52 protein-coding genes and 1 other RNA gene are annotated in these 57671 nt (G+C 42.4%); 22 read left to right on the forward strand and 31 right to left on the reverse strand.

From position 1 onward, the window contains the following. Positions 1-541: 541 nt before the first annotated feature. The 4 genes from rnpB to groL form a co-directional block, all read right to left on the reverse strand. An RNA gene (gene rnpB / locus FNW02_RS06925) (RNase P RNA component class A) lies at positions 542-952 on the reverse strand. A 50-nt stretch (positions 953-1002) separates the two neighbouring features. Then, positions 1003-1713, reverse strand: coding sequence for a hypothetical protein (locus FNW02_RS06930; protein ID WP_191756820.1), 711 nt, complete (start codon positions 1711-1713; stop codon positions 1003-1005). A gap of 62 nt (positions 1714-1775) precedes the next feature. Next, positions 1776-2918: a magnesium/cobalt transporter CorA gene (gene corA / locus FNW02_RS06935; protein ID WP_191756821.1), complete on the reverse strand. Its 1143-nt coding sequence runs from the start codon at positions 2916-2918 to the stop codon at positions 1776-1778. 232 nt (positions 2919-3150) lie between these two features. Continuing rightward, on the reverse strand, positions 3151-4821 hold the full coding sequence (groL, locus tag FNW02_RS06940) for a chaperonin GroEL (RefSeq protein ID WP_191756822.1): 1671 nt from the start codon (positions 4819-4821) through the stop codon (positions 3151-3153). A 157-nt stretch (positions 4822-4978) separates the two neighbouring features. Between groL and FNW02_RS06945 the strand changes: the two genes are divergently transcribed. Beyond that, positions 4979-6061, forward strand: coding sequence for an MraY family glycosyltransferase (locus FNW02_RS06945; RefSeq protein ID WP_191756823.1), 1083 nt, complete (start codon positions 4979-4981; stop codon positions 6059-6061). 14 nt (positions 6062-6075) lie between these two features. Here the strand turns inward: FNW02_RS06945 and fabG are convergent, their stop codons facing one another. Beyond that, positions 6076-6864 (reverse strand): 3-oxoacyl-[acyl-carrier-protein] reductase, encoded by a 789-nt coding sequence (fabG, locus tag FNW02_RS06950; RefSeq protein WP_191756824.1) that lies wholly within the window; start codon positions 6862-6864, stop codon positions 6076-6078. A 402-nt stretch (positions 6865-7266) separates the two neighbouring features. Here fabG and trxA point away from each other — a divergent pair, with 402 nt between their 5' ends. Then, positions 7267-7584, forward strand: coding sequence for a thioredoxin (gene trxA / locus FNW02_RS06955; protein WP_191756825.1), 318 nt, complete (start codon positions 7267-7269; stop codon positions 7582-7584). A gap of 512 nt (positions 7585-8096) precedes the next feature. Here trxA and prmA read toward each other — a convergent pair. Next, positions 8097-9014, reverse strand: a complete 918-nt coding sequence (gene prmA, locus FNW02_RS06960) for a 50S ribosomal protein L11 methyltransferase (protein ID WP_191756826.1) — start codon at positions 9012-9014, stop codon at positions 8097-8099. A 214-nt stretch (positions 9015-9228) separates the two neighbouring features. Beyond that, entirely contained in the window at positions 9229-10809 is a 1581-nt protein-coding gene (gene serA, locus FNW02_RS06965) for a phosphoglycerate dehydrogenase (protein ID WP_191756827.1), read from the reverse strand. A gap of 402 nt (positions 10810-11211) precedes the next feature. On the opposite strand from serA, the gene FNW02_RS06970 reads away from it, so the two are divergent. Then, a complete protein-coding gene (locus tag FNW02_RS06970) occupies positions 11212-11430 on the forward strand; it encodes a hypothetical protein (RefSeq protein WP_191756929.1) in 219 nt (72 codons plus the stop codon). Between the two features lie 3 nt (positions 11431-11433). Here the strand turns inward: FNW02_RS06970 and FNW02_RS06975 are convergent, their stop codons facing one another. From FNW02_RS06975 to FNW02_RS06990, 4 genes are all read right to left on the reverse strand, one after another. Then, positions 11434-12288 carry an HIT family protein gene (locus FNW02_RS06975; RefSeq protein WP_191756828.1) on the reverse strand — a complete coding sequence of 285 codons (855 nt, stop codon included), beginning with the start codon at positions 12286-12288 and terminating at the stop codon, positions 11434-11436. A 91-nt stretch (positions 12289-12379) separates the two neighbouring features. Then, complete coding sequence (locus FNW02_RS06980) at positions 12380-13168, reverse strand: Uma2 family endonuclease (RefSeq protein WP_191756829.1); 789 nt, start codon at positions 13166-13168, stop codon at positions 12380-12382. A 52-nt stretch (positions 13169-13220) separates the two neighbouring features. Continuing rightward, the gene (panB, locus tag FNW02_RS06985) at positions 13221-13991 is read right to left on the reverse strand and encodes a 3-methyl-2-oxobutanoate hydroxymethyltransferase (RefSeq protein WP_191756830.1); all 771 of its coding nucleotides are present in this window, start codon (positions 13989-13991) and stop codon (positions 13221-13223) included. 223 nt (positions 13992-14214) lie between these two features. Continuing rightward, entirely contained in the window at positions 14215-15378 is a 1164-nt protein-coding gene (locus FNW02_RS06990; RefSeq protein ID WP_191756831.1) for a ligand-binding sensor domain-containing protein, read from the reverse strand. Positions 15379-16132: 754 nt separating this feature from the next. On the opposite strand from FNW02_RS06990, the gene FNW02_RS06995 reads away from it, so the two are divergent. From FNW02_RS06995 to FNW02_RS07025, 8 genes are all read left to right on the forward strand, one after another. Continuing rightward, complete coding sequence (locus FNW02_RS06995; RefSeq protein WP_191756832.1) at positions 16133-17563, forward strand: form I ribulose bisphosphate carboxylase large subunit; 1431 nt, start codon at positions 16133-16135, stop codon at positions 17561-17563. Positions 17564-17666: 103 nt separating this feature from the next. Continuing rightward, positions 17667-18074, forward strand: coding sequence for a RuBisCO chaperone RbcX (rcbX, locus tag FNW02_RS07000; protein WP_191756833.1), 408 nt, complete (start codon positions 17667-17669; stop codon positions 18072-18074). Positions 18075-18118: 44 nt separating this feature from the next. Then, positions 18119-18454, forward strand: a complete 336-nt coding sequence (locus FNW02_RS07005; protein WP_191756834.1) for a ribulose bisphosphate carboxylase small subunit — start codon at positions 18119-18121, stop codon at positions 18452-18454. A 171-nt stretch (positions 18455-18625) separates the two neighbouring features. Continuing rightward, the gene (locus FNW02_RS07010; protein WP_191756835.1) at positions 18626-19252 is read left to right on the forward strand and encodes a GDSL-type esterase/lipase family protein; all 627 of its coding nucleotides are present in this window, start codon (positions 18626-18628) and stop codon (positions 19250-19252) included. Between the two features lie 61 nt (positions 19253-19313). Next, positions 19314-19538 (forward strand): type II toxin-antitoxin system Phd/YefM family antitoxin, encoded by a 225-nt coding sequence (locus tag FNW02_RS07015; protein WP_191756836.1) that lies wholly within the window; start codon positions 19314-19316, stop codon positions 19536-19538. Between the two features lie 38 nt (positions 19539-19576). Then, positions 19577-19732, forward strand: coding sequence for a PIN domain-containing protein (locus FNW02_RS39875; RefSeq protein WP_348535369.1), 156 nt, complete (start codon positions 19577-19579; stop codon positions 19730-19732). Between the two features lie 2 nt (positions 19733-19734). Continuing rightward, entirely contained in the window at positions 19735-19878 is a 144-nt protein-coding gene (locus FNW02_RS39880; RefSeq protein WP_348535370.1) for a PIN domain-containing protein, read from the forward strand. 119 nt (positions 19879-19997) lie between these two features. Continuing rightward, positions 19998-20705 (forward strand): Uma2 family endonuclease, encoded by a 708-nt coding sequence (locus tag FNW02_RS07025; protein WP_191756837.1) that lies wholly within the window; start codon positions 19998-20000, stop codon positions 20703-20705. On the opposite strand, the gene FNW02_RS07030 is transcribed toward FNW02_RS07025, so the two are convergent. Further along, complete coding sequence (locus FNW02_RS07030; RefSeq protein ID WP_191756838.1) at positions 20700-20870, reverse strand: hypothetical protein; 171 nt, start codon at positions 20868-20870, stop codon at positions 20700-20702. The two genes, FNW02_RS07025 and FNW02_RS07030, sit on opposite strands and share 6 nt — an antisense overlap. 88 nt (positions 20871-20958) lie before the next feature. On the opposite strand from FNW02_RS07030, the gene FNW02_RS07035 reads away from it, so the two are divergent. Then, positions 20959-22230 carry a ribulose bisphosphate carboxylase small subunit gene (locus tag FNW02_RS07035; RefSeq protein ID WP_191756839.1) on the forward strand — a complete coding sequence of 424 codons (1272 nt, stop codon included), beginning with the start codon at positions 20959-20961 and terminating at the stop codon, positions 22228-22230. A gap of 28 nt (positions 22231-22258) precedes the next feature. On the opposite strand, the gene FNW02_RS07040 is transcribed toward FNW02_RS07035, so the two are convergent. Beyond that, entirely contained in the window at positions 22259-22837 is a 579-nt protein-coding gene (locus tag FNW02_RS07040) for an NADPH-dependent FMN reductase (protein WP_191756840.1), read from the reverse strand. A gap of 273 nt (positions 22838-23110) precedes the next feature. Here FNW02_RS07040 and FNW02_RS07045 point away from each other — a divergent pair, with 273 nt between their 5' ends. Then, positions 23111-24472 (forward strand): AAA-like domain-containing protein, encoded by a 1362-nt coding sequence (locus FNW02_RS07045; protein ID WP_191756841.1) that lies wholly within the window; start codon positions 23111-23113, stop codon positions 24470-24472. Between the two features lie 106 nt (positions 24473-24578). On the opposite strand, the gene FNW02_RS07050 is transcribed toward FNW02_RS07045, so the two are convergent. The 7 genes from FNW02_RS07050 to FNW02_RS07080 all read right to left on the reverse strand — a co-directional run bounded on the left by FNW02_RS07050 (position 24579) and on the right by FNW02_RS07080 (position 36035). Beyond that, a complete protein-coding gene (locus FNW02_RS07050; protein WP_191756842.1) occupies positions 24579-25595 on the reverse strand; it encodes an MvdD family ATP-grasp ribosomal peptide maturase in 1017 nt (338 codons plus the stop codon). A 58-nt stretch (positions 25596-25653) separates the two neighbouring features. Next, entirely contained in the window at positions 25654-26655 is a 1002-nt protein-coding gene (locus FNW02_RS07055; protein WP_191756843.1) for an MvdC family ATP-grasp ribosomal peptide maturase, read from the reverse strand. Positions 26656-26922: 267 nt separating this feature from the next. Continuing rightward, a complete protein-coding gene (locus FNW02_RS07060; RefSeq protein WP_191756844.1) occupies positions 26923-27174 on the reverse strand; it encodes a microviridin/marinostatin family tricyclic proteinase inhibitor in 252 nt (83 codons plus the stop codon). Between the two features lie 329 nt (positions 27175-27503). Further along, on the reverse strand, positions 27504-29009 hold the full coding sequence (gene murD, locus FNW02_RS07065) for a UDP-N-acetylmuramoyl-L-alanine--D-glutamate ligase (RefSeq protein ID WP_191756845.1): 1506 nt from the start codon (positions 29007-29009) through the stop codon (positions 27504-27506). A gap of 81 nt (positions 29010-29090) precedes the next feature. Next, positions 29091-31277 carry a glycine--tRNA ligase subunit beta gene (gene glyS / locus FNW02_RS07070; RefSeq protein WP_191756846.1) on the reverse strand — a complete coding sequence of 729 codons (2187 nt, stop codon included), beginning with the start codon at positions 31275-31277 and terminating at the stop codon, positions 29091-29093. A gap of 242 nt (positions 31278-31519) precedes the next feature. After that, complete coding sequence (locus tag FNW02_RS07075) at positions 31520-35713, reverse strand: nSTAND1 domain-containing NTPase (protein WP_191756847.1); 4194 nt, start codon at positions 35711-35713, stop codon at positions 31520-31522. After that, positions 35697-36035, reverse strand: a complete 339-nt coding sequence (locus tag FNW02_RS07080) for a CU044_2847 family protein (RefSeq protein ID WP_191756848.1) — start codon at positions 36033-36035, stop codon at positions 35697-35699. Before FNW02_RS07080 ends, FNW02_RS07075 begins: the two co-directional genes overlap by 17 nt. 57 nt (positions 36036-36092) lie before the next feature. On the opposite strand from FNW02_RS07080, the gene FNW02_RS07085 reads away from it, so the two are divergent. The 3 genes from FNW02_RS07085 to FNW02_RS07095 all read left to right on the forward strand — a co-directional run bounded on the left by FNW02_RS07085 (position 36093) and on the right by FNW02_RS07095 (position 39866). After that, positions 36093-36422: a hypothetical protein gene (locus FNW02_RS07085; protein WP_191756849.1), complete on the forward strand. Its 330-nt coding sequence runs from the start codon at positions 36093-36095 to the stop codon at positions 36420-36422. A gap of 309 nt (positions 36423-36731) precedes the next feature. Further along, on the forward strand, positions 36732-38021 hold the full coding sequence (locus FNW02_RS07090) for a glycosyltransferase family 4 protein (protein ID WP_191756850.1): 1290 nt from the start codon (positions 36732-36734) through the stop codon (positions 38019-38021). 261 nt (positions 38022-38282) lie between these two features. Continuing rightward, entirely contained in the window at positions 38283-39866 is a 1584-nt protein-coding gene (locus tag FNW02_RS07095) for an efflux RND transporter periplasmic adaptor subunit (protein ID WP_191756851.1), read from the forward strand. Between the two features lie 157 nt (positions 39867-40023). On the opposite strand, the gene FNW02_RS07100 is transcribed toward FNW02_RS07095, so the two are convergent. Both FNW02_RS07100 and FNW02_RS07105 read right to left on the reverse strand, forming a co-directional pair. Beyond that, positions 40024-40833 (reverse strand): superoxide dismutase, encoded by an 810-nt coding sequence (locus tag FNW02_RS07100; RefSeq protein WP_191756852.1) that lies wholly within the window; start codon positions 40831-40833, stop codon positions 40024-40026. Positions 40834-40878: 45 nt separating this feature from the next. After that, positions 40879-41232 (reverse strand): phage holin family protein, encoded by a 354-nt coding sequence (locus FNW02_RS07105; RefSeq protein ID WP_191756853.1) that lies wholly within the window; start codon positions 41230-41232, stop codon positions 40879-40881. 279 nt (positions 41233-41511) lie between these two features. Here FNW02_RS07105 and FNW02_RS07110 point away from each other — a divergent pair, with 279 nt between their 5' ends. After that, the gene (locus FNW02_RS07110; protein WP_191756854.1) at positions 41512-43173 is read left to right on the forward strand and encodes a mechanosensitive ion channel family protein; all 1662 of its coding nucleotides are present in this window, start codon (positions 41512-41514) and stop codon (positions 43171-43173) included. A gap of 98 nt (positions 43174-43271) precedes the next feature. Here FNW02_RS07110 and FNW02_RS07115 read toward each other — a convergent pair whose 3' ends face one another. Then, positions 43272-43709 carry a hypothetical protein gene (locus tag FNW02_RS07115; protein WP_191756855.1) on the reverse strand — a complete coding sequence of 146 codons (438 nt, stop codon included), beginning with the start codon at positions 43707-43709 and terminating at the stop codon, positions 43272-43274. A gap of 375 nt (positions 43710-44084) precedes the next feature. Here FNW02_RS07115 and FNW02_RS07120 point away from each other — a divergent pair, with 375 nt between their 5' ends. After that, on the forward strand, positions 44085-45164 hold the full coding sequence (locus FNW02_RS07120) for a potassium channel family protein (RefSeq protein WP_191756856.1): 1080 nt from the start codon (positions 44085-44087) through the stop codon (positions 45162-45164). A 196-nt stretch (positions 45165-45360) separates the two neighbouring features. On the opposite strand, the gene FNW02_RS07125 is transcribed toward FNW02_RS07120, so the two are convergent. The 5 genes from FNW02_RS07125 to FNW02_RS07140 all read right to left on the reverse strand — a co-directional run bounded on the left by FNW02_RS07125 (position 45361) and on the right by FNW02_RS07140 (position 50539). Next, positions 45361-47523, reverse strand: coding sequence for an amylo-alpha-1,6-glucosidase (locus tag FNW02_RS07125; RefSeq protein WP_191756857.1), 2163 nt, complete (start codon positions 47521-47523; stop codon positions 45361-45363). A 59-nt stretch (positions 47524-47582) separates the two neighbouring features. Further along, on the reverse strand, positions 47583-48692 hold the full coding sequence (locus FNW02_RS07130; RefSeq protein ID WP_225225483.1) for a phospholipase D-like domain-containing protein: 1110 nt from the start codon (positions 48690-48692) through the stop codon (positions 47583-47585). 330 nt (positions 48693-49022) lie between these two features. Next, positions 49023-49193: a beta-Ig-H3/fasciclin gene (locus FNW02_RS07135; protein WP_191756858.1), complete on the reverse strand. Its 171-nt coding sequence runs from the start codon at positions 49191-49193 to the stop codon at positions 49023-49025. 392 nt (positions 49194-49585) lie between these two features. Next, the gene (locus tag FNW02_RS38455; RefSeq protein ID WP_225225484.1) at positions 49586-49723 is read right to left on the reverse strand and encodes a hypothetical protein; all 138 of its coding nucleotides are present in this window, start codon (positions 49721-49723) and stop codon (positions 49586-49588) included. A gap of 27 nt (positions 49724-49750) precedes the next feature. Next, positions 49751-50539, reverse strand: coding sequence for a bacteriorhodopsin (locus FNW02_RS07140; RefSeq protein ID WP_191756859.1), 789 nt, complete (start codon positions 50537-50539; stop codon positions 49751-49753). A 407-nt stretch (positions 50540-50946) separates the two neighbouring features. Here FNW02_RS07140 and FNW02_RS07145 point away from each other — a divergent pair, with 407 nt between their 5' ends. The 4 genes from FNW02_RS07145 to FNW02_RS07160 all read left to right on the forward strand — a co-directional run bounded on the left by FNW02_RS07145 (position 50947) and on the right by FNW02_RS07160 (position 54458). Beyond that, a complete protein-coding gene (locus FNW02_RS07145) occupies positions 50947-51243 on the forward strand; it encodes a hypothetical protein (protein WP_191756860.1) in 297 nt (98 codons plus the stop codon). After that, the gene (locus tag FNW02_RS07150) at positions 51240-52283 is read left to right on the forward strand and encodes an AI-2E family transporter (RefSeq protein WP_191756861.1); all 1044 of its coding nucleotides are present in this window, start codon (positions 51240-51242) and stop codon (positions 52281-52283) included. The genes FNW02_RS07145 and FNW02_RS07150 overlap by 4 nt, the downstream gene beginning before the upstream one ends. 47 nt (positions 52284-52330) lie before the next feature. Beyond that, positions 52331-53338, forward strand: a complete 1008-nt coding sequence (locus FNW02_RS07155; protein ID WP_191756862.1) for a DUF389 domain-containing protein — start codon at positions 52331-52333, stop codon at positions 53336-53338. Between the two features lie 244 nt (positions 53339-53582). After that, on the forward strand, positions 53583-54458 hold the full coding sequence (locus FNW02_RS07160; protein WP_191756863.1) for a GNAT family N-acetyltransferase: 876 nt from the start codon (positions 53583-53585) through the stop codon (positions 54456-54458). 337 nt (positions 54459-54795) lie between these two features. On the opposite strand, the gene FNW02_RS07165 is transcribed toward FNW02_RS07160, so the two are convergent. From FNW02_RS07165 to FNW02_RS07180, 3 genes are all read right to left on the reverse strand, one after another. Next, the gene (locus FNW02_RS07165; protein ID WP_191756864.1) at positions 54796-55428 is read right to left on the reverse strand and encodes a response regulator transcription factor; all 633 of its coding nucleotides are present in this window, start codon (positions 55426-55428) and stop codon (positions 54796-54798) included. Then, positions 55425-56288 (reverse strand): S1C family serine protease, encoded by an 864-nt coding sequence (locus tag FNW02_RS07170; RefSeq protein WP_225225485.1) that lies wholly within the window; start codon positions 56286-56288, stop codon positions 55425-55427. The genes FNW02_RS07165 and FNW02_RS07170 overlap by 4 nt, the downstream gene beginning before the upstream one ends. Before the next feature lie 479 nt (positions 56289-56767). After that, positions 56768-57670, reverse strand: coding sequence for a S1C family serine protease (locus FNW02_RS07180; protein WP_191756867.1), 903 nt, complete (start codon positions 57668-57670; stop codon positions 56768-56770). Position 57671 lies beyond the last annotated feature (1 nt).

The following is a 57671-nucleotide window of genomic DNA, read 5'->3' on the forward strand; positions in this document are numbered from 1 at the left end:
TTATCCATTTTTCCGAAACCCAAAACCCGACGCTGAAAGCATCGCGGGAGTGTAGTTTTAGTTTTTCGACTTAATCATGAATCAAGAATATGGGAAAAGTATTTGCCAAAAAACCAGAATTTTTGCCGGATAAGAAAAGCCGAGTTATTCATTTTGGATAAAGTCGAGCTTAGTAGTTCTCTTTAAACTCAATTATCTTGACTGATAACTGTTTACTGTTTACTGTTTACTGTTTACTGATAACGCGCCTGCTACTATATTAGTTTTCAGTTGTCAGTACTCGCACTCTTAGCTCGACTTTATCCATTTTTCCGAAACCCAAAACCCGACGCTGAAAGCATCGCGGGAGTGTAGTTTTAGTTTTTCGACTTAATCATGAATCAAGAATATGGGAAAAGTATTTGCCAAAAAACCAGAATTTTTGCCAGATAAGAAAAGCCGTTGATTTGAGAAGTAGATAAGCAGGGTAATTTCCCATCGGACAAAATTCATACAAATAAATAATGGATTACAAAAGCAAAAGCTTCCATAATCCATTGTGGGAAAGAGCAGGACATAAGCCGGGTTCTGTTCTCTTTCAAGGGCAGTTATCTATCTGGGACGCCTGTTACCAGACGCCTCAAGCGGCTCTTTTGGAGCGGAACTGGTAAAAGACCAACCGTAGTTCCTTTCGCCTTGCTTCCAACCGGGGTTTACCGAGCCAGCGCCTCTCGACGCTGCTGGTGCGCTCTTACCGCACCTTTGCACCCTTACCCTATTCAGTTATCAGTTATCAAGTATTAACTGTTTACTGTTTACTGATAACTGTTCACTGAAAAGGCGGTATCTTTCTGTGGCACTATCCTCACGATCGCTCGCACTGGACGTTATCCAGCAAGTTTGGTCTTTCGGAAGCCCGGACTTTCCTCAAACCAGCCACTATGACTGATCTGCAACTGCCTGCGCCTACTCCTTGCCAAGATCCAGTGTAATCTTTGGATGGCATCGTGCGTCTGGTTGGGATTATTTCTTTTTATTCCAAGGTAGAGCGTATGTCCAAGGTAGTTTCCTGATAGTGAAAGGACAATTGATAATGCACATTGGGGGGACATTAACACCTGGTACTAGACCTACACGCACCTCAGATATCCTTAGCACCAGTTGTAGAGAAAATTCCAACTCCTTTCTTCTATTTATGAAGTCGTTGTACAACTTTTTTTGCGGTGGCCCACCAGATTTCAGTCCAGTAATATTAATTAAAGGTTTTTTTGCTGTGTAAGTTCCAGTTACTTGATCGCGCTCAAAAACATTTTCTGATGTCACCGTTTCCGTAAGTGTTTTTTTAGGAACAATCAAGCTGGGACTTTGTGGTACAGCTAAGTCGCGAGTTAAGTCTGGTGATTTGCGAATTACGCGCCGTGATTCTTTACTATGTTCGACTACTAAAGAACTATTATCCCAATCAACGTATACGGCAATATTTTCGGATTTATTTTCAATACTAATCAGCAAATCTTTGAGATCGTCAATTGGGTATGAGGACTTAAGTTTACAGCTAATCCCTATTTGGTCTTGAAGATTTTGTTCTTTGAGTTGTTCATCAACGTCTCCTTTTTTAAACTCAAACTTCACTTGATCGTCGATTGATTCAATCATCCGATTGAAGACATAAGAGACACCAATAATATAAAGTGTCAAAACTACTAAATTCTGGTCACTGCTATTATTTTGCATTCAAATATATAAACTCCATCTGATGATTTTGTATATTCGACTCAGAGCGCGATCGCCAATCTTTAATCACGCTTAATTGTCGAAGAATTTTCCAGCCAGCCCCGTTGCCAGAATAAGAATAGCAAACCAAATCCAATTACTGCCATAACTGCCAAGCAAATCGGGTAGCCCCAATACCAATTCAATTCAGGCATATTATATGGCGACTTTTCAGTATTAAAGTTCATTCCATATATACCGGCAACAAAAGTCAGTGGAATAAAAATTGCTGAAACCACTGTTAGTAGTTTCATGACTTCATTCATTCTGTTACTCACTGCCGAAAGGTAGACATCCATCAATCCAGATGCCAGTTCTCGGTAAGTTTCTACCATATCCATCACTTGCACTGCATGGTCATAACAGTCTCGTAGATAGATTCTTACCTCTTCACTAATAAGTTCACTGCCATCTCGAATTAAGGAATTAATTGCATCTCGTTGAGGCCAAATTGAGCGGCGCAGTTGTAGTAACTCTCGCCGAATTTGATAAATATTTTGTAGTGTTTGTCGGGTGGGGTTAGCTATTACTTCCTCCTCTAACTCTTCGATGCGATCGCCATAAAGTTCTAGTACGGGGAAAAAGCCATCAATGATTGCATCTAATAGAGCATAAGCTAAATAATCGGCTCCTTGCTTACGGATGATGCCTTTACCTTTTTCAATTCGCGATCGCACCCCTTCAAAGCAATCATGCTCTGGTTCTTCTTGCACAGTGAGTAAGTAATGTTTCCCCAATATCAAACTTACTTGCTCACTATAAAAACCACATGTTCTTTCTTTTGGTACTACCATGCGAGCAATAAACAGCAATTGGTCTTCATAATCCTCTACTTTGGGACGCTCTGGTACATTCACCACATCTTCTAAAACCAGAGGATGTAAATCAAAAACTTGACCCAATCTTTGTAATATATCTTGACTGCCTAAACCTTGTACGTCCACCCAAGAAACGGATGCAGTATCCAAATATGGGACGCACTCCTCCGGGGCTGTTATTTGGTGGCGGATGACATTAGTTTGGTTATAGTCAATCAAAAAAATGACCGGTGGTGGAGCATCTGCATCAACAATGATAGTTCCTGGTAAAGTCCCTGGATGATGATAGAACTCATCTCCATGTTGCTTAGTTACCAATCTGGCAAGGCGGCGTAGTTTTCGTGCCATAGAGTTTTACTTAACAGGCATTGGTTAGGGGTGAGACGGGATTAATTGCGTCTGTACAGGAGTTAAGAGCTTTTTATATTTTGAATGCAACTTGGTATGACAATGTACTAAATTGCCTCTGAAACAGCAACGGTATAAAAAAACAGTTTGCCTTGGCAAGACAAACTGCATAAAGTACTTATATTAATTCTGGCGGGTACAAAAACGGCTGCCAAATTTAATCGCTAATGGACTACATCATGCCCATGCCGCCCATGCCGCCCATACCACCCATACCGCCCATACCGCCCATGCCGCCCATATCAGGCGCACCACCAGCAGGTTTCTTCTCAGGTTTTTCAACGACAACGGCTTCGGTGGTTAGAACCATACCAGCAATCGAAGCGGCGTTTTGCAAGGCTGAGCGCACAACTTTAGCAGGATCGATGATGCCTATGGCAATCAAGTCTTCAAAGTCTCCGGTAGCAGCGTTGTAACCAATGTTAAATTCGGTGTCCCGAACTCTGGAGACAATGACAGAACCTTCGCCACCGGCGTTTTCTGCTATTTGACGTAAGGGAGCTTCTAGTGCTCGCCCAACAATCTCAGCGCCGATTTTTTCTTCGTCATGGAGACTGTTTTTAAACACTTCTACGTTTTTGGCCAAGTGAATAAGGGTTGTCCCACCACCAGGAACGATACCTTCTTCCACAGCAGCTTTAGTAGCGTTTAGCGCGTCTTCAATCCGCAGTTTGCGGTCTTTGAGTTCGGTTTCTGTGGCCGCACCCACTTTAATCACGGCTACGCCACCAGCTAGCTTGGCGATGCGTTCTTGGAGTTTTTCTTTATCGTAGTCAGAATCAGTTTCTTCCAACTGCTTGCGAATTTGAGCAATCCGCTTTTGCACTTCCGGCTTAGTGGTACTGCCAGCTACAATTGTGGTGCTTTCTTTGTCAATGCTGATTTTGCGGGCAGTTCCTAGCGCTTCCAAAGAAGCAGTATCCAAGCTTAAGCCGATTTCTTCAGAAATCAACTGTCCGTCGGTGATAATAGCAATATCTTGTAACAAAGCTTTGCGGCGATCGCCAAATCCAGGTGCTTTGATCGCAGCTACGGCAAGTACACCCCGCGCTTTGTTTACTACTAAAGTTGCCAAAGCATCACCTTCGACATCTTCAGCTACAATCAGCAAGGGTTGACCTAAACGGGCAACTTTTTCCAGCACTGGCACTAAATCCTGGATACTGCTGATTTTCTTGTCAGTAATCAGGATGCGGGCATTTTCAAACTCTACTATCTGCCGTTCGTTGTTGGTGATGAAGTAGGGAGAGATGTAACCCCTGTCAATCTGCATCCCCTCAACAACTTCTAGTTCGGTTGTCAGGGATTTAGATTCTTCAACGGTAATTACACCGTCTTTAGTGACTTTCTCCATTGCCTCGGCGATCATACTGCCGACTTCTTCATCATTACCAGCTGAGACTGTGGCAACTTGGGCGATCGCACTTCCTTCCACTGGTTTAGCCACATTGGCAATTTCTTGTACCAGTGCCTCAATAGTTTTGTCGATTCCGCGCTTCAAGCTAACTGGATTAGTACCAGCCGCGACATTCTTCAAACCTTCACGAATCAAAGCCTGTGCCAAAACTGTAGCAGTTGTAGTACCATCTCCAGCAACATCTTTGGTTTTTGATGCCACTTCTTGGATAAGTCTTGCACCAGTATTTTCCAAAGGATCTTCTAATTCAATTTCTTTGGCAACAGTGATACCATCGTTGACAATTTGGGGTGCGCCAAATTTTTTCTCTAAAAGGACGTTGCGACCTTTGGGGCCTAAGGTGATTTTTACGGCATCGGCAAGGGCGTTAACACCCCTTTCCAGCGCTCGCCGCGATTCCTCGTCAAATGCAATAATTTTCGCCATGTTTTATTTCTCAAGCGCTTCCATTAGACAATTTAGCACTCACAGGTCAAGAGTGCTAATCTTCCCACCAACTCAAGTTACAAATAGAAACAAAAAAATTGATTAATATACAGTTGATGCTCATATTAAATACTGGCAGTAATGCCTAAATTGGGAGATGAATCTAGACAACTCCCTTAAGTCCCTTGGTATTGCCGATCCTAGCGGCACCGGCTGGTTGGCAGTAGTATTTACATTTCTCTTGGCTTGGCTTGTAACGTGGCGTTTGATTCCGACAGTACGTAAATTTGCCTTGCGGGTGGGTTGGGCTGACCAACCTAACGCACGGCGACTCAACCGAGAACCTTTACCTAATGCAGGGGGGTTAGCTATCTACGCGGGAGTGATTGCCGCACTGGTACTAGCTAGCCTTTTACGGCCAATCGAACTCCAAAACGTATTAGCTCAGGTTTTAACTATTTTGTTGGGGGGTTCGATATTAGTACTTGTTGGCTTTATCGACGACCAGTTCGGTTTACCTCCCTCTGTTCGCTTGTGGGCGCAAATTATCACGGCACTTTTGCTGGTTGCTAATGGCATCAGCATTAAAGTCGCTTTTGGCACTCCAATTGACTCGCTGCTGTCAATGTCGCTGACGGTACTTTGGGTAGTAGGTATTACCAATGCCATCAACTTAATGGACGGAATGGATGGCTTGGCGGGAGGAATCAGCTTTATCACCGCCATGAGTTTGTTAGGGGTTTCAGCTCAGTTTGACAATCGTGCGGCAGCAACCTTAGTTCTGGCAGCCTTGGGGGGTGGGGCACTGGGCTTTTTACGCCACAACTTCCACCCCTCGCGCATCATTATGGGTGATGCTGGAGCATACTTTTTTGGCTATGTACTGGCAGCGACCAGCATTTTAGGCAGACTTCAACAAAACACAGTCTATGCACTTATACCGACAGTTTTATTTCTGCTGTTGCCAGTGCTGGACACTACTCAAGTATTTGTGCGGCGGTTACTGGCGGGAAATAATCCTCTGAGTACTCCTGGCAAAGACCACCTGCACCACCGTTTACTTGCTTGGGGACTCTCCCAGCGTCACGCTGCGTTCACTCTGTGGTCAATTACTCTGGTTTGCAACTTGCTGGCTATGAGAATACAAGGCATGAGCGCAGTCGTGATGCTTACTACCGCCAGCAGCATTATCATTTTGTTAGGTTTTACTGTCTGGCAAAGAATGCGGCAGCAATCCTGAGTGCTGAGTGCTGTTTAGGCCATTACCATGCCGCCATCGACATTAAAAACTTGTCCAGTGATGTAGGTGGCGGCGGGATCAGCGGCGAGGAAGCGCACCATACCAGCAACTTCTTCTGGTTGACCGTAACGACCCAGAGGGATATATTTCAGAATTTCATCGGCTTTGAGATCGTTTGTCATGTCGGTGACGATGAAACCAGGGGCGACGGCGTTAACTGTAATGCCACGGGAAGCAAGTTCTTTGGCAACGGTTTTAGTAAAGCCGATGACACCTGCTTTAGCAGCGCTATAATTTGCCTGACCTGGGTTGCCCATTTGCCCAGCAACGGAGGCAATATTGATAATTCGCCCGGAACGTTGCTTGAGCATGATTTTACTAACAGCACGGGTACACAAGAAAACACCAGTAAGATTAAGATCTATTACGGCTTGCCACTCTTCTGGCTTCATCCGCAAAAGCAATGTGTCACGAGTAATACCCGCATTATTAACCAAGATATCGATGCGTTTAAACTTTTCTGTGACTGTGTTAATCAGTGAGTCTACTTGGTCGATTTTAGAAACGTCAGCTTGTAAAGCGATGGCTCCGCCAACGCCTTCGGCGAACGCCTCAGTTCCCGCTGCCGTAATTTCCGCAACTAAATTGTCAGCGGCAGCACTAGAACTGGCATAATTGACAACTACGTTGGCTCCTTGTGTGGCTAATTCAAGTGCGATCGCTCTGCCAATTCCTCGTGAAGCACCTGTGACAATTGCTACTTTTCCTTGCAGGGGTTGTAAATTTTTGTTTACGTCTTCCATGAAATATTCCTCAACATTTTTGAATCACCGCGCTAATTATCTTATGGTGATTAGTACCTAGAACTTATAGGGTTTTGCAGAAAGTTTTAATTGCAATGCGTTAGCGACTCTTAGATGGCTGTAGGGTTTACCAACACAATACTTTTCGTCGATTAAAGCAGAAAGGTTCAAGACAAACTGAGAGGAACATTAAGCTCATCCCACCTCTAAAAGGGTATGAAGACTGTTGACTGTTAACCGTCAACCGTCAACTGTTAACGGCGTCGGTGCGTCTTTCATCCCATCTCTAGAAGAAATGGGTTTTCCCGACACCTTTTTATAAAAACAAAATGATGTTACACCGATTCTAGATAGCACGCATTACTATTGAAATCAAACAATAAAATAATCGGTGTGTATTACATGGCTACTAAAAAGCAATTCAACAGCTTTGAAGAGATGTTGTCTAGTTCTGATGTACCTGTGTTGGTAGATTTTTATGCTGACTGGTGTGGCCCTTGTCAGATGATGGTGCCAATTTTAGAGCAAGTCAATGCCCAACTTCAAAATCGCTTGCGTATAGTCAAAATTGACACTGAAAAATACGCTGAGTTGGCAACTAAGTATCAAATTTATGCTTTACCAACCTTGGTACTATTTAAGCAGGGTCAACCTGTAGAACGGATTGAAGGTGTAATGCAAGCAGCGCAGTTGGTAGAATATCTACAAACAATTATTTAAACTATAAACGGGTAAAAGGTAAAGGGCAAAGGGCAAAGGAATGAATCAGGTCGCCACGCCACTTGTTCCATAATTTCATTTGCTTTTTATCTTTACCCCTTTCCCTTCTTTTATAAAACCTTAAGCAAATATTAAGTATATGTGCTTATATGTCTTGAGTAAGTAGTTTAGGAATTGAGGCGATTGATATTGTAGATATATAAAAATATATTGACGAGTGAAGCAAGTTATGAGTAGGAATCCTCAAAGGCCTGCCAATGCGAGTATTTGGGCGAATATTGACTTTGATAAGGTTAAACATAGAATAAGTACAGTAACTTTCAAGATTGAGCGGGTCATACAAAAGTATGAACTTCCCACTAAAATTGGAAAACTAAGCAAAAGAAATAATTAGGTGATCTACAGCGCGATTGTCCCTATTCTTAATTACGGCAAGAATTAAATTTTACGACTGCTGACTTTGAAATATTAAATTAGATTTCAAATGTGCTTAATTTTGGTGGTAAATTCTCTTAAGAACGTCGTACATTTAAGCAACACCATTCTTTCCTTTTCCATAGGGTAGCAACTACCCAACCATGTTTCTCCAAGGCATCAGCTACAGCTTTGGATTGATCAAGTAAAATTCCACTGAATATACCCCAAGTAGTGGGTTTGGCGATCGCACTCATTTGGGGAACCAACTCAATAATCACATCAGCTAAAATATTGCAGACGATACCATCTACTGGATTCTCAACCAGTTTTGTCAAAATGTCTACACTTCCTTGTTTTGGTATCAACTTTTCTAGACTGATGTCGTTAAGTGCGCGATTGCTGATAGTTGATTTTACTGCTAAGGGGTCAGTATCCACTGCATAGACTTTCTCAGCTCCTAGCAGTATCGCCCCAATGGAAAGGATACCGGAACCACAACCAATATCTGCGATCGCTTGTTGATGTTTGTCACTACTACCAACGAAAGATTGAGGAACTTCACCTAAACGCATTTCTAGAGATTCCAGACATAGCTGAGTGGTAGCGTGATTGCCTGTACCAAATGCTACACCCGGATCAAGACGAATGATTAACCGTTCCGACGCTTCTGGTGAAGGTAGCCATGCGGGGTTAATTAGGAAGCGATCGCCTATTTCTTGAGGATGCCAATATTGTTTCCAACTACTCGCCCAATCTTCTTCATCAATCAACTCCCAGTGCAGTGTCGGGGATGACAGCCCTATACAGAGGGCATCTTGACGCAGCCACAGCGATAGCGCGGCTAAATCTAGTAACTGTGCTTGAAAATTTGGTAGGTAAGCCTTTACCAGAGAGGAATTTCCTTTGCTCTCGCTAGCTGTCCCACGACAGCCAAAATTTTCCAGTCGCCAAAAGATGGAATCTTCTAGGTCTGGCTCACATAAAACCTTTAGTTCCCACCAAGTGTTTGCCATATTTTAGTGCTGAGTGGTGTTAGCAGTAGCGAGGCGTTTAGCCAGTGCTGAGTACCAAGTGGTGAATAATGAGTGCTGTTAGCGTACCGGGGCGTTTAGCCCGTACTGAGTTTGAGAGAGTTGTGAGTACGAGTTATCAATTATTAGTTATACTTTTCACTCTTAACTCCTAACTTTTTCTTCACTCAGCACTCACTACTCAGCACTCAGCACTTTATAGAGTTACTGTATACGCGTCTCTGATACCTGGCACTTTGATAATCTCAGCCAAAATTCCGTCGGGTAAGGGATCATCAATGCTAAGAGCCATTACCGCGTCACCACGGACGATTTTGCGGCCTACCTGCATGCTGGCAATATTGACATTAAAACTGCCGAGTAAAGAACCAAGTTTGCCGATAATACCTGGCATATCACGGTGCAGGGTAAACAGCATATATTTGCTGGGTGGAACGTTAATCGGGAAACCATCAACATCGGTCAGGTGGATTTCCCGCTCACCCAGTAAAGCGCCTGTGACAGAATGAGTACCTAAAGTACCTGTGGCTTGCAGATGCAACGATCCGGCATAGTCTCGAACTGAGGCGTCGCGTGTTTCAATCACTCTAATTCCTCGTTCTTTGGCTTCTATACTGGCATTGACGTAATTTACTCGTTCCCGCAGAGCTTGGTAAAGTAGTCCTTTAAGGGCAGCTACTACCAAAGGCTGACTCTTGTTGGTTGCTAGTTCGCCTTGCATTCGGACATTGAGTAATTCTACCCGTCCACCAGCTAGCTGTCCCACTAGGTTCCCTAGGGTTTCTGCTAACTGCATGTAAGGTTTGAGTTCTTCTAACACATCAGGGCCGAGTCCAGGAATATTCACCGCTGAACGCGCTGGTAGTCCTAAAAGCACATCCCGAATTTGTTCGGCAACGTCAATTGCTACATTTACCTGGGCTTCTGTCGTGGAAGCTCCCAAATGGGGGGTGAGGATAATTTCCTTTCCTAGCGATCGCAAGTCAGATTCTCCTAGTGGTTCTGACTCGAACACATCCAAGGCTGCGCCCGCTATTCTACCTTCTTTAATAGCTGCTGCTAAAGCCTTTTCCTCAATGATGCCACCACGAGCGCAGTTAATAATCCGGGCTGTGGGTTTCATCTTAGCCAAAGTTATGGCATTGATTAAGTGAGTGGTTTCTGGTGTTTTAGGGATGTGTAAGGTGATATAGTCTGCTTGCTGGAAAAGCAAATCCAGCTCCACTAACTGACAGCCAATTTGTTCAGCTCGTTCTGTGGAAATAAAAGGATCATAAGCTAGTAGTTTCATCCCCATTGTCTTAGCCACAGCGGCAACATGGGAACCAATTTTACCTAAACCGACAATGCCTAGAGTTTTTTTGTAAACTTCCGCGCCAATAAAGCTATTGCGATCCCACGCGCCGCGTTTCACTGAAGCATTCGCATCAGGGATGTGACGAGACAAAGCCAACATCATAGCAAGGGCGTGTTCGGCAGCGGCAATGGTATTTCCTTCTGGAGAATTGACTACCACAATTCCTCGACGCGTGGCTGCGGGAACATCCACGTTATCTACACCTACACCAGCCCGACCGATGACTTTTAGCTGGGTAGCAGCATCGATGATTTCTTTGGTGACACGTGTACCAGAACGAATCATCAGCGCGTCATATTCACCAATGATTTCTACCAGTTCTTCTGGTTTTAAGCCTGTTTTGACATCAACAGTAGCAACTTGGGAAAGAATGTCAATTCCCGCTTGATCAACAGTATCGGAGACAAGAACCTTAGACATGATTACTTCATTTAAAGCTACAGGTTTTGCTGCACAAGACTTTTTAGTTTAGTCTTTATCCGTCGCAATTCAGCAAAAATTATTTGTTTTAATATCAAGCCAACCTTTAATATCAACTTAACTTTAACTCTGCTTTATGCTGATAGTATCAGAGTATCAGTTACAAAGGTAATATGGCACTGCCTCCAAGTATCTAAAAATAAGTAGCTGTTTGTACTACCCCATGGCTAAATATAAATCATAAGTAGCGACAAATAGTATATATGTTTATTAATAGCTAAGAGTTACCAAAATTTCCCAGATTGGTACTTCATTAGATTTGTGTGTCATGTATTACTAAAAGGATACCCAGGCTACAAGAGTGCAAATAACTGCGGTGAGCCAAATACAGGCTAGTATCCTTTGAGTTTTGATAAAACTAGCCATGTTAGCGTACAACTTGCCGAGGAACTACCCGATGATGAGACGCCTGTAAACAATGAACTGCAAGAATTGATACCAGGATTGCTGAAAGCAATACTCTTGATACTTAAAGTCAACATTGTAAAAAAAAAGATTGGTCAACAGTCAACACTCAACACTCAACAGCTTTTCCACTGGGTGCAAACTGTCAGTGAATAAAAATTATTTATTTTTAGGAATGACATTCCTGATTCCACTTTTAGTACTAACAGTATCACCTTTGTAACGAGGGATAATGTGAATACTAGTGTGCATAATATGTTGACCAGCTTCTCGATTTATGTTCATTCCTACATTGAAACCATCAGGTTCAAATTCGGTTTTGAGAACTTTTTGTACTTTGTTCACCATAAGCCAGCAAGCAGATTGTTCTTTAAAGGGTAGCTCAAAATAACTCCTAACATGACGTTTAGGAATCACCAAAACATGCCCTTTACTTAGAGGATAACCATCAAAAATCGAGTAAGCAGTTGCAGATTCAGCTAATAATTTTAAATTTTTATAAGGATTGCAAAATATACACTTATTAGATGAATTATGCTGATGATTATAATGGATATACTCATAAAATTCTCGATTTTCATCTAAATAAATTGATTTAAAGGGAAGTTTTACAATACATTGATAGGTCGGTTTTTTATGTATATAATGTTCTCTAAAACCTTCTTTTTTAAGATCCCTTCTCACAACATAATAAGCTTTACCGCCTGGTTTTAATAGGTGTGATACTTCCATAAGAACATTAGCTTGTTCTTCAAACAACAATACATTTAAAACATAAAAGCAAATAATTGTATCAAATTTATCATGAGGATATTGTGTAAAATAATAAGGGTCATAACCTGTAATATCACAACCCTTTTGGCGCAACAATTTAACATCGTTACCAAAGCCACAACCAAAATCTAGTATTTTGCCTTGCAGCAAGTTTTGATTAAATAAAAACTGGGCAGGGAATGATAGGTAAGTTCTTTCTATTGCCGTGAGATGGCTAAATTGATTTTTTTGCTGTTTCATGAAACTTGAATATACGAGTGTGCTAAGTAACCAAGTACTAATGTACTCAGCACATACCCTCTCTTGCAAAGTTTATTACCCTTCATTCTTTTTATGCGATCGCATCAGGGTCAATATTTAGCTCGCGTAACTTAGCTGCTAAGATATCAGCACGCTGGCGTTCTTGTTCAGCACGCTGGCGTTCTTGTTCAGCACGCTGGTGCTCTTGTTCAGCACGTCGGCGTTCTTGTTCAGCTTGTTCGCTGCTCCACAGCAGTAAATTTCCTTCTCTATCCCACCAGCGCAGCCAATTTGTAGTTTGGCAAAGTCTTTCACCGTACCAAATTCCGAGAAATAACTCTAACTCAGGAATCCAAAAACGCCCATTAACATCTGCTTGCTGTAAAATATATTGTCCATTTTGCAAGCACCGCACTTCTAAACTGGGTTCGTAGGGGTCGTAGGTTACGTAGGTTGGAACTTTGAGAATCTGCTCGTAAAAATAGAGCTTACCGTAGGGTGGAGTTGAGCGGACTGATAATTCTCCACCCTCTGTATCTGACAAAAATTCCATCACCACAGCCACAGCAGCGCCTTCTAAATTTGGTGTATAACTACGACGTATCACATCAGCGGCTACAGGCTGCACTTGAGGGACGTAAAGCCAGTCTGGTGCTTTGACAACAATTTTTTTATTGACTGTGGCTACGAGTCCAAAATTAGAGCCAATCAACATCTGAGGTTGGATGCGTCCTGAGCTTCCCAAAGCATCGGTAAGCGCCGCAGCGAGAGATGGTTGCTGAATATTTTCCACTGGATCGTCAGGTAAAATGAAGTCGGCTGGAAGTGGCTCCCAAGTAACAGTTAGTTTTTTTTGGAGAGGGTGAACTTGTAGAACCATAGAACTACTCCTAATATCAATTCACATTTAGAGAATGGCTTTTGATTATTTATTATGGAAACTTTCGCTCTCGCACTTCCGCAGCATAATCTTGCACAGCTTTGGTAATTGTCTCCCGCAGATTTGTATAAACTTTAGCGAATGGTGGATGCTTCTCTGCAAGACCGAGGACATCAGAAGTAACTAAAACTTGTCCATCGCAGTGAGAGCCTGCACCAATGCCAATTGTCGGAATGCTAACTTTTTGTGTAATCTGCATTGCTAAATCTGCGGGTATATGCTCTAACACTACAGAAAATACACCAGCTTGTTCTAGAGCGATCGCTTCATTTAAAATTCTCTCACCCGTTTCTTGGGTCTTCCCTTGTTGTCGCAAACCGAGTTGATGTACTGATTGGGGTGTCAAACCAACATGACCCATGACAGGAATTCCAGCTTGTACTAACCGCGCAATAGTTTCTGCGATCGCTGGATACCCACCTTCTAATTTTACCGCTTGAGCACCCGTCTCTTTCAATACCCGCCCAGCCGAGTGCATCGCTTGTTGCAGACTTTCTTGGTACGTCAAAAATGGTAAATCTACAACTACTAATGCGCGTTTTACTCCACGGCGCACAGCTTTGGCATGATACAGCATTTCTTCTAAGGTGATTGGCAGTGTTGTTTCATACCCTAGAACTGCTGCCATTGAGTCTCCCACCAGGATTAAGTCTACACCAGCGGCGTCGAGGAGTTGAGCGATCGCGTAATCCCAAGCGGTCAACGCCACAATCGAACGTCCCTGTTGTTTCCATTGAATTAATTGCTGGGTAGTGACTGCCATTTTTTTTAGTGCTGAGTAATGAGTGCTGAGTAATGAGTGCTGAGTAATGAGTGCTGAGTAATGAGTAATTGAGTGGAAGAGTCGGAGAGATAAGGCAGAAGGGGTAGTCTTTTCTTCCCAATCCCCAGTCCCATTTCCCAGTCCCCAATCCCCAGTCCCCATTGCCCCTTATCCCCAGAGGGGGCCCCGAGTTCCCCAATCCCCAATCCCCAGCCCCCAATCCCTACTTCACGGCGCGACTGAAAGCAATATGAGGTTTTGCACTGCCCATTTTAGGCATTAACCAAGCCAGACCTTCACTAGTGCCAATCCACAATTTGTTACCGACATCAGGCACAAGAGCAAGAACCCGACTAGAAGGAAGTCCAGTAACTTCTTCGTCTAATACAGCGCCCGTATTTGGATTTAATCGTAACAAACCATTGTTAGTCCCGACCCAGATACTACCATCTTTGGCAAAACGCACTGTAGTCACGTTACGCCCTCGTAGACGTGTTACAGACCGCAGCACAGCCCCAGTTTTCGGGTTAATAACTAACAAATTATTGGGCATTCCCGCCCAAATTAACCCTTCTGGACTAATAGCTAAAGCTTGTACAGTTGTTCCTGGTAAATCACCAATCCGCTTCATTATCAAAGCATTGGCAGTATTAACCCGCACTAATCCATCAAGAGTACCAACCCACAAATGACCTTCAGCATCTAAAGTTAGAGCGTTGGCGCTAACACCAGGCAGATTTTTTAATGTTGTCATAATCAAACCTTGGTCAGGACTAATTAAAGCTAAACCGCTATCAGTTCCAGCCCACAAATAACCCCGTTTGTCAAGCAACAGTGACAATACTCGTTTGGAAGGCAAAAACAAATTCTGTGCTGTAATTTCATTAGTGCGGGGTTCTACTCTAATCAGTCCCTCATAACTTCCCACCCACAGACGACCTACTTTGTCTTGAGCTAAAGCACCAATCGCAACATTTGGTAAACTAACACGAGCAATAATCTTGCCACTATTAGGGTCAATCCGCGATAGTCCCCGCCAAGAACCTACCCAAAGATTGCCTGTAAAATCTGACAGCAAGTTGCTAACACGATAATCGGTTTCTTGCCTATGCTCTTGCACTCCTCGCTGATTGGGTAAGGGTTCTACTTGCGGTGGCGGTGCGGAAGCCGGATAAGTAGGGGTTAACTCTGATGGCTTAATATCAGGGGTTTTTTGTGGCGAAACACTATTACCAACTTTTTGTGCGTAAGCGCGGGGCGACTTGTCATTAGACATTGCTGGCGGTAAAGCTATTAACCCCAGCAAGATAGAAGTAATCAATAGATTAGTACGCTTGCAAATCGATACCACGGTGACATTTCCTTTGGAGACAATACCCATAGCCATTACCTAAACTGGCTTTGGATTAACTTCAGTGTTCCCCTAGCTGGGATTTTTTAAACGTCACAGGTAATTTTTCTCCAACTCAAAGCCTCAAAAGCATCCTGACAATCTTCGTCCAGACAGGAAAACTCTTGTCCATCAAGGCTCTATACAGTTATTCATGAACCTTTGTAAATCATTCTTAACAAAATGTTTAAAACTTTATGTAATAACAAATTTATATAGTTAACTTAAAAAGTTTCAAAGAATAACTTATCGAATTCTTGATATATTGTGAAACAAGCTACAAATTACGTGGTGTGCAATTTTTTATTTTTCGCTCACAACTCTGCTGAACCTCTGTCTTTACTGTCAAGTAGATTCTCTTATAGTCTTTTTCCTTTACAGGAAAAAGTAAAAGGAATGCAGAGGCGGGAATGTGTGCCAGCCAGCCCACTCCCCTGAATGCCCCAGTTTGTAGGGAAATTATCTAAGTACTACCGCGTGCTGGTAGTTTTGGTGGAATTGAAAAGGTTTAGTAGGGTGCGAGGAACAGATAAAAAAGAATTTTGAAACTTAGGAAGAGGAGAGAGTAGAAGCGCTAGGTCGTGTGCCCCAAGAAGGGCAGAAAGACTACTACCCTCTACTAAAGGCAACCCCTAACAGAAAATTTTCCTGATCTTCTCCCCGCTGAAGGGGGGAAAGAGCGGGGATGAGGGGGAATTGCACAGCACGTGATCTGATAAGTAAAAAGAGTGACTTCTGGGAAGGATAAAATATGTCTTACGCTCAAACTAAGACTCAGAGCAAAACTGGGTATCAAGCTGGTGTTAAAGATTACAGACTAACTTATTACACACCCGATTACACACCCAAAGATACAGATATTTTAGCGGCATTCCGGGTTACACCCCAGCCTGGAGTTCCCTATGAAGAAGCGGCTGCGGCCGTGGCAGCTGAGTCTTCCACTGGTACTTGGACAACTGTATGGACAGACTTGCTCACCGACCTAGATCGCTACAAAGGTCGTTGCTACGACATCGAACCAGTTGCCGGCGAAGATAATCAATTTATTGCCTACATTGCCTATCCTTTGGATCTGTTTGAAGAAGGTTCTGTAACCAATATGTTGACCTCAATCGTAGGTAACGTATTTGGTTTCAAAGCATTACGGGCGCTGCGTTTAGAAGACTTACGGATTCCTGTAGCTTACCTGAAGACCTTCCAAGGCCCTCCCCACGGTATTCAAGTTGAGCGTGACAAGTTAAACAAATATGGACGGCCTTTGCTGGGTTGTACAATTAAGCCCAAACTAGGTCTTTCGGCTAAGAACTACGGACGCGCTGTATACGAGTGCTTGCGCGGTGGTTTGGACTTCACCAAAGACGACGAAAACATTAACTCCGCACCATTCCAAAGATGGCGCGATCGCTTTTTGTTCGTTGCTGAAGCTATCCACAAAGCTCAAGCTGAAACAGGTGAAATCAAAGGTCACTACCTAAACGTTACCGCTCCCACCTGTGAAGAAATGCTGAAACGGGCTGAGTACGCTAAAGAACTCAAAATGCCCATCATCATGCACGACTACCTCACCGCAGGTTTCACCGCTAACACCACATTGGCTCGTTGGTGTCGTGACAACGGTCTGTTGTTGCACATCCACCGGGCTATGCACGCCGTTATCGACCGTCAAAAGAACCACGGTATCCACTTCCGCGTTTTGGCTAAAGCGCTACGGATGTCCGGCGGTGATCACATCCACACCGGAACAGTGGTTGGTAAGCTGGAAGGTGAACGCGGTATCACAATGGGCTTCGTTGACTTGCTGCGTGAAAACTACGTTGAACAAGACAAGTCTCGCGGTATCTACTTTACCCAAGATTGGGCTTCTCTACCTGGCGTAATGGCAGTTGCTTCTGGTGGTATCCACATCTGGCACATGCCTGCACTCGTAGAAATTTTTGGCGATGACTCCGTACTACAATTCGGTGGTGGTACTCTCGGACACCCCTGGGGTAATGCTCCTGGTGCTACCGCTAACCGCGTAGCTTTAGAAGCTTGTGTTCAAGCTCGTAATGAAGGTCGCAACTTGGCTCGTGAAGGTAACGATATTATCCGCGAAGCCGCTAAGTGGTCTCCTGAATTGGCCGTTGCTTGCGAACTGTGGAAAGAAATCAAATTTGAATTCGAGGCAATGGATACCGTCTGATCCTCAAGTAACAAGTTAAAAGTTAAAAGGTAAAAGAAAATATTCATCCTTTCTTTTTACTTTTTACTTTTTCTTTTTACTTAACTAAAGGCTGGGGTCAAGCATGAATCTCAAGCAAATTGCGAAAGACACAGCCAAGACTCTCCAAAGCTACCTGACTTATCAGGCTCTAAGGACAGTACTGGCGCAGCTAGGCGAAACTAATCCTCCATTGGAACTTTGGCTACATAACTTTTCATCCGGCAAAATTCAGGACGGAGAAGCATACATTGAGCAACTGTTCCGAGAAAAGCCAGATTTGGCGTTGCGGATCATGACTGTCAGGGAACACATTGCGGAGGAAATCGCCGAATTTTTACCGGAAATGGTTCAGACTGGCATTCAGCAAGCCAATATGGAACAGCGTCGCCAGCATCTAGAACGCATCACACAAATAGATACATTAAACCCCAGTCTGCAACCAGAACAGCAAACAACCTCAGACCAGAACTTGGATAACTTATCCAGTTAGTCAGCCAACTAGTAATCAAAAATCGCAACACATTATCAACAGCTATGCAAACTTTACCAAAAGAGCGTCGTTACGAAACCCTTTCTTATCTACCTGCGCTGTCTGACGCTCAAATTGCCAAGCAGATCCAGTACATTCTAAATCAGGGTTTTATTCCTGCGATCGAGTTTAACGAAACTTCTGAGCCAACTGAATTATTCTGGACAATGTGGAAATTGCCTTTGTTCGGCGCTAAATCCACTCAAGAAGTACTAAGCGAAGTTCAAGGTTGCCGTTCTCAATTTAGCAACTCTTATATCCGTGTTGTGGGTTTTGATAACATCAAGCAGTGCCAAGTTATGAGCTTTCTTGTTCACAAACCCAACAGCAGCAGATACTAAGGCTGAGATGCTTTAAGTAATTTGTTGATTACAAATAGGAGAGGTGGAATTATCTGCTTCTCTTGTTTAAGTGATTTTAAACGCAGAGGGACGCGGAGGTAAGCGCAGAGGTACGCAGAGAAGACCTTTGCGTTTCTTTGCGTAAAGTTCTGCGTTTTTTTATATAAGTAAATGCAATTAGAACATCTACGCCAAGTAAGAATTTGTTTTGTTGGTGACTCTTTTGTCAACGGTACTGGCGACCCAGAATGTCTTGGTTGGACAGGCAGAATATGCGTTAATGCTAATAAAAAAGGTTATGACATTACTTACTACAATTTAGGAATTAGGAGAAATACGAGTACTGATATAGCAAAACGCTGGATACAGGAAGTATCAGCTAGATTGCCTCAAGAATATGATGGTAGAGTTGTATTCTCTTTTGGGTTGAATGACACGACTCTCGAAAATGGTCAAACCCGCGTTGATTTTTCCGAGTCTATCAAAAATGCTAGCAAAATTTTAAGTGAAGCTAAACAGTTATATCCTGTATTGATGGTTGGCCCTGCGCCTTATGTAGATGAGGAAGACCCTCAAAGAAAGCAGAGAACTACCAAGTTATCTAAGCAGTTTGTTTTAATTTGTCAAGAATTTAATATACCTTATTTAGACGTTTTTCCAATATTAGAAAAATCAAATATTTGGATGAATGAAGCAAGAACTAATGACGGTGTTCATCCCAGAGCAGGAGGTTATACAGAATTTGCTCAAATAGTGGAAAATTGGAACGCTTGGTTAAATTGGTTTCCTTTAACTTAATTGATTATCCAAAGTTAGGATATTGATAGCATCTTAGTCTTTGCATTCACAGGTGGTAATCATGCAGCAAATTACTCTAGCTGGAGCATCTCAAAACTTGCCTAACTTAATTGAAGCAGCACTCAGTGGTGAGGAAATTATCATCAAAGATAATCAACCTGTAGTAAAGTTAACTTCTGTGTCGCCAGTCAAACGTCATCCTAAGTTTGGTAGTGCCAAAGGTCTTATAACAATGTCTGATGACTTTGATGAACCACTTGAAGATTTTAAGGAATATATGGAATGAGCCAACTACTGGACACTCATACTTTTATTTAGTTTGTTATGGGTGATCCAAAAATCAGTGTTAGTATGCGATCGCAAATTGAAAATAATGATAATTTACTAAGTATTGCTAGTATTTGGGAAATAGCAATCAAGCACAGCATTGGTAAACTAACTTTTGGTATTAATTTTGACGAGTTTATGAACAGCAAATAATTATGAACGGCATTGAATTGCTGTCAATCAAAATAGACCATATTACTGTTGTTGCAACACTACCTTTACATCACCGTGACCCATTTGATCGGCTTTTAATTGCACAGGCGATCGCAGAAAATGTACATACTTATGCTGAGTGCTGATAAAATTTTTGATGCATATCCAATTCGGCGGAGGTAGTAAATAGCGATCGCCTCAAATCTACTGGCAACATCAGTTTAGTTATACTAGACAAACAGATATTCCTTCAAAAAATCCGCTCATGACGGCATTAACCAGGCATAGCTTAAGCCAAAATGCGCCTATACCGTACTTAGAAAGTGGGGACAGACTCACTCGCCATGAGTTTGAGCGTCGCTATCACGCCATGCCAGATACTAAAAAAGCAGAACTAATAGAAGGAGTCGTCTACGTGGCATCACCCTTACGTTTTAGAAGTCATGGAAAACCTCATGGTGACTTAATCATCTGGTTAGGAACTTATAAAGTTTCTACCCCAGATATAGAGTTAGGTGATAACGCCACAGTCCGCTTAGACTTAGATAACGAGTCTCAGCCTGATGTTGTGTTGCTAATTGATCAAATATTGGGTGGACAAGCACGTATTAGTGAAGATGACTACATCGAAGGCGCACCAGAATTAGTAGCAGAAGTTGCAGCCAGCAGCGCTGCAAATGACTTATACGATAAGAAGAAAGCTTACCGTCGGAACGGTGTGAAAGAATATATTGTTTGGCAAATTTTAGAGAATAAACTCGATTGGTTCAGCTTACAAAATGAGGAATATGTGTCATTAAAATCGGGTACAGATGAAGTAATCAAAAGCCAAGTTTTTCCTGGTTTATGGTTGGATGTACAAGCGTTATGTGCAGGAGAAATGACACAAGTTTTAACTGTAGTACAACAAGGATTAAATAGCGAAGAACATAAGAATTTTGTACAGCAGTTAGCACAAAAGCCTCAGTTATAAATCTCTGGATTGATATATCTTTAAATAGCTGATATAAGCATTGATATTTTTTGAGCGATCGCACCCATAATCATCAAAGATGAAAGTGCTATCATCATCACCGTATAAACTTCGTCGGAATGATGGGGTGCAGTGATGCTGTGGGGCTGGTTTACGGATATTCATGGTTAGAACTCAAGGGGAAAAGCGATCGCTGTCCCCAGAAAAACTTAACATTATATTTAGAAGTGCTAACTATTTATAAGACAGGCTCATGGGTTACTACATTGCTCCCCGCTTTTTGGACAAACTTGCTGTTCACATCACTAAAAACTTCTTGAAACTCCCTGGTGTTCGAGTACCCATAATTTTGGGGATTCATGGACGCAAAGGTGAAGGCAAGTCCTTTCAATGTGAGTTGGTCTTTGAGAAAATGGGTATCGAGGTGACTCACATCTCTGGCGGAGAGTTGGAAAGTCCTGATGCAGGAGATCCAGCACGTTTAATTCGTCTGCGCTACCGAGAAACAGCAGAACTGATCAAAGTGCGTGGAAAAATGTGTGTTTTGATGATTAACGATTTAGATGCTGGTGCAGGCCGCTTTGACGAAGGCACTCAATATACTGTAAACACGCAGTTGGTGAATGCCACACTGATGAATATTGCCGATAATCCCACAGATGTGCAGTTACCTGGAAGCTATGATTCCACACCTTTACATCGTGTACCGATTATTGTCACAGGCAATGATTTTTCCACCCTCTACGCGCCATTAATTCGGGATGGTCGGATGGAGAAATTTTACTGGGAACCTGATAGAGATGATAAGGTGGGCATTGTTGAAGGGATTTTTGAACCAGATGGACTTTCGCGCCGGGAAATTGAGCAGTTAGTTGATACCTTTGTCAATCAGTCAGTTGACTTTTTTAGCGCTTTGCGATCGCGTATTTATGACGAGCAAATTCGTAATTTCATCCATCAGATAGGCTTTGAGCGCGTATCCTTGCGTGTAGTTAATAGCCTAGAAGGGCCACCAGAATTTAAAAAGCCAGATTTCAGCCTATCTCACTTAATCGAGTCTGGTAACTTGATGGTTGGTGAACAAAAACGAGTAGAAAATTCCCAGTTGGTTGATGAGTACAACCGACTCAATAGAGGCAGAAATTATCAAGCTGCGCCACCCCCTGCAACACCAGTTAGTCAGCCATCAACCAATGGCTCAACTAAAGAAGCAACAACGAACAGATCCCATAAACAGGAAGTATCGAATACCCATTTGAGTTTAGATACACAAGCACAAATCAGGCAATTATTATCTCAAGGTTACAAAATCAGTATTGAACATGTAGATGAACGACGTTTCCGCACTGGTTCTTGGCAAACTTGTGTTAATAGCCACATCGATGCAGAGTCGGACGCAATCTCAAATTTGGAATCATCTCTGGCAGAATATAGCGGTGAGTATGTGCGCTTAGTAGGTATTGATCCAAAAGCTAAACGGCGGGTTTTGGAGACGATTATTCAACGACCGAATGGTAAAAACTAAAAGTGTAAATTTTCGATGTTTACAATATTTAGTTGAGCTTTAGCAATATGTTTGCTACGCTCTCACCTAGCTTCTCAATAGATTCCTGTTGTTTAGCGTCCTTTAACGTGCCATCGGCATTAAAAGCTTCGTAAGCTTTGGGTACAGCAACCTGATCAGGAAGTACCAAAACTTTGATGTTTCCTAAGATAGCCCGTAAGTGAACCAAGCCCCGTAGACCACCCAAACCGCCTGGTGAAGCGCTCATAATCGCAGCAACCTTGTCTACAAAAGCAGCTAACGGGGCTTCGTTAGGAGATGGACGAGATGCCCAGTCGATGGCATTCTTCAAAACTGCTGTCAGTGAACTATTATATTCAGGTGAAGCAATTAGCAATCCTTGATGAGAAATTAGCAAGTCCTTAAACGTGCCAGCATTAGCAGGTAGCCCTTCTTGAGCTTCTAGATCCTCATCAAAAAGAGGTAGGGGCAAATCGCGCAGATCTACATAAGTTACTTCCGCACCTGCTGCCTTAGCACCATCTGCCGCAATTTTTACCAATTTTTTGTTGTAGGAATCAGTGCGGGTGCTGCCAGCAAAAGCCAAGATTTTGGGCGTATATGCCATAAAAATATCAGTTTAATGAATTAGCCAATTCAAGTGCATTATCCAGTTTTGTTGCGATCGCATCTTGCTTTTTTTAGATTTTCTTTAACATAAGTTCGACAGAACTAAAAAATTGTCCATTGCTATGTAAGGTTTGTGTCCATTTCTTTTGACTACCATTACCAACAGATGTTCAAGTTAGGTGCGCGATCGCTTATTACACTAGCACTATCCTGATATTATTTGGTTATGGTCGAGTCGATTCACACTTAAGAAGATGGCTATAGAACTTCCATGAACCTCGAATCTGTTCTTAATATTGTTAACCGCAAGCTGGTTGAAATTCAACATCGTCCCCTCAATGCCACAGAAGTTCTGATTTTACGGGGTACATGGCAGTATCATACCTATAGCCAAATTGCTCAAGAACAAGGCTATAGCCCCGGCTACTTTACTAATGTCGTCGCTCCAGAGTTATGCCGACGACTTACTGAAATTATCGGTGAACGTGTCACCAAGAAAAACTGTCGGGCGCTACTTGAGTCTTATGCAGCTGCACAAACAAGCAGTGTGGGCAACATCCTCGATATTAAGCAGGATATCTCATCGCCTCGCTTTCCTAGTGGTTCGGTTCCTATTGACTCCCCTTTTTACATTGAAAACTCTCCGGTTGAGAGACAGGCTTACACAGAAATTAGTAAACCAGGAGCCTTAGTACGGATTAAAGCTCCTAAAGAAATGGGTAAAACCTCACTGCTGCTGAGAATTTTAGAACATGCCAATCGTCTCGGCCATCGCACAGTGAGCCTGAACTTGGAGCAAATTGACCAAGATATTTTGAGCGATCTCAATCGGTTTCTGCGCTGGCTATGTGCCAACATCGCCCTTCAGCTTCAGATCGAACCGAAACTAGACGATTATTGGGATGAAGATATTGGCAGCAAAGTCAGTTGCAGCCTTTACTTGAGAAGCTATGTGCTCGAACAAATTGATACTCCTGTTGTCTTGGCATTAGACGAGGTAAACCAAATGTTTGAGCATCCGCAAGTGGCAAAAGAAGTTTTACCCTTGTTGCGTTCATGGTATGAAGAAGCCAAAAGACTACCCATTTGGCAAAAGCTTCGCCTAATTGTAGTTCACTCGACTGATATTTATGTTCCCCTGCAACTTCATCAGTCTCCTTTCAATGTGGGGCTACCAGTTCAGCTTACTTGCTTCAGTCTAGACCAGGTGCAGCAGTTAGCTCAGCGCTATGGACTTAACTGGACTGATGGCCAAGAAGCCAAACAATTAATAGATATGGTTGGAGGACATCCGGCACTAGTCAACATAGCACTCTATCACCTTAACCAGGGTGAGCTAACTCTCCCACAGTTACTAGAAACTGCCCCCACATCTACCGGAATTTATCATCATCACTTACAACGTCACTGTGCAACTTTGCAAGAACAGCCTGAATTAGCGATCGCCCTTAATGCTGTTGTAAATGCTACTGAACCTGTTAGATTAGAACCAATTTTGGCTTATAAGTTAAGCAGTATGGGGCTAATTAAGTTAGACAACAACAAAGCAATGCTCAGTTGTCACTTATATCGGCAGTATTTTCACCCGAAGTTTCTCCCTGAAGATAGGCAAATATTAACTAACTTGACATGAAAAAAGGCTTGGTGATACACCAAACCTGGTAAACAGAAGTGAAAGACTCAGATAAATTTAATCATTCTTATTTTTGTAGTTCATCTATCTTGAGAACGTATACAGATCATAATTTGCCTGCTATACGGTATTTACTTGTTTTACAAGCCTCAGACTCAGTAAGTACAAGTTCAGCTATTGCTTGAGAAATGGGTAAGCCAGGGCAGCGTTCCAGCCAGAAAAACTCTCCCACTGGGTTAACTTCAAGGAATACATAGCGATCGCCTGGTGTCAAAATAATATCAATCGCCCCGTAATTCAAACCAAAGTTAGCCATTAATTTAAGTAGCTTCTCCTCCACATCTTGAGGTAGGGTGTAGGCTTGCCAAGCGTTGAGCAAAGCAATTCCCTGTCGTCGCCAGTCGTAGTGCGCTTTCTCCAAAGCTTGGGAGTCAACCGCAGCGGTGAAAACACGCTTACCTACAATAATTGTCCGCAGTTCTAGCGCCTTCGGTATTTTTTCCTGAAAGGTCATCGGGCAGAAACGCAATCCATCAAGGTTGTCTAGATCTTCAGGTTTTACTGGATTCGTGAACACAACATTCTCTTGCCCTTGTTCGTCGTAGATAGCAAAGGAAGAGAGCATCTTTGTAATCATGCCATGCTTGCACTCTTGAGCAAATCGCTTGACTGTAAGTGGATTGTTTGTAGTCAAGGTACGCGGGGTATCTAAACCAACCTCTCGGGCCACTTGTAATTGTAGTTGTTTATTTTCTGCTCGACGGATATTTGGTTGATGGTCAAGATGGAACCCGTTGATGCTAGCAATCATCCCTTGAATAGTGACGCGAGATTCCTGAATTGAAGCTTGTCGAAGTTGCTGATCCATCGTTTTGGGAATTTTTGCCCCGATCGCAATTCGCCGATACCAAACTGCAAACACCTCATTCAAATCTAGCTTCTGGTCATCACAACTCAAAATCACTCGTTCAGATTCTTCACTATAGTAAACATCCAGCTGCACTTCTGTAGGAAATCGGTCTGTGTCAAAACGAAATGCTTTCCCTCCTTGATCTGCAATTGCCTGGAGAACTAGGGAAATGCTTTCGTTATCTTCGCTGTGAGTAATGATTAAAATAGTCATCGTTGCTTTCTTATTATTTAATTTTTGTCACCACAAAGGCACAAAGGCACAAAGAAGATTAAATATCGAGTAGTATTGCACTTTTTGAAAGCAGGGTATTAGCGATCGCTTCCGAAATGGGGTAGCCCAAATCTCGTTCTAACATTCCCCACTCACCTGTAGGATTAACTTCCAAAAATACGTATTCTCCTGATGGTGTTTGAATCAAGTCTAATGCCCCAAAAACTAGTCCAAACCTGGCCATAAAAGCATTGAGACAATCAACTACATCTGTTGGAAGTTCATGAGTTTGCCATACACAATCCTCAGATTTAGCGCGTCGCCAATCTTGGGTGAATGCTGCATAACGAGACGCATCTAACGCCCCTACAAATAGTTTTCCATTCACAAATACTGCCCGTAGTTCCAGTTTTTTAGGGATTTGCTCTTGAAACACCATAGGACAATAACGCAGTGTTTGGGCATCCAGTAAGTCTTCCTCTTTAACTAATCTGGTATATAGAAAAAAAGTGGAGCCTTTCATTCCAGATGAAAGAGGGGTTAATAGCTTAGCAATCATCTTTTCTTTGACTTCAAAGAAAAACTCTCTTACTTCTTCAGGGTCATTAGTAACGAGAGTCCGAGGGATCACCAGACCGACTTCACGAGCTACCCTCAATTGACGTAGCTTGTTCTCTGCGGCATTAATCCGCTGCAAATCATCCACCCACATAGCTCCCCTAAGACTGTCCCAGAAGCCATCTAGAGTTGTGAGTGATTCTCTGATGCAAGCTTGTTGGAATTGTGGAGCCAATTCTTTACCTAACTGAGGCTGCCAAATACGACGCATCCACACCGCTTGTACTTGCTCTGTGCTGATAGAGACATCGCCATATTTTAGCCTGTGATAACTCCCAGAGTTGTCAAGATGCGCTTGGAGTTGTATTGCGATCGGAAATTGATCGGTGTCAAAGCGAAATGGTTGTGCGCCCCGTTTTGATAGGGCATCTGCGACTCTATCTATTGTGAAGTAATCACCACTGTGGGTGATTAACAAAACCACATCACGCGAGGGGCGCATAAAATATCGAATTAGTGTTGGTTTTTTTCTTTTGCAGCCTACTACCAACTAGAAATAAGTAAGCAGTTACTTTATAAAAATTATAGGAAAAATGTAATCTTTACTATCAGATGAGTATTGATTCATGACATCATCTAGTTTGGAATTTTTGCGATGGGCTACACTCCGCTATAGGCGATCGCACATAAGCTTGTAGCTTGAAAAGGTGGGCATCGCAATGCCCACCCTACTGTGGTCTATTCATTGAAAACTGCTGTATGTTTAATTTCAAAATGTATCGTCACCATCTGAGGGATACTTTTGAGTAACAGCATATTCATCGCTATCAGATGGATATTTCTTAGTGACGACATCTTCATTATCAGAAGGAAACTTCAGCGTCGTAACTGTTCCACCACAACCGCCTGCCACTGCTTCCATTTCTTCTTCAGACATTTCTTCGGGAGATTGTCCTTCTAAAAAGCGGGCAAAGAATGGAACTGCTTGCGAATCTAAATCTTCTACTTTGATGTTAGACACAACTTTAACTCCTTTGGTCAAGTGAATGTAAATTTATACTCAATTTGTGGCTTTAAAACAATAACTATAAATCATCATAATTAATGGACTTTTGTCTTCAGCAGTTTCTTATATAGTTTTTTGGGACATAATTAATACACTTATGTTTGAGAACCAAGATCCTCGACTTCTCCAGCTCCCCGACTTCTCAAAGAAGTTGGGGAGCTGGACGATATCCGGCTCTATTAGTTGAAAAAATTTAGGGACATAACTGTAATAGTTATGTCCCTAAATAATAGAAGCTAATGCTATCAATCAAGTAAAAATCCCCGTAAAGGAAGTAAAGCTAACTACCGACTTCGGACTATGGACTCTTGACTTGAGCTTGCAGAATCTAATTTCGCAGTAAACTTTCTGTCTGTTGCCCAAGCAAGACATAACTGGCGGAAATGATCTCCCCGGACTTCAAAATTCGGGTACTGGTCGAAACTCGCGCAAGCTGGAGATAGCAACACTACAGATGCATGATACTGCTTAGCTAATTCTGCTGACCTGATGACTGCCTTCTCCATCGTTTCCACAATTTCATAAGAATGATACCCTACCTCTTGGAGGCGTTGGGCAAACGTGGGTGCGGCAGAGCCAATTAATAATACAGCAGCAGTTGAGGAGCGAATTTTTGCTAACCAACCAGTATCATCACCTGCTTTGGCTTCTCCGCCAGCAATCAAAATCGCTGGATTTTTTACTGATGCTAAGCCAACTTCGGCAGCATCGTAGTTGGTGGCTTTGCTATCGTTAATAAAATCAATGCCTTCCCAAGTGCAGATATGCTCCAAACGATGAGCAACGCCAGGGAATTCACGAATTGCACGCGCAATAGCATCACAATCAATCCCTGCTAATCGCGCTGCTGCTACAGCCATAAGTAGATTTTGTTGGTTGTGTTCTCCCACCATCCGTAAAGCAGACACTTTTACAACGGGTGCTGGTGCTGAGGATGCAGTCAACTTTTCGACAACCCAGCCATTTTCGATGTAAAAGCCTTGTTCACCAATCAGAGAATCTTTCCCTTTGACACTTGTCCAATAGGCATCAGGCCAATGACTTTGGCCTAGCTTGCTCAAATAGCCATCATCGCCATTGAAAACTTGAAATTTAGACTGATGCAACAGTTTAGCTTTGATGTTGTAGTAGTTCTCTAAAGTCTTATGGCGACTGAGGTGATCTGGTGTGAAGGTTGTCCAAATACCGATACGGGGAGCAAGAGTATTAGATGATTCTATTTGATAGCTGCTGACTTCGGCAATTACCCAATCCAGTGAGGAGTGAGGAGTTAAGAGTGAGGAATTATCAAATTTTTCTCCTGCTTCCCCTGCTCCCCCTGTCCCCAATCCCCTCTGAGACAGAGCAACTTCACAGGCAGCGTAGCCAATATTACCGCAAGCGGGTGCATTCAATCCTGCTGCTTGAAAAATGGCAGCAATTAAAGCTGTGGTAGTAGTTTTGCCGTTAGTGCCGGTAATTCCTACCCAAGGTACAGATTGCAGATGTCGCCAGGCGAGTTCCATTTCCCCAATGGTTTCAATGCCTAGTTCTCGTGCCTGAATTAATACAGGAATATCCCAAGGCACGCCAGGACTGACGACTATTAATTGGGGTAAATTAGCACCATTCAATTCCAAGGATTGGCCTAGTTTAACGGTTATTTGCTCGGCAGCGAGTTCTTGTTGTTGCTGAAGGAGGGTTTCGGAGATGGTGCGATCGCTTAGCTCCACCTCCCAACCTTCCCGTTGCAACAATCTCGCCGCAGCAACACCGGACTTTCCCAATCCAATCACAGTAGCTCTAGGCATAGATTGCAGCAGAGTCCCTGGTTAAGCACTCCCTATAGTAGCGCTTATTGGCAAAATTACACAACTTTTTGTTGGCCTGTGCTACAGATTTTTGACGATCGCCCCAAAATCAGCCAGCACACGGGCATGATTACGAACTAATCCCAATAAATGTAATCGATTACGCTTAACTTCAGGATCAGTATCCATCACTAAAACGCTATCTGGCCCGTCAAAAAAGTTACTTACAGTGGGGGCAATGTTTGTTAATGCTGCTACTAATAGTTGATAATTCCGTGTCTGCTGTGCTGCTTGAGTTTGTGGCACTAAATCAACTAAGGCATTATACAAAGCTCCTTCAGAAGATTTTTGGAATAGTTCTTGACGGACTACGCTTGTTGGTTCTAGCTGTTTTGTATCCAAATCACCTTGCGTCGCTAATCGTGTGGAACGGTTAACGGTTTCGTAGATGATATCTAAAGTGTTGTCGTTGCGGATTTGTTGCAAGTATAAGGCGCGATCGCGTACATCTAATAAATCTTGTAACGCCCGTTCTCTATACTCTGGGTCATTTTCTCCCAAAACTGCATTTACCAAGTCGTAATCAATCTGCTTTTCTTCTTGCAGTAGAGTGCGGATGCGTTGTAAGAAAAATTCTTGCAATGCTGTAGTTAATTGCGCCTGATTTTTGTTGTAAGCTGCGGCAAAGTCTGCTACTACTTGCTGCAATAAATTTTCTAAATTTATTGGCAAATTAGCCGCCCATGTAATGTTAATTACAGCATTTGCCGCCCGTCGCAAGGCAAAAGGATCTGAAGAACCTGTAGGTATTAAACCTAATCCAAAGATACTGACCAACGTGTCTAATCTGTCTGCTAAACCGACAACTTGACCAGTCAGAGTTTCCGGCAAAATATCACCTGCTCCTGTGGGTAAATAATGCTGAAAAATTGCGTTTGCGACTTCGGCATCTTCACCACTAGCTAGAGCATACTTTTGTCCCATTATTCCTTGCAATTCGGGAAATTCATATACCATTTGAGTAACCAAATCGGCTTTACATAATAAAGCAGCACGTTGATTTTTTTGGCTTTGATTTTCCTCTAGCTGTAATTGGGTATTAATTTGCCCAGTAATCTTGACTATTCTGTCTACCTTGAGCCGTAGAGAACCCAAATCTTCTTGGAAAGTGACTTTTTCTAATTGTGGTAAAAAGCTTTCTAGAGACTTGGCTAAATCAGCTTGATAGAAAAATTGACCATCTGCTAATCTGGCGCGGATAACTCTTTCATTCCCAACGGCAATAATGTTTGATTTGGTGGGATCACCATTAGAAACAGTGATGAAATTTGGTAATAATTCTTCTTGGGAACTACCTTCTTTAAATACAGGAAAATAACGCTGATGAGTCACCATAACTTCAGTAATTACCTCAGTTGGTAACTGCAAAAACTCTGGTTCAAATTTGCCAACAACAGCTGAAGGATATTCTACAAGATTAATAACTTCCTCTAACAAATCAGGATAAATTACTGTATGTCCACCTGATTGTTGTGCTGCTACTTGTACTTGCTTTTTAATCAGATTTGCCCGTTCCGCTGGGTCAACAGTAACATAGGCAGAGTGGAGAGTATTTACATAATCGGTGGCTTGGGTAATGGTTACTGGTTTGGGATGTAAGATACGATGACCTTGAGAAATGCGATCGCTCTTTATCGTTTCCGAACCATTAACTAATTCAATCGGCAAAACTGTCTCATCTAATAAAGCTACCAGCCAGCGAATGGGACGGGAAAATCGCATATCCCCATCACCCCAGCGCATCAACCGCTTTCCTTCTAAACTCAAAATCCACTGAGGAACTAGTTCTGTCAAAATTTCTGCGACAGGACGACCAGGAATACTTCTTTGCACAAAGACAAAATCGCCTCTGTGTGTGGAGCGAACTTCTAAAGCTTCCAGTTCCACTCCTTGCCTTCTGGCAAAGCCTATTGCTGCTGGTGTCGGTTGACCATCTTTAAAGGCGGCTTGGGCGGGAGGCCCTTGAATTTCTTCTTCGCGGTCTGGTTGCTGAGATGGTAGACCTTTGATTAATACGGCCAGACGCCGGGGAGTACCGTAAACTTCTACAGATGCGCCTTTAAGGCTATTTGCTTCTAGACTTTGAGGAATGCGCTCTTGCCATTGCACTAAGGCATTACTAAGAAAGCTTGCAGGTAATTCTTCTGTACCAACTTCTAATAAAAACGCCAAATTTCCTGATATATCAACACTCTTAACCTTTGTCATCAGAATATTACACAAAAGATATACGATATTAGACTAGTACTGCTGCGCGTAATTCGTAATTCGTAATTCGTAATTCGTAATTCGTAATTCGCAAGGGTTTTAGACATTTTGAATGGGTGGTTTATTTCCCTAGTTAAGTGATGTTATTTTAAAGTAATATTTATTACTTTAAAACTACACAAACTTTTGTACCACCAAAATTATATATCTGTTGGATATTGAAAGTTGATTAGACAAGTACTTCAACGACACATACTAAGTTTTTTCTTTTCTTCGGGATAAGTTACAAAGTAATCTTTGAGGCGATCGCACCCTTCATGCAGCAATTCATCTAATCCTCTAACGCGCCACGCGATCGCCGTCTTATCCTCATTGGCTGTAGCTAGTAGTTTGCTATCCGGGCTAAAATCTGCGCTTCTCACACTGCCTTGATGACCCTTAAATTCTGCTACTTGTTGTCCTGATAAATTCCACAGCCTAGTTGTATAGGTTGCTGAAGATGTAGTTAGCAGCTTGCCATCCCGGCTGAAAGTTATTTGTGTGACTCTGCCTTCATAAGTCTTAAATTCTTTTAACTGATTTCCTGCATAATCCCACAGCCTAACCGTAGCATCATCTCCAGCAGTAGCCAGTTTATTTTCTGTAGGGCTAAAACCGACAGTATTAACATAGCCCTTATGACCTGTTAATTGTTTAGACTGCTTGCTGCTAATATCCCACAGTAATGCCGTCCCATTTTCTCCAACTGTAGCTACCAGCTTGTCATCTGGACTAAATCTAGTGGTCTCAACTTTACCTATATGCGGAAATTCTTGTAACTTGTTTCCTTTGAGATCCCACAGTTTCGCCATACCATCATTTCCAGCGCTAACAAGCCTATCTCCTTTGTTATCAAAATTGATACTCCGTATTGCTTGAGAATGTCCCTCGAAAGGTTTCAAAGGCTTTAAAGATTCTCCAGTGCGCGTCCAGATCTTGATTGTGCCATCTTTTCCACCTGTAACAATGAGGTTTTCTGCTTCTTTTGGACTAAAACGCACACTGTTAACACCGCCTTGATTGGCTTTGAATTGTCTTATCAGTTTCCCTTGGAGGTTCCAAAGCCTAATGATGTCATCATCTGAAGCTGTAACCAGTAACTTACCATCTGGGCTAAAACGCACACTGCCAACAGCTTTTTCATGCCCTTTTAATTTAGTTAAGGGATTTTTGGGTTTGATTAATGATTTTCCTGGAACTGCCCAGATTCTTACCGTACCATCATCTTTTCCAGCGGTGGCAAGAGTATCGCCCCCTTCATTAAACCGGATGCTCACAACACTACCTTGATGACCTAAAAATTCTGCTTGTAGTGTTCCCTTGAAATTATTCCATAGCCGAACTTTGCCATTGCTACCTGATGTAGCAATCAAACCATCATTGCGAATACGAACTGTCTCAACACCTTCAGAGTCAGCCTCAAATTTTGCCAGTTCTTCTCCAGCAAGATTCCACAGCCGAACTGTACCATCATCTCCAGCAGTAGCAACTTGCTTTTTCTTGGGGTAAAACCAGACACTATTAACACTACATTTTTTAGTATCCTTGACACTGCATTCATGACCCTTAAATGTTGCCAATTTTGTCCCCTTGATATCCCAAAGCTTTGCCAAGCCATCCTCTCCAGCTGTGGCAAATTGCTGAATATTATCAGAATTAGGATTGAGACTTTTGATACTTCCCTGATGGGCATCTATTGTTAAAACAGGTTCTCCGTTGAAACGCCACAGCTTGACTTTGCCATCATCTCCAGTTGTTGCCAGTAGGTTGCTCTTGGGAAGAAAACGAACATTGTTGACACTACATTTATCATCCTCTTTTGGTTGGTCATATTCTCTTAATTGCTGTCCATCAACACATTCATGATGCATGGATGTTATTAAAGAAGGTGACTCCTGACTTGCTGAGACATTCCACAGTTTTACCCAGCCGTTAGTTGCACCTGTAGCCAGTATTGTTTGATCTTCACTAAAATCGATACTTTTAATACTGTTATTGTGCAGTTTAGGCTTTTTCAATTCATTTCCCTGGAAATTTCGCCACGTAACCGTGCCATTTTCTCCACCAGCAACAATTAATTCGTCTTGTTTTTCTTTTTTAAGAAAACGAATACTGTTTACACCTCTTTGATAAGTATTAATTTGATTTGTTTGATGAATATTATCTAGAATCTTCTGCAAAGCAAGCAGCGGACTTGTGGCTGGACAGTCTTGCAAACATTGATGATTCCAAAAAGTCATCTTTTTGACTTCTTGTCCGGCTGCCATTGCTGATACCAAGGCCTCAATTTCTCCAGCGCCAGACTCAAAATTTTTTAAAGCATTGACTCCTAAGCCTTCAACTTCAGCTGTCCATCGTAGCCAAAATGCAACCATAGCCAGGATTGAAACTACCACTAAACCACTGGTCAGCCCAAATAGAGTTAGTTTGCGGCGGTGTTCTTTTTGCTTGCGATCGCGATCGCGCAATGCTAAACTTTGCTGAATAAAATCTTGCTCTGCTTGGCTCAATTCTTCTCGCCGCAGCTTGAGCCAGTTTTCAGCTTGTCCTAGGGGGACACCTCGCAACAATGGCCCCTCATCTTTGCCAGCATTTTCCCACTGGCGCATTCTAGAGCGGAGTAATTCTTGCCAAGTCCGAAAAGAGCGATCGCTTTCCATCCATCCGTGCAACCTTCCCCATTCCCGAATCAAGGTTTCATGGACAATCTCTACTGTTTCTTTACCAGCAATTTCATCAAGTCCAGTTACCACTAGCCGCGCATCCGCTAGACGCTTAACCAAATCCCAATTATTGTCTCCTACCTCACTTCTAGTAGCTAGTCGACGGGTGTCTTCTGTACCCTCCCCAGGTCGTACTAGCTGGACAAATACTGGCTGCGCTTGTTGTTGCTCCTCCGTCTTGAGCTTGGCAAACTCGGCTTCTGCATGGTTTGCCAACGACTTTTCTACACCGCCGATGGCTTCGTAAGCAGCATGAGTCATCTGGCGATTTTGCTGCTTTGCCCATAGTTGCGTCAAAGTAAATTCTAGTAATGGCAAATTTCCTGGTGAATTTGCCACCGCTTGAAGAATCCGCTCTGCAAGACCCTGTTCTAACCTTACCCCTTGCTTGTTTGCAGGTTGAGCGATCGCCTGCTGCAATTCTTGTTGGTTCATTGGAGCAAGTTTTAAATCAGCATTCTGCAAAGCATCGGCGAAACGACGATCAGAAAGCGCATACCCCAAAAAATCAGCCCGCAAGGTCAGCAAAAGAGTAAAATTCTGTACCAGTTCAGCGGCTTCTAGTAATTGATTTAAAAATAATTGACGCTCCTTAATATCTGAGCAAGAAGCGTAAAGTTCTTCAAATTGATCCACCACCAGTAACAGGCGTTTATCCTGGTTCTCTGACAAAATTCGGGATAAAACAGTATGTGCTGCAACTTGTCCCGCTCGCAACCCACAAGCTAATTTTCCGGCATCAATATCTTGTTGCGTCTTTCCCTTGTCTGGTTCACGCAAGCGCACAATTACTGCTGCGAGTTCATCTACAGGATGCGTTTTTGGACGAAAAGATTCGATGAGCCAGTTACCTTGCTGGCGTAAATTAGGAATTAAACCCGCAAACACTACACTGGATTTACCACTACCAGACGCCCCAATCACCGCAATCAATGACTGTTTTTGGACTGTATCTACAAGTTTCTGGGTGAAAATATCCCGCCCAAAGAAAAAACTTTTATCTTCTTCCCGGAAAGGAAATAAACCGCGATAGGGACAAGAAGCAATAGCTTGCTCACGCAACACAGACCATGCATTCACCAACACCTGTGTGGGAATCATAAACCCAACTTTGGCTTCTGGTCGGTTGATGTCTACTGCGACTGCTATTCCTGCTATACCCTGAAGTTCACTATCCCATATCGGCGCACCACTGAAACCAGGCTCTAGTCGATAACCTGGTTGTTTCACATCCTCTAGTTGCACCCAACCTTTAGCTGTGCGTCCACGTAAAACGCCAGTAGCCCAAACACCATCTGGTTGTCCTGCTGGAAAACCCAACACTCGCAAAGGATGTCCCGCCCAATCATCAGATGTAATTAATGGTGCGAGTAAAGCTTTATCTAAGGGAGAATGTTTTAATTCCAATCCTGCAATATCTTCTACTTCCACATCAGGATTTACAGGTAACCAGAAAACAACTTTAGCTTTGAGCAGTTGTTTAGCCGCCACTAAAGGAAAATCCACGGTGATTTCTGCATCTGGCATTTGGGTAGTTTTTCTCGGAAGTCCCAAAGCATCAGCAATTACATGGGCGCAGGTGAGGATATATCTTTGGGATAAGAAGCCAGCACCTATTACTTTGCCACTATTTGAATAAATTCTGACAACAGACAATTCAAGCGGTGCGGTCATCTGATGACTCCCGTTTCCACTTTAGAGTAATTTCATAGTTGACCTCGCCATTTCCAGAAGCGACAACTGCACCTAGTTGAGCGCTGATTTTAATGCCAAACTTAACTTCCACTTCATCTGCTGGCTGGTGGAGGCTGTTCATCTTTGCAATGATTGCATTAGCTACAGGCTTGACGGTTGATAAAGCTGACTCAAAAGTCTGCGTAGCTTTTTCGATCACTTTATCTCCTAAGCTAATGCGATCGTCAATTTGTGCAGGTTCATCTACTTCTATAAGGATGGATTCGCCGCTTTCCAGAGGAAATTCTACTATATGTTTCACAATAAATTTATACCAATTAAAAAAAATGTTACAGATATAACATGCAGAGACGTTGCAATGCAACGTCTCTACATTATTTTGCATTGCAACTCCAGTTTTCACCTTCAGAACTCGGAACTTCGTGCTCGGAACTCGAAACTTCGTGCTCAGAACTCGGAACTTCGTGCTCAGAACTCGGAACTTCGTGCTCAGAACTCGGAATTTTGTGCTCGGAACTCGGAACTTCGTGCTCAGAACTCGGAACTTCGTGCTCAGAACTCGGAACTTCGTGCTCAGAACTCGGAACTTCATGCTCAGAACTCGGAACTTCGTGCTCAGAACTCGGAACTTCATGTTTGGAACTACAAATTTGACGAAATCCATACGCAAAGCAGTGACTTGACTTGAGCGAACTGCCCGCCTAGAAACACTAAGTTTAATCGCACCGATACAGCAGATTTTTCACCACCTTGGCAGGGCTACACTTGTGACTTACTTCGTTAAAAACACTCTATGTGACAGTTTCAAGGGCGTAATGTCGGTTACATGCACAAGCTTGAATATAATGCTACAATCCCCCAAGTGTAAATTAAGGCATTAGCCAAAATCAACTAGACTAAGTACTGTCATAAATTAGAAAAAAAGTAGCAGCCCTCACTGAAATTAGGAATAAATTCAACCATCTCAGGCTGTTTTCACGAAATTCACAAATAGCTCATGCACATTCTGATTTATTCCTATAACTATCATCCAGAGCCGATTGGAATTGCTCCCTTAATGACTGAACTAGCAGAGGGGCTGGTGGAGCGGGGTCATGAAGTGCGGGTGATTACAGGAATGCCCAACTATCCTCAGCGCGAAATTTACGATGGGTATCGGGGTAAGTGGTATGTTACTGAACAAAAAAATGGCGTTACTATTCAGCGAAGTTACTTACGGATTAAGTCTAAACCAAACCTTGTGGATCGGCTACTTCTAGAGTTGAGCTTTGTTTTCGCCAGCTTGCCACAAGCCCTCAAAGGTAAACGACCCGATGTCATTATATTAACAGTCCCACCTTTACTAGTTACAATGCCAGCAACTCTACTTAGCTGGCTATATAACTGTCCAGTAGTGCTAAATGTGCAAGATATCTTACCAGAAGCAGCCGTGCGTGTCGGGCTGCTAAAAAATCAGAAAATGATCCAAGCACTTGCAGTTATAGAGAAATTTGCATATCGGACTGCACACACAATTAGCGTCATTACTGATGGGTTTAGTGAGAATTTAGTGAATAAGGGAGTACCTGTTAATAAAATTGTTTGTATTCCTAATTGGGTGAATGTAAATTTCATCCACCCCTTACCCAAAGAAAACAACTCTTGGAGAACAGCCCATCAACTAAATGGGAAATTTGTGGTACTCTATTCAGGCAATATTGCTTTAACACAAGGTTTAGAAACAGTAATAGAAGCAGCAGTCCGCTTGCGTCAAATCAAAGAAATTGTCTTTGTAATCGTCGGTGAATCAACAGCATTGCAAAGGTTGCAGAAATATTGTCTATTGAATGGTGCAGATAACGTTTTGCTGCTACCGTTGCAACCACGAGACAAACTACCTCAAATGCTCGCAGCAGCCGATGTGGGATTAATTGTGCAAAAGCGTAATGTGATTTCATTCAACATGCCTTCCAAAATACCACTGCTGCTAGCTAGTGGTCGCCCAATTGTCGGTTCAGTTCCCGACACTGGCACTGCTGCTAAAGCAATTAAACTGAGTGGTGGTGGTATAGTTGTTGAGCCAGAATCACCTGATGCTTTAGCAGATGCAGTGCAGGATTTATATACCAATCCGGCTCTAGGGAAGAAGTTAGGCAAAAAAGGAAGACAATTTGCTGTAGAAAACTATTCTTTGGAGCAAGCACTTGATCGATACGAGGGATTATTCTCTCATGTTGTTGGCAACCAAGCATCAACTTTGGGTGTCTTGTCCAAGTTGGATTCTCAGGGATCGGTTGTAGATATTTGAACTGGGGAATGGGGACTGGGGACTGGGGATTGGGGACTGAGGATTGGGGATTAGGTAATATATTGAACTCTTAACCCTTGACCCTTGTACAGACGCGATTAATCGCGTCTGTACTCTTGATCCATCACTCATCGCTCAGCACTTTCCTAACCTATGTGACTACGGCTATAAAAGAGCAGAAGTCCCAATATGCTTTAAATAAAGCTTTTTCAGATTAGAGTAGATTGCCAAAGTCAAAATCTAAAAAATGAGAAAAACAAGATGTCTAATTCTGAGTTCCCTGAATCCCCCGTTCCGATTGAAACAGAACAGTTGGCTATTATTGATTTCAGTCAGCCTCAACAACAAGAGTTACCCCCGGAGCCAGAGAAACCGCCCAAGCCACCTGAAAAGCGGCGTTGGCCTTTGATATTGGGAATCGTCTTGTTGATTACAGGTGTAGGTTTTGGTTGGTGGTTGTGGCATAGCCGTGCTAGTAATGCACGTTCAAGTAATGGGGCTGCTGGTAGTAAACCTATGGGAATTCCTGTAAGATTAGCAACTGTGGAGGCTGGAACTGTACAGGAAAGTTCGGTATTTGTTGGCACATTAGAGGCTCCACGCTCAGTGCAATTAAAACCACAGATTGAAGGACGAGTTACTCGAATTTTCTTTAAAGAGGGCGATCGCGTCAAGCAAGGACAAGTTGTCATAAGTCTGCAAAGTGATGACGCCGCAGCCCAGCTACAACAAAGGAAAGCAGCACTAGAACAAGCTCGGGCAAATCTTGCTGAACTCAAAGCAGGTACACGTCCAGAAGAAATTGCTCAAGCAAGAGCTCAGCTAGCTCAAGCTGAAGCTCGCCTTAAAGATGCTCAAGCAGGCTCACAACCAGCAGAAATTGCTCAGGCTGAAGCTCAAATTGAGTCAGCCAAATCCGATTTGGAATTAGCAAAGTCACGAGCAAAACGCTACGAACAACTAAGAAAAGAGGGTGCAATTTCCCAAGATTCCTTAGAAGGATATACCAGAGAACAGCGCAGCGCGGAAGCTGCGCTTGTCGCAGCTCAAAAACGTTTAGAACAACTGCGTCAAAGTAGAAGTTCTGATGTCAGCGCACTGGGTGCAGCCCTTGAACAACAAAGACAAAACTTAAAGCAACAGGTGAATGGCCCTCGTTCTGAAGAGATTGCTCAGGCGCGATCGCAAGTAAATCAGGCAGCGGCTCAAGTCCAGGCAGCACAAGTCCAACTACAATATACAAATGTCTTTGCTCCTTTTACTGGCACTCTTGGTGACATTCCAGTAAAGGTGGGAGAGTATGTGGCCAAAGGTGATCAACTTACTACACTTACTAAAAACGATTCTTTAGAGTTGAATATATCCATACCGCTCAACGAGTCTAAACGGTTGCGGTTGGGATTACCAGTGCAAATGCTGGATGCTCAAGGCAAACCCACAGCAACGGGTAAGGTGAGTTTCATCTCTCCAGATGCTACTTCCAATTCGCAAACAGTTTTGGCTAAAGCCAACTTTGGCAATTCCAGCAATCAACTGATTAATCGTCAGTCAATAGAAACGAAAGTAATCTGGGAGGAACGTCCTGGAATTTTAATTCCAGTTATCGCAATATCTCGCTTGGGTGGCGAGACGTTTGTATTTGTGGCTCAAACGCCAGAACAGCCAAAACCTGGAGCGCCGTCCTTGGTGGCTCAGCAAAAACGCGTGAAGTTGGGAGCGATTGAAGGGAATAATTATCAAATTCTTGAAGGATTGAAAGCTGGAGAAAAAATTGTGGTTTCAGGTATTCTCAACCTAACTAATGGTGCTCCGATCACGCTTGCGTCTGAAAACAGTAAACAGTAAAGAGTAAACAGTAAACAGTTGGGGGATTTAAACACGCTAGATAGCGCCTGCTACTAATCGGCTTTGGGTTATTAGTTTTCAGTTGTCAGTGAGCGCCTCCTTAGTGGTTTCTCTTAAACTCAATTATGTTTACTGTTTACCGTTTACTGATAACTTTCTAAGTCTTTTGGCGTGAGGCTTCGGCGCGTCTGTTGATTTCCGTCCAGTTGACTACATTCCACCAGTTATTTAAATAGTCAGCACGGCGATTTTGATATCTCAGGTAATAAGCGTGTTCCCATACATCATTACCCATAATTGGAAACAAGCCTTCTGTAATTGGGCTATCTTGATTTGGTGTACTGGTGATTTGCAACTGACCTTGGGGATTACGCACTAACCAAACCCAACCACTACCGAAGCGATCGCCTCCCGCTTGGTTAAACTGTTTCTTAAATGCATCAAAACTACCAAAGCTTTGGTTAATTTCTTGGGCAATGTCTCCTGTTGGTTGTCCACCACCTTGAGGACTCATAATTTGCCAAAAAATCGTATGATTAAGATGACCGCCACCATTGTTACGTACTTTTGTCCGAATATCTTCAGGAACGCTATTTAAATCGCGTAACAAAGATTCCACACTGCTATTTTGCAGTTGCGGATATTTTTTTAAGGCATCGTTGAGGTTATTGACGTAAGCTGCATGATGTTTATCATGATGCAGTTTCATGGTCTCTGCATCAATGGCTTTCTCTAGTGCGTTATAAGCGTAAGGTAATGGCGGTAACTGAGCAGGATTTGCACTGAGTTGGCTATTAAGAACAGCTACGGGACGTGTGTTTGTTACAGGTGCAGTAGTTTGTATAGGAGTTGCTGTAGTGCTTGAAGGCGACTCTGTTACCTGTTGAGATTGACAAGCAAATAGAGTAGATACTAGTAAAATTACTGTGAAAAACCAAACAACAGGTTGCCAGAAAAATGATTTCATCAACTATTCCTAATGAAGAGAGTATTTTTTTATATTACATTTTCTTTAGGCAATTTGTGCCACAATTCTTAAAAGGATTGAGTTGATGATTGTCAAGCAAATTGAACCAAGCAAAGCACTCCAAAAGCCATAACGCAATCTAAAACCAGGTACTAAAGCTGCTGCTAAGCCAAAGATTATGGCATTCAAAATAAAGAAAAATAGTCCTAATGTAATGATAATAAATGGCAAGGTAAACAAGGTAAGAATTGGCAACAGAATAGCATTCAAGATCCCAAAAACTACGGCAGAAATTGCTGCTTTACCAAAGCCGTCTATTTCAATTCCTAAAAATGGCAGTCTAGCAATAATCAAGAAACTAACAGCAGTAACTAACCAGGTAAGGATTAAACCTATCATGATTATTCCTCTCTTTTTAAAGCTATGATTATCTGTTTGATTAGAAATTGCATCTATATATAGATATAGTATTAAAAGTAAATGTGATTCAAAAATGACTATCATTTATTAGGAGTGAAGAAATAGGGATTGGGGGTAATTTTGGATTCACCTCCTTTTGCTGATTACCTTATTTTTACTGCGATCGCTAACTAGCTAATGGTTTTGCAGCTGTGTAGGACACACGATTAAAAAAACCATGCCTCAGATTAATTTTTATGTATAAGTTTTTACGATTTTATGAATAGCTTTCTTCGCTTTCGGAACGCTGTTGTCATCTTGATAATTGTTGTACTCGTGCTTTTAGGATGTCTTATAACTACTGAAATATCGGTGCAAGCTCAATCAACACCAACAGATGCCGTTACAGTAGATGGCCGCAAGTTATTTGAAGTCACTGAAGCAGGACAATTTAGTGCTGAAAATCGTGCTGCTGATGCCAACTTAATTTTAAGAGAAGCAGTTCGTTCTCCTGATTCCGTAAAGGTGGAGATTGTAGAAAGTAATCAATTACCTGTAATTTTGGTGAATAATCGCCACCTACTGACAGTAACACAACAAGACACTCCTACAGGCAGAACAAAAGATGAACAAGCAAAAATCTGGGTGCAACGAATTACTGAAGCAGTTCAGCAAGGTCAAGAAGAACGAAGATTAAGTTATTTTTGGAGAGCAATATTACTAATAGTTTTGTCTGTATTTGGTGCGATCGCTCTCCATTTACTTTTGGGTTGGGTTTGGCGCTATTGGTCACGGCGGTTGGTTCCTAGAGAAGCAAATCATCCCGAAACTGGAGCACAACCCAAAGGAATTGAATTATTTCTACAGTTGACGTTGGTTGTAGTGCGATCGCTTTTATGGATAGGGATAACTATTTATATTACTGACTTATTTCCTTTCACGCGAGAATGGAGTAGGCGCATTGCCAACATTCTTTTGATGAGCTTAACATCACCAGTAATTACTATTGGAGAAAGCTCTTATTCTGTAATCAATATAATTATCTTGATCAGCTTATTTTTCGGAGTTTTGGCTATTGCTGGAACTCTAACTAATCTGTTGCGATCGCGCGTACTACGTATTACCAATGTTAGCCGTGGTGTTCAAGAATCAATTGCAGTTGCTACCCATTACAGTTTGATTTTTATTGGTACAGTTTTATTACTACAAATTTGGGGTTTGGATATCAGTTCCCTCGCAATATTAGCCAGTGTATTTGGTGTGGCGATCGGGTTTGGCTTACAGGGAGTTGCTAAAGAGTTGGTCAGCGGTTTTGTAATTACCTTTGAGCGCGCTATTGCAGTTGGGGACTTTGTAGAAATTGGTGAATTTATAGGAACAGTAGAGCGCTTAAATGCTCGGAGTACCTATATTCGCACTTTAGATGACATAGTAGTGATTGTGCCTAATTCGCGTTTATTAGATACAGAAGTAGTGAATTGGAACCATCAGAGTTCGGCATCTCGTCTAGTATTGCCTGTGCGTGTGGCTTATGAAGTAAATATCAATACTATACGCTCTGCATTATTAAAAGTAGCACGTGAAAATCATGATGTATTAAAAAAACCAACGCCTCTTGTTTGGTTTCAAGGGTATGGGGAGGATTTTTTAAATTTTCAGTTATTAGTTTGGATTTCCAAACCCCGTAAGCAGTTTCAAATTAAGAGCGATTTATATTTTCAGATTGATGAAATACTGCGGCAGGAAAATATTCATATTCCCTTTCCTCAACGCTCTCTAAATTTGCGTTCTGGAAGTTTACCATTGGAACTTTCACCCAAACTAGAAAATTCCTTATCTCAACTTTCCGAAAGTATGATCGCTTTGTTAAAAAGTCAGTTGCAAAAAGATAACTCAAATGGTGCTAATAATCAAGCTGCAAAAACTCAAGATGAAAAATAAAATTTAGAGTAATTTTATCGTTTTTTCATTTGAAAGTCACATCGCGAACTTCTTGATTTGACCGAAAAGTGATATTATCTTTTACTTTATTGCACGAATTAATTGGGTTTATGATCAGAACTTTTGGAACCCCAAAAAACCTTTCTATTTGTTAAAGGGCTATAATCACAACAATTGATTGCTGCTTTTGTAGAAACAGTGGAAGGATTTACTGTACACTGAAGATAATTGTTGTTACTAAAAAAACGACAATTTCTACAGGGAGATTGATGTAAATTATTTAGATTGTTAGTCTGACGATACAGACTGCGCTTATGAAAAATAATTATCCCTGCCATTCCTAATAATACAATAGGAGCGAAAATTAAAGATAAATCGGGAGTTGTTGCTGCACTTATATTATCTCCGCTCGGCTTTTCACCATCAAGCTTTTCTGTACTCAAACTTACTTTAGCTAGGTTTGTTTCACTTAATTTCAAGAAATTAGGATTGATCTCGCCTGGTGTATGCTGTCCTAAAAGTTCTTTCACTGCCATATCATTTACCTCTTGAGCATAAGTACTTACTTGCTGCTATTTTGTTACTTCTTGACAGAAAGTACTTGTAATGGTAGGTATGTTAAAAATTAAAGTTTTAAAACTGTTTATGGCAAAATCACTGATAATGCCATCTAGATTTAATATGTAAAACAAATGTGAGCAAAAAGTGACAGCATTGGGCGAAAACTTCGTCATTGTGGCAATGCGATCGCTTAATAATCCTAACCACACTCCTATTAGTAAAATATGGTTCTACTCCTCATGAGATTGATTTATCCATCTCAAGGTTGATTTGCTACTCATACCCAGTTTTTACAAAAGATTTTTGATTAATGTTTGTAATGTCATCGTTAATCAGAGCAGCAAGTTGAAATGAGGTTGTTAGTACAAATAATAGGCGCGGGGATTGTAATTCTATCGCTCGTAGATATTTACTTAACTGTTTTGTTTCCTCGCCTTGGCAGTAGTTTACTTAGTTTGCCACTAGGTAAAGGAATGTGGCGACTCTTCCGCTTGATTGCACGTATAGTTCCCTTCAAGGACGATAAGCTACTTTCCCATAACGGCCCTACATTAATGATTGCAACAGTTGTAGTATGGGTATGCTTGCTAATCTGCGGATTTGCTTTAATCGTTTGGACTGAGTTGGGTTCAGCTATCCAATCTAGTAGTGGCTGGACTGAGACTAATTTTATCACTGCACTTTACTACAGCGGTTTTTCACTAACAACGCTGGGTACAGGAGATTTAACACCAAATACAGATTTTCATCGACTGCTGATGATTTTGGAAGCAGCAATTGGCTTTTCAATCTTTACTTTGACAATTACTTATCTACTGTCGATTTACAGCGCACTCATCAGACGTAATACCTTTGCTTTAAGCTTACATCACCGTTCTGCTGGTACGGCAGATGCGGCAGAAATCCTAGCAAGACTTGGTGCTAGTGGCGAACTCAGCGGTGTACAGCAAGATATTTCTAACATGGCAAGAGACTTAATTAACTTACTTGAATCGCAACAATCTTACCCAGCGCTACTGTATTTTCGCTTTCAAGAAACTTACTATGCTTTACCACGAATATTACTTTTGGCAATGGATACAGCTACTTTGATGAAAACTGCATTAAACGCTCAAAAGTATCGTTCAATAGTACATTCTACAGCGCTAGCAGAATTGTGGGGTGGCAGTCAACAACTGCTGATTGAATTATCTAGCTTTCTTGTACCCAAGAGTCGTTCAAAGATTAATGAATCATTAGAACAAGTGTGGCGAAAGCGGTATTATCAGGCGGTAAAAAAATTTAGAGATGAGGGAATAGAGACAGTAACCGATTTAGAAGCTGGCGCTTCTTTATATATTTCTCTGCGTCGAAAATGGAACCCTGGCTTAGTTGGGCTTACTAATTATATGGGGTATAAGTGGAGTGAAATAGCTCCCCATGAAATATAATTTTTGCGCGATAAGTAGGTAGGCATAATTAACATAAAATAAAATCCTAGTTCGTAGTGAGTGATTTATCACTCAAAACAAGGATTATCAGGACTAAAGTCCTTACCCTTTGGGTTCGTTAGTCGCTCATGGGGGAAACCCCCAAGACCGCGCTAACTCACTACAAGCTTTAATTTATTTACACTTAGCTACTTAGTTAAGAAAAGTTAGTAGAATTGCGCCAAGGTTGCCAAGCTTGCTGTTTAACATTTACCTCACCACTAATAACAGAAGCATCCCAACGAGTAATATCGCCTTCACGCCAAAACTGCAAATCAACAAGTGCATTGTTAATTTCAACCTGACGCAGGGTAATATTAGGCAACCATTCTGGTAAATGTGGATCAACAAAAAGCTGCCCATTGGGAGCATCTGCTTGTAAACCCAGCAACGCTTGCAAAAGCTGAAAAACGGATGCAGCCGCCCAACCTTGGGGTACATTCGCTTCTAGATAAGGGACTGGAAATGCTCCTGGTTCTTGCTCAATACCAGCATAGAGTTCTGGTAGACGGTAGCTTGCAAAATATTTAGCTGCATCAAAAATTCCGTTTGCAATCTGTGCTACTTCTTTAGCAAAACCATAACGTTTAAATCCCATCGCAATCATACCATTATCGTGGGGCCAGACTGAACCCAAGTGATAAGAAAAGGGATTATATGCAGGGTTTTGGGTAGATATTGTGCGAATTCCCCAACCACTCCACATATCTGCTTGCAGAAGTCTTTTGACCACACGCGCTGCACGTTCAGGACTAACTATCCCACTCCAAAGACAATGACCTGGATTGGAGGCAACAGTACGAACGGGTTGTTTTTCAGAGTCGAGGGCTAAAGCATAAAAGCCTAAATCTTCACACCAAAACTGCTTTTCAAATTTTGCTTGCAGTTCGGTGGCTTTGGTGCGTAGTTCACTAGCGTAATTGCTTTCTCCTAAAAAATTAAAAGCTTCTGCCATTCGCATATATGCATCAAAAGCGTAGCCTTGAAGTTCGCACAATGCTTTAGGAGGATTTACTTGACTACCATCAGGATAGACGATCGCATCACCCGAATCTTTCCAACTTTGATTATCTAGTCCATCTTTGGAACGTTTTTGGTATTCTTGAAAGCGATCGCTATTTAAATCACCATACTGTTCAATCCATTGCAAGCAACTCAAAGCGACATCCCGATAGTCTCGCAACAGTGAGTCATCTCCTAGCCATTTCCAAGCTTCATGCAAGGCAATCAAAAACAAAGGCGCGGTATCAGCAGCACCATAGTAGGGAGTGTGCGGTATCTTATGAAAATACGCCAGTTCCCCCATACGAATCTCGTGCAAAATCTTGCCTGGTTCAGCATCCCGCCAATCATCCCACTCTTGTGCTTGAAATTGTGCCAATTTTTGCAACGTACCCTTGACAAAACCAGGATGCACAATCATATTTTGCAAGCTAATAATCAAACTATCCCGACCAAATAAAGTAACAAATTTAGGTACACCGGCCGCAGGTATCCAAGTATCCTCGGTAAATTGATAATCATACAGTCGCAATGCGCCCAAATCTTCTATTGATTGGCGGTAAAGTCGATTAATATCTTCATTAGCAGAGGTAACATCAGTAACTTTATTTCGCCATAGTTGTTGAACTTGGCCTAATCTTGTCTTAATGGCTTCTTGATAAGACAAGTCTAATGGTTTGCGGACGTGTTTATTATCTGCCAAAGTATAAAGGCAACAAGTATCCCAAGTAGCACCAGGTTCTAAGGTAACTTCAAAAATAATCCGCCCATTGCCGTAATGAGCTTGCACAGGACAACTGGCTAAGCGATAACTCAGACAGCGGAAAAAATCACTGTTAGTGTAGGTAGTCACTAGTTCACTTTTCTCTTTATGCCATTGCGTTTCGATATATCCACGGCGCACAATGTTTTGAGCCGATACCTCAAAAATGTCACCAAAGTCTGAACGCAGAGCAATTTCCAGATTGAAATGAACCTTTTTAAGTCCGTAATTAGTCAATTGCAACTCTTCACGGATACCCTCACTAGCAACCCGACTAATTATTAGTGACAGAGTACCTTTGGTATATAACCCATCATCAGTTTTAAATTCTGGGTTGATGAGATAAATTCGAGCGGCATAATAAGCAGTTGTTGCAGAGGTAACACGTATCCAACTTTTACCATTTATGTAACAAGCATAGTAACTCAAAAACCGAGTATCGTCTGAAAAAATGCCTTGCTGAGTTTCAGGATTAATATTGCCACTTAAGTCAGATACCATAAAGGTTCTGCCGTGATTAATTGTTAAGTTTGGGGGCCCAACATTTATTCTCATGATTTGTTTGTTTGATGATATTTGAAAAGGAAAATATAAAAATAAGTGAACAGTAATCTCTAAAGTTGCGATTGCAAAAACAAAACTAAACGTCCAACAATTCGCTGCCACAAGGGTCGAGTCCGCCAGTCTGCCATACTCACTAGTTTGCTGCGCTCAAAGCCAGTGTGGAAAAGCTGCTCGATATGTTGTACCATCTGCGACTCAGCTGTAGAAATATCCAGTTCATCATTATGAAAGAAACTACGTGGGTCGAAGTTAGCACTACCAGTACTCACCCATTTATCATCAACTAGCAAACACTTAGCGTGCAGCATACTTGGTTGATGCTCATAAATTTTGATTCCTGCTGGCAATAAGTAGCCGTAAAGTTCAACAGAGGCGTAATAAACCAATTTTTTATCGTTGTGTGGCCCGCAAGTCAGGATATGCACGTCTATTCCCCTTTTTTTAGCTGTGATTAGAGCTTGGCGCGATTGATGGTCTGGCAAAAAGTAAGGACTAGCAATCCAAACTCGCTCTTGGGCTGCAAAGATAGCCGTAGTAAACAAAGCTCTGATGGAAGAAGAGAGATTAGAAGGGGCGTCACCCAAAGTTACCAGAATCATTTGGTCAACTGGTGGAGCAGGACAAAAGTTTTCTGCACCCAAGTCTACTGTGCTGCGAGCAGATGCCCAATGCTGCATGAACATTCCTTCTAGAACAGATACCACAGCACCTTTTAAGCAGAACTCAAAGTCAAACCAGGGAGCCTTGTCGCCAAACTTATCCTGACCATCCCAAAAATCAGAAATCCCAGCACCACCAATCAAAGCAACTTTTCCATCAATTAGTAGTAACTTTCGGTGGGTGCGTCCAGCATAATCAAACGGAGCTTTCCAAATAAAAGGTTTAAAGAAGCGAACATCTACACCAGCTGCTTTTAATCGTTTCCAATACTTCTGGGGTAATTTTTTTGTACTGTAATCATCTACAAGCAGTTGCACTTCAACCCCAGCAGCAGCTCGTTCAGCAAATGCAGCTGCAAACTCATTAGCACGGCGTTCTGGAGTCATGAAAAATGTTTCAAAGTGAATAGAGCGCTGGGCGCTGCGAATTGCCTCTAAGCGTGCTGATTGAATTTCCTTAGCTTCAAACCAAAAGCTGATGACGCAACCAGTTGTATTCAAAGAATTAGATAAACTACCTAAAGCTATAGCAAAATGGCGTTCATGAGGGTTGGGAACATTGATGGCTCTATAATCAATGTAATCGCGGAAAGCTCCTCGAAGATAAAAGACAACTATTAGGCTAAACCCAATAATTAAGGCGATGTCTACGACGGGCTACGCCTACACACCGAGCCACGCCAAAATAGTAATGAGTAGCTCCATTGGTAAATATCATTGGCTACTTGTATTACTTTTAATAGTTTTGTGCCACTAGGTAAGCCTTTATAAAGCTGACAAATAAGTGACACAAACTCTAACTGAGAAATCTCAAGTCAGAAAAAAGTTTTGTTAAGGCGTAGCCGGGGTTACAGTTGGAGTCGCGGCTGGTGGCACTGCTGGTGGTGCTCCTGTTGGTGTTGCTGCTGGTGGTACTGTTGGGGTTTGTGCAGCAGGTTCACATGCTCCTATAAGTAGGCTAAGTCCAATAGATGAAGCGAGAAAACAGAATTTTCCGTTCATAAATCCTCCTTTGAGAATGAAAAGTAAAAAACTAGAATATCAGTCTATTTGGACATAGGCAATGGATATATAAACACTTACTTGATCGTGAGGGATTTAGTAAATCTTTACATCCGTCATTGGTAGCACATAATTTTCAGCTTAATAGTTGAGTTGCAACAATTGATTACTCATTAGAAATGTTTAAAACTAAGCTTGCAAAACTGTTTGCCGTTCTTCTACGAGTGCTGGAAGAACCTGCTCACCAAAGACTTGAATAAACCTCTGCTGTTCTTTGTTGACGTTGTGCAGATAAATTTCCGTAAAACCTAATTTTACATATTGTTGCTACCATTCAATATGCCGTTGGAGATCAGCGGAAATCCGCACATATTCATACATATCTTTTGGCTTCACAAATTGTACCATTGCATCAAACTGCTGGGAACTGCGGAGGTCTGTTGAAAAATATTCGTACGCCACTGTTCATAAGCACCTCTCAAAGCTATTTCTTCATCTTCAGCGTAAGAAAGTTGTACCTTTAGGTACATAGGCTTACTTTTGCCGAATGATAAATATCAGACTCTTCTACGTGATGGTTGACGTTGTGGCTTACTGAATGCTGTGATATTTTCTACAAACTGTAAGGTACTGTTAACAACGCGATCGCCAGCCGTTTGGCGCGTTGAATCTTGCAGATTACGTAACCCATGTAAATCAAGGAAGCTAAATCCTACCTTGGAGAAAAACGGAAGTAAGCAAAACAAAAACGTATCTATAGTTTGATTTATCCAACCAAAACCACTAGGGCCAATAATCCAGACAGTTGGGTAGCCAATCCAAAGCACCGTAAAATAGGTAACAAGTTTATCGTATAAGTTTGATAATTCCGTCCCTTGAGTTCTAGTCTTGGCGCGTAATGGCCCCCAAATCCCCCAGAGAACGATTACAAAGGCGAAAACCCCGCAGATATACCACAAATATCTGATCCAATTCCGTTCGGATAAATCTGCAATTAATCCAGTGGTAATCACAACCACCTGAGTACTCATCAAAAAGCCAATGAGTGTCCAATCTTTTTTAATAAACTGCATTGCTGTCCAAGATAGAGCTAGCAATAATAAAGGTGTGGTGACAATCCAATCAACATAACGAGCATAGTGTGCAATTTGCCCCGCAGTTTCAACTTTACCCTGCCCTATAGCCATTGCCATGTAAGCTAGTCCTGACCAAATCGGGATGAACATCGCAACTAGATATTCGTATTGCGGAACACCGCGCGGATTGCGACTAAGTGACCAGAAATGCAACGCACCTATTGCCATTCCAGCAACATAAATCCAGTGAAAAATAACCTGTAAATCCATAAGGCTATCTCAGTAAAGTGGTTTTTAGAACTGAGGCAAAATCTCAGTTTAATGCAATTACCTTCTGAGCATGACAAGCAAATGTGACTCGAAAGTGACGAATCATTTTAAACTTAGTAAACATAAAATTTAAAAATTATAAAAAGGCGTCGGGAAAACCCATTCCTTCTCGGTAGGTGATGAAAGACGCCCCAACACAGTTGACAGTTGACGGTTAACAGTTAACAGTCTTTCGTGTTATCTCATCAGCTTTTAGGGGTGGGATGAACTTAATTTCCTATTTTGGTTTTAGTCTATTGTCACTTTATACTCACATTTAAAGTGTAGCTTGAAAATAGGCAAGTATTTTGAGTCTCTCAATTTACCAGACTCTACTTATAAATTTATATGAAAACTTACTTTAGTATATGCCAGTACAAAAATACCACACCCTTTTTTGGTTTTGGTTAAAAATTACTTTATCAGCATTCTTATTGTTGAGTGCGATCGCTTTACTGCTGCTTGTATTGTTCACTATTCTTAAAGTACCTTCTTTTGTAATTGGCAATGACACATTTTGGTTATTGCGTTGGCGCTATGAACCAGATGCTAGTTATATAATTGCCTTCAATCCTTTGTTTTTACTTATCATAGCGGCTGCTATTGGTTTTATCGGACTTTGGCTAAAACAAAAGCCCAAGCGGCACAGGAGAAAGACAAGATGAAACTAGGGCAATGCTTGGGGTTACTGGCACTATTTTTTTCGCTCTACATTATTTGGCAAATTCGGCAGTTAGTGTTGCTGTTATTTACTGCTGTAGTGCTGGCGGTGGCGATTAATCAGCTAGTTCTGCGATTTCAGCAGTCTGGAATCAAACGGATTTGGGCTGTTTGGTTGAGTTTGGGTATTATCGTGACACTGCTAGTTGGTGTTTTCTTGTTGATTGTGCCGCCATTTATTCAGCAGTTTCAGGAATTGGTAGTGCTTTTACCAACTGGAGTTGATCAAATTCAACGAGGTATCAACTGGTTAGAGGAACGCATTCCACAAATCTATTTACCCGAAATTCCTGACATCAATGGTCTAATTGAACAAATACAGCCCTGGATTACAAATTTATTACAACAGGCGATCGCTCTATTTTCTACTTCTATAACTGCAATCTTAGAATTTCTACTAGTTATAGTTCTAACTTTAATGCTACTTGTTAATCCGCAGCCCTACCGTAGGGCTTTTGTACGCGTCTTCCCTGCCTTCTACCGTTCTAGAGTTGAGGAAATTCTCTCTCGTTGCGCGGAAGGTTTGGGCGCTTGGACAATCGGCGCTTTGATTGAAATGGTATTTATTGGTGTTCTCTGCGGACTTGGATTATGGATTTTACAAGTACCACTTGTACTAGCTCATGCAGTCTTAGCAGGATTACTCAACTTTATTCCCAATATTGGCCCAACTTTGAGTGTGGTGTTGCCAATGGCAATAGCTTTTCTTGATGCACCTTGGAAAGCTGGGGCTGTAATAATTTTATATATCATAATTCAAAATATTGAAAGCTACTGGCTGACCCCAACCGTGATGGCAAAACAGGTAGCGCTATTACCTGCGATGACACTAACGGCGCAAATTGTCTTCGTTACCCTTTTTGGAGCTTTGGGATTGCTGATGGCGATACCGTTGGCGGTAATTGCCAAGATTTGGCTACAAGAAGTGTTATTTAAAGATATTTTAGATAAGTGGCAGCAAGTTCCTTCATCAGGTTCTTACTAACCAAAATTGTCTAGATAAATTAGCGAATAATGGGGTAGGAAGGCTTTGTGATAGATAAATTGCAAAACCGCTTTCGGAATTTTAGAAGAAAAGTGGCTGAGCCTGCCAAAATCCAACAGCTAGAAACAGAGTTGTTATCAGAATCAATGTTAGACTCATCCTACCTAGTTTTGATTTTTGGCTCCTGTGCCATAGCTACTTTTGGTTTATTGTCCAACAGTAGTGCAGTAATCATCGGCGCTATGATCATTGCACCTCTGATGCTGCCAATTCGAGCTTTCGCTTTTGGTGCTTTGCAAGGAAATGTTCCCTTATTTCGCCAAGGAATAATTTCTGTAGTAGTAGGAACAATTGCTGCAATAGCGATCGCCTACAGTTTAGGATTGTTTACACGTATTCCCAGCTTTGGTAGTGAGATACTAGCGCGTTCAGAACCAACACTATTAGATTTGGGCATAGCCGTAGCAGCTGGAAGTATCAGCGGCTACGCTAAAGTTGAGCCAAAAATTTCTGGAAGTTTGGCCGGAACTGCAATTGCCGTTGCACTTATGCCTCCCGTTTGTGTGATTGGTTTAGGGTTGTCACAGGCAAATTTCTCACTCAGTTTTGGAGCAACCCTACTTTACCTAACTAACCTGCTAGGCATCACTCTTTCCTGTATGCTCACATTTCTGATAGCAGGTTACACATCCATGCGTCGAGCACGAAAACCTCTGACTTGGACTTTAGCTTTAACCGCAATTCTGCTTATTCCTTTGGGTGTAAGCTTCTTCCGACTTGTACGGCAATCCCAGCTAGAAATCAGCGTTAGACGAGCATTATTAAACAAAACTGTTACTTTTCAAAGATTAGAGTTACTTACAAATGAAACAAATTGGCTAGTTAATCCACCACAAATCCGTCTCAATGTGCGGGCGAAAGAACCTGTAACTCCTCGGCAAGTGCAGTTATTGGAGGAATTTATTGAGCGGGAAATGGGACAAGCTTTCACTTTAATTTTCCAAGTTGGTGAAGTGGAAGAAGTGCGGCGATCTTCAGTAAACAGTAAACAGTAAACAGTAAACGTGGAAGAAGTGCGGCGAGAAAAGTAGCAGGGGTGCAGATCTTCAGTAAATAGTAAACGTGGAAGAAGTGCGGCGAAAGAAGTAGCAGGGGTGCAGGGTGTAGAGACGTTGCAATGCAATGTCTCTACAATGGTCTACCTGTCACATTATTTTTTTAAATTGGTATTAGATTTACTGGAATTTATATTGTAGTATTTGTAGTATCAGGCAATGAATTGATAGCACTACTTGAACTATGAACCAGTATCACTTCAAACAGTCATTCTCTGCTGACCCCACTTTAAGCGATAAGCTTTTTGACTTGGTAGAAGATACATTTCCCGGACTCAGCAGTCTGGCAGAATGTGGGAGAAAACTAGGTGCATCCTGGGAAACAGCTTCGACACCGTTTATTCGGTTTCATGATGATGTAGCCATTACCCATGTAGGAGTGTTAGAAATTCCTATGCACATTATGGGACAAAGGGTTACTGCTGGAGGAGTCCATGCAGTAGCTACCCGTGCAGAATTTCGCAGGAGAGGCTATTACCGTCAAGTGATGGAGGAAGTACTGGAATATTGCGACCAACTTTATGAAACACTAGTACTGACGACACCACAACCAGAGTTTTACTTACCTTTTGGCTTTCGCATTGTTGAAGAACAAATTTTTAAACTCCAGTGTGACTGCACAGGTGATACTGATGGCTTAAGAATCCTGAATTTTGCAGATATTAAAGATTTCACATTGCTGCACAGACTTTTAGAAACACGCACACCTGTATCTAATGTAGTTGGGGTAGTAAAGGAAAAACCTGTATTCTGCGTCAATGAAGGAAGCCGTTCTTTATATTATGTGGAAGATTTGGATTTAATTGCTTGCATGGAGATAGAAGATTGCAGACTTCATCTTTTTGATCTAGTTGCAACGCAGATATGCTCTTTAAAGGAGATTCTGGCTAGGATACCTCAACACATTGAAGAGGTAGTAATCTACTTTAGTCCTGAACGTCTCGATGTCAAAGATGTGCAATCATTCCCTCATAAATTGGATGAAACTGTGCTGATGGTTCGCGGTACATTTGCAGCGGAGGGGGAGAAATTTATGCTGCCGCGTTCTGCGAGATGTTGAAAGAATGGGGATTGGGGACTGGGGACTGGGGACTGGGGACTGGGGAACTCGGGGCCCCCTCTGGGGATAAGGGGCAATGGGGACTGGGGATTGAGGATTGAGAAAGAGAATTACTCTTTTGCTCCTCTGCGTCTCTGCGTCCACCGAAGTTCAGAACGCTATGCGGGTCTTATTGCCCAACCGTTCTAAAAGAACGGTTGCCTTGTGTCCAAAGGATACAAGGGAGAGGCGCAAGGCTTTGCGCCTCTCGGCAGTGATACAGACCATCGGCGGAAGCCGCCGCTCCAACTTCTCTCTGCGTGAGATAAATTATCCCACATTTATGCAAAGCCGAGAATCACAGCATAATTAAACCTAGTCGCACACCTACAGCAACAGCTTCAGTACGGGTGGAGACACCGAGCTTTTGAAAAATCGATGAAAGATGAAATTTAACTGTATGCTCAGAGATGTGTAAACGTTTGGCGATCGCTTTATTTCCCAACCCAGAACCGAGCATTCCTAAAACCTCGATTTCCCGTGGTGTCAAGGTTTGCACAGGATTTATCACTACTTTTTCTCGCACAGAAAGCAACTCTAAAAAATCTGGGTGTAGCACCACTAGACCAAAAGCGATCGCCTCAACAGCAGCGACAATTTCCGACTCTGTACTAGTGCTGGGTAATATACCCCGGACACCAGAACGTAAAGCCATTTCCAAGTCGATGCTGTCAAGTTCCTCAACAATTACCATAATTCTCAAGGGGTATTGCTCCTCTTGAATCAGCAGCAATTTTTCCCACACCAATTGTTGAGGATTCCCCCTCAAATCTAGTAGCACTACATCAAGTTGCAATTGCCCAACTTCCCTTGCTAGTACATCCAAATCGGATGCACTTCCCACAACCGTCAGCGTGGGATTGCTAGTCACCACTGCTGATAACCCTGCCCGCACCACGGGGGAAGTAGCAACTACCATGACTCGGATCATGTCGCCTCCACAGGATTCCCACTCTGCACCGCAACATACACAACAAATTGCTGTCCACCGCGCAGTACTTGTAGAGGAAGTGATTGGTTATTGTTGCTTTGATGGAGATATTTAGCTAAGTCGTTGGGGTTAGTAAACAAACGCCCTGCAACTCCAATTAACACATCACCAATTTGGACTCCAGCGGTTTCTGCTACACCACCAGGTAAAATTGATAACACTAGTAAACCCAAAGCGCGTCTGTCTAAAAGCACAGGTTGTAGTGTTACCCCCAGTTGTGGGCGAGTATTACCGCTCAAAAAACGGTCTACAGTGTTGCTAGGAACTGCAACAGCTAAACCATGAGCAATCATGGTGTTAATGCCCACGACTCGACCGAGACAGTCAGCAAGCGGCCCCCCAGAATTACCAGGATACAACCGCAGATCTGCCATAACTGTCCGCGAATTATTAGTACAAATAATTCCGGTAGTTACAGCACCACTGTCTGCAAAGGGATTACCTACTGCTAAGACTAATTCGCCGACTCGTAGCGCTTCAGAATTACCAATTTTTGCAGCAGTTAAGTCAGTGGCAGCAATTTTTAGGGCTGCTAAATCTTGTTGTGGGTTAAAGTGTGTACGTAGTGCATCAAATTTTCGTCCATCGGATAATTCCACAGTTGCGCTGTTGCTGGTTGCCACGTGGGCATTTGTGATAATTACTCCGTCAGATTGCCAGATTACACCGGAACCGATTCCTAGAGAACCGCTGTTGATTTTGACGGTGCTATGGCGTAGCTTGGTAGCTACTGCTGTTAATTCGGCGGCTATGTTGGTAAATATTGTGTTTGCCATGTTATGCGGTTTTTTTGCTGGCATGGGTATTTTTTGTCTCACGCACAGAGAAGTCGGAGCGGCGGCTTCCGCCGATGGTCTGTATCACTGCCGAGAGGCGCAAAGCCTTGCGCCTCTCCCTTGTGTCCTTTGGACACAAGGCAACCGTTCTTTTAGAACGGTTGGGCAATAAGACCCGCATAGCGTTCTGAACTTCGGTGGACGCAGAGGCGCACAGAGGAGTCTAGTTTTAAGGCTTGAGGTGTTCTGATCTCGAAGTTTCGTGTTCTGATCTCGAAGTTTCGTGTTCTGATCTCGAAGTTTCGTGTTCTGATCTCAAAGTTTCGTGTTCTGATCTCGAAGTTTCGTGTTCTAATCTCGAAGTTTCGTGTTCTGATCTCGAAGTTCTGTGTTCTGATCTCGAAGTTCCGTGCTTTGATCTCGGAGTTCCGTATTCAGAAGCTCAACGTTCGAGTAAAAAGGCCGAAGTTCTAAATTACGAATTACGAATTACGAATTACGAATTACAATGGTCGTTCGCCAATTGCGATCGCTAACTCAACTAACACTCCACCTCGTACAACTTGGACTTTGACGGTTTGACCAATGCGATCGCCACTATTAAGAAGTGCTAGCACATCACCAGTATCACTTAGTGTAACACCATCAAATGTTACTAGTACATCCCCAAGCAACACACCAGCGTTATCAGCGGGGCCGGAGGGTTCGACGTTAACGACAATTACTCCGCTAGCAGAAGTTAAATTGAGAGCAGTTTTGAGATTTTTTGGTAAGCGTACAGGTTGCATACCTACACCCAAGTAGCCCTTGGAAATACGTCCTTTTGCTACCAATTGGTCAACGATGCGATCAATTGTAGCAACGGGAATAGTCAGAGCAGTACCGCGCCGTCCTGATGTATTCATGCCTACTACATAACCAGCAGCATCTACGAGGGGCCCACCTGCAAAGCCAGAGTAAAGGGTGATGTCTGGGCGAATTAACTGGTCAATATTACCACCGCTCATGCTCCGCCAAGCACCACTAACTACGCTTACCGCACCCATCGCCGCTCGCAAGTCACCTTCGCTACTTCTTGCTAGTCCTAGTACCAGATGACCAACTTTGAGCGTTTTAGTATCGCCAATTTTAGCCACGGGGATTTCTACATCTTGGAGTTTGAAGACAGCTATATCGGTGCTAGAGTCATGACCGATGGGTGTGACGGGTACAGTGCGCCCATCTGATAGGGTAATGGTGATTTCGTCATAGCGCTGAAGCGACTCATCAGAGGTAACAATGATCCCATTGCACCAATGAATGCCACTTGGGGAAACACGTCTACCCGCATTCACAGCAACCACAGCAGTCCCAGCTTGCTCTACAGTGTCAGCTAAACTATTAGACAGATCCAGTAATGAAGACATA

Source organism: Komarekiella delphini-convector SJRDD-AB1, assembly GCF_014831675.1.
Lineage (GTDB): Bacteria > Cyanobacteriota > Cyanobacteriia > Cyanobacteriales > Nostocaceae > Komarekiella.

Coding starts and splice junctions, on each gene's coding strand:
- FNW02_RS06930 (WP_191756820.1), bottom strand. CDS start 1,713: ATGCAAAATAATAGCAGTGACCAGAATTTAGTAGTTTTGACACTTTAT.
- corA (WP_191756821.1), bottom strand. CDS start 2,918: ATGGCACGAAAACTACGCCGCCTTGCCAGATTGGTAACTAAGCAACAT.
- groL (WP_191756822.1), bottom strand. CDS start 4,821: ATGGCGAAAATTATTGCATTTGACGAGGAATCGCGGCGAGCGCTGGAA.
- FNW02_RS06945 (WP_191756823.1), top strand. CDS start 4,979: ATGAATCTAGACAACTCCCTTAAGTCCCTTGGTATTGCCGATCCTAGC.
- fabG (WP_191756824.1), bottom strand. CDS start 6,864: ATGGAAGACGTAAACAAAAATTTACAACCCCTGCAAGGAAAAGTAGCA.
- trxA (WP_191756825.1), top strand. CDS start 7,267: ATGGCTACTAAAAAGCAATTCAACAGCTTTGAAGAGATGTTGTCTAGT.
- prmA (WP_191756826.1), bottom strand. CDS start 9,014: ATGGCAAACACTTGGTGGGAACTAAAGGTTTTATGTGAGCCAGACCTA.
- serA (WP_191756827.1), bottom strand. CDS start 10,809: ATGTCTAAGGTTCTTGTCTCCGATACTGTTGATCAAGCGGGAATTGAC.
- FNW02_RS06975 (WP_191756828.1), bottom strand. CDS start 12,288: ATGAAACAGCAAAAAAATCAATTTAGCCATCTCACGGCAATAGAAAGA.
- FNW02_RS06980 (WP_191756829.1), bottom strand. CDS start 13,168: ATGGTTCTACAAGTTCACCCTCTCCAAAAAAAACTAACTGTTACTTGG.
- panB (WP_191756830.1), bottom strand. CDS start 13,991: ATGGCAGTCACTACCCAGCAATTAATTCAATGGAAACAACAGGGACGT.
- FNW02_RS06990 (WP_191756831.1), bottom strand. CDS start 15,378: ATGGCTATGGGTATTGTCTCCAAAGGAAATGTCACCGTGGTATCGATT.
- FNW02_RS06995 (WP_191756832.1), top strand. CDS start 16,133: ATGTCTTACGCTCAAACTAAGACTCAGAGCAAAACTGGGTATCAAGCT.
- rcbX (WP_191756833.1), top strand. CDS start 17,667: ATGAATCTCAAGCAAATTGCGAAAGACACAGCCAAGACTCTCCAAAGC.
- FNW02_RS07005 (WP_191756834.1), top strand. CDS start 18,119: ATGCAAACTTTACCAAAAGAGCGTCGTTACGAAACCCTTTCTTATCTA.
- FNW02_RS07010 (WP_191756835.1), top strand. CDS start 18,626: ATGCAATTAGAACATCTACGCCAAGTAAGAATTTGTTTTGTTGGTGAC.
- FNW02_RS07015 (WP_191756836.1), top strand. CDS start 19,314: ATGCAGCAAATTACTCTAGCTGGAGCATCTCAAAACTTGCCTAACTTA.
- FNW02_RS39875 (WP_348535369.1), top strand. CDS start 19,577: ATGGGTGATCCAAAAATCAGTGTTAGTATGCGATCGCAAATTGAAAAT.
- FNW02_RS39880 (WP_348535370.1), top strand. CDS start 19,735: ATGAACGGCATTGAATTGCTGTCAATCAAAATAGACCATATTACTGTT.
- FNW02_RS07025 (WP_191756837.1), top strand. CDS start 19,998: ATGACGGCATTAACCAGGCATAGCTTAAGCCAAAATGCGCCTATACCG.
- FNW02_RS07030 (WP_191756838.1), bottom strand. CDS start 20,870: ATGAATATCCGTAAACCAGCCCCACAGCATCACTGCACCCCATCATTC.
- FNW02_RS07035 (WP_191756839.1), top strand. CDS start 20,959: ATGGGTTACTACATTGCTCCCCGCTTTTTGGACAAACTTGCTGTTCAC.
- FNW02_RS07040 (WP_191756840.1), bottom strand. CDS start 22,837: ATGGCATATACGCCCAAAATCTTGGCTTTTGCTGGCAGCACCCGCACT.
- FNW02_RS07045 (WP_191756841.1), top strand. CDS start 23,111: ATGAACCTCGAATCTGTTCTTAATATTGTTAACCGCAAGCTGGTTGAA.
- FNW02_RS07050 (WP_191756842.1), bottom strand. CDS start 25,595: ATGACTATTTTAATCATTACTCACAGCGAAGATAACGAAAGCATTTCC.
- FNW02_RS07055 (WP_191756843.1), bottom strand. CDS start 26,655: ATGCGCCCCTCGCGTGATGTGGTTTTGTTAATCACCCACAGTGGTGAT.
- murD (WP_191756845.1), bottom strand. CDS start 29,009: ATGCCTAGAGCTACTGTGATTGGATTGGGAAAGTCCGGTGTTGCTGCG.
- glyS (WP_191756846.1), bottom strand. CDS start 31,277: ATGACAAAGGTTAAGAGTGTTGATATATCAGGAAATTTGGCGTTTTTA.
- FNW02_RS07075 (WP_191756847.1), bottom strand. CDS start 35,713: ATGACCGCACCGCTTGAATTGTCTGTTGTCAGAATTTATTCAAATAGT.
- FNW02_RS07085 (WP_191756849.1), top strand. CDS start 36,093: ATGCAACGTCTCTACATTATTTTGCATTGCAACTCCAGTTTTCACCTT.
- FNW02_RS07090 (WP_191756850.1), top strand. CDS start 36,732: ATGCACATTCTGATTTATTCCTATAACTATCATCCAGAGCCGATTGGA.
- FNW02_RS07095 (WP_191756851.1), top strand. CDS start 38,283: ATGTCTAATTCTGAGTTCCCTGAATCCCCCGTTCCGATTGAAACAGAA.
- FNW02_RS07100 (WP_191756852.1), bottom strand. CDS start 40,833: ATGAAATCATTTTTCTGGCAACCTGTTGTTTGGTTTTTCACAGTAATT.
- FNW02_RS07105 (WP_191756853.1), bottom strand. CDS start 41,232: ATGATAGGTTTAATCCTTACCTGGTTAGTTACTGCTGTTAGTTTCTTG.
- FNW02_RS07110 (WP_191756854.1), top strand. CDS start 41,512: ATGAATAGCTTTCTTCGCTTTCGGAACGCTGTTGTCATCTTGATAATT.
- FNW02_RS07115 (WP_191756855.1), bottom strand. CDS start 43,709: ATGGCAGTGAAAGAACTTTTAGGACAGCATACACCAGGCGAGATCAAT.
- FNW02_RS07120 (WP_191756856.1), top strand. CDS start 44,085: ATGAGGTTGTTAGTACAAATAATAGGCGCGGGGATTGTAATTCTATCG.
- FNW02_RS07125 (WP_191756857.1), bottom strand. CDS start 47,523: ATGAGAATAAATGTTGGGCCCCCAAACTTAACAATTAATCACGGCAGA.
- FNW02_RS07135 (WP_191756858.1), bottom strand. CDS start 49,193: ATGAACGGAAAATTCTGTTTTCTCGCTTCATCTATTGGACTTAGCCTA.
- FNW02_RS38455 (WP_225225484.1), bottom strand. CDS start 49,723: ATGTACCTAAAGGTACAACTTTCTTACGCTGAAGATGAAGAAATAGCT.
- FNW02_RS07140 (WP_191756859.1), bottom strand. CDS start 50,539: ATGGATTTACAGGTTATTTTTCACTGGATTTATGTTGCTGGAATGGCA.
- FNW02_RS07145 (WP_191756860.1), top strand. CDS start 50,947: ATGCCAGTACAAAAATACCACACCCTTTTTTGGTTTTGGTTAAAAATT.
- FNW02_RS07150 (WP_191756861.1), top strand. CDS start 51,240: ATGAAACTAGGGCAATGCTTGGGGTTACTGGCACTATTTTTTTCGCTC.
- FNW02_RS07160 (WP_191756863.1), top strand. CDS start 53,583: ATGAACCAGTATCACTTCAAACAGTCATTCTCTGCTGACCCCACTTTA.
- FNW02_RS07165 (WP_191756864.1), bottom strand. CDS start 55,428: ATGATCCGAGTCATGGTAGTTGCTACTTCCCCCGTGGTGCGGGCAGGG.
- FNW02_RS07170 (WP_225225485.1), bottom strand. CDS start 56,288: ATGCCAGCAAAAAAACCGCATAACATGGCAAACACAATATTTACCAAC.
- FNW02_RS07180 (WP_191756867.1), bottom strand. CDS start 57,670: ATGTCTTCATTACTGGATCTGTCTAATAGTTTAGCTGACACTGTAGAG.